The sequence below is a fragment of the Acidimicrobiales bacterium genome, from assembly GCA_035540975.1.
GTDB lineage: Bacteria > Actinomycetota > Acidimicrobiia > Acidimicrobiales.
In genome coordinates, this window is the sequence record DATLFN010000074.1 from 1 (window position 1) to 40853 (window position 40853).

The following is a 40853-nucleotide window of genomic DNA, read 5'->3' on the forward strand; positions in this document are numbered from 1 at the left end:
GCTTCGGCCGCCCCCGTCCCGGCGTCGGCCGCGGCCGTCTCGGCCTCGGCCTCGGCCGCGCTGGCGCCCGCCGCCAGGTGTGCCTCGGGGTCTCCGGGCAGGTCGTCCACCGTCTCGGGGAGGGGCTGGCGTCCGCGCGCCGCGAGGGCGCGGGTGACCGCACGACCGAGCAGGAACCCGGCGCCCAGGGTGGCGGCGCCGCCGGCGGCGTCGAGCCAGTAATGGTTGGCGGTCACCACGATGGCGAAGAGGGTGAGCGCCGGGTAGGCGACCACCAGCAGCCGAACCCAGGGCCGGCGCGCCGCCGGGTAGAGCACGAGGGCGCACCACGTCGACCAGGCGAAGTGCAGGCTGGGCATGGCCGCGTACTGGTTGGACACCTTGGCCACCGCCCCCGAGTCGAACGACCACAGTCCGCCGACGTCCCGGAGGGTGTCCACGAACCCGAACCCGGGGCCGAGCAGGCGGGGCGGCATCAGGGGATAGAAGGCGAACCCGACCAGGGCGAGGCCCGTCGTGCACGCCAGGGTGTTCCGCCACAGCGGGTAGCGGTACGCCATCCGCCGGAACAGGTACACGAGGGCGAAGACGGTGACGACGAAGTGCGCCGTCCCGTAGAAGATGTTCCAGAACTGGATGAACGGGGTCCAGTCGAGGAAGCGGTCCTGGATCGCCTCCTCCCAGAACGTCCCGAGGCGGCGCTCCAGGTCGATGACGTCGAGGGCGTTGCGGCGTGCCTCGGCGACCGAGTCGGTGGCCACGCCCCGGTTCCGGATGAACGTGTAGACCGAGTAGAAGAGCAGGATGTAGAGCACCTCGCGCCACCATCGGAGACGCCCGACGGGGCGGGGGCGGGACACCGTCACCGCGGTCACGCCACGGCGCGCGCCCGGCTGCCGAGGGCGAAGGCGGGAGCGCCCAGGAGGCTCACGCCGAGGTTCACGAAGTAGACGAGCAGCCCGAGGGCGAAGGCGTCCGCCCGGGCGACGCCGAGCGGGACCAGGAAGAAGACCAGCGCGGCCTCGCGGGTCCCCAGCCCGCTCACGGTCAGCGGGAGGACCTGCACGATGGCGACGACGGGGAAGAAGGCGAGGATGGCCGTCCACCCGACGGCCAGCCCGAGCGCCTTGGCGGACAGGAGGACGGCGAGCATGACGGCCAACTGGTACGCGAAGCCGGCGGTGAGGATCTCGAAGGCGAGCCCCGGCCGCGATCGCACCCGCTCGAGGCCGACGTGGACGGCGCCGGTGAACCGCCGCCATCCCTCGCCGCGGTTGAGCCGCCCTCCGAGCCGGGGGCTGGCGGCCAGGCCCACGACGACGGCGAGGCCGACCAGGGTGGCCACCGCCACCCACAGGGCCGTGTCGGCGGCGCCCGGTGCCCGGCGCTCGAGCCCCGGGTTGACGGCCAGGCCGAAGAGGGTGAGCACGGGGAGGACGAGCCACCCCGTGAGCCGCTCGAGCACCACGGAGGCGACCGTCCGCGGCGTCTCGCCGTTGCCCGCGGCCAGGCGGCTCACCCGCACGGCGTCACCGCCGATGGTGGTGGGCAGGAAGTTGCCCACGAACATGCCGGCCAGGTTGTGCCGCACCAGGGTGGCGGTGCGCGCCGGGAGGTCCAGGGCGCACAGCACCCGCTGCCATCGCAGGGCGGACAGCACCACTCCGGCGAACGTCGCCGCAGTGGCGGCCGCCAGCCACAGGAGCGTCGTGGTGCGCCACGGCGGGACGCGGAGCTGCGAGAGTTCGACGTGCCCGGACAGCCACGCCAGCATGGCGACCGTCGCCACCAGCCGGAGCGCCGGCCGCAACCACGTTCTCGGGCCCACTTCGCTCCCCCTGGTCGAACCCCTCTAGGTTAACGCCGGATGGCGAGGATGGGGAGGCTGATCCGGGCGGCCTCGGTCGCGCTGGCCGTGTTGGCCGCCGCCCCGGCGTGCGGCGCCGACCGCACCGGCGGGCCCCGGGGCGAGCCCCAGGAGATCGTCGAGGCCGCTCCCGATCGCACCCTCCGGGCCGGGCCCGCCAGGTTCGAGGCGGGCGCCCCGGACGCCCGGCGCACGGGTGAGATCGACTTCGCCTCTCCCCGGGTGGCCACCGGCGACGAGGCCACCCCGTACCCCGAGCTGAACGACCCCCGGTCGGTCGTCGACCTCGTGCGGGGGGCCATCGCCGCCGAGTCCTACGGGGGCGCGGCGGTGCGGGGCGTGTCCACCTTCCGGTACGAGGCGGTGGTGAACGTCGAGCGGGCGGTGGCCGAGACGCCGCCCGAACGGCGGCCGGCCATGCAGGAGTTCGCCCGCCTCCTCGGCTCCCCCGCCTTCTACGTCGATCTGTGGGTGGACGGCGAAGGCCGGCTGCGACGGGTCCAGATCCCGCGCGACCACACGACGGAGCGGCCCGAGGCCCGGTCCAGGGTGCTGCCCCAGTTCCTCACCGTGGACTTCTTCGAGTTCGCCGGCGAGTGACGGGGCGCCGGGGTGGCACCGGGCCCGGCGGTACGCTCGGAGGCGTGCTCGACCCCTCGTCGCTCCAGCGCGCCCTCGCCACCGCCCTCGCCACCGGCGGCGACTTCGCCGAGGTGTTCGTGGAGGACAAGCGCATCTCGTCGGCCCGCCTCGACGACCGGCGGGTCGAGGAGCTGACCTCGGGTCGTGACCGGGGCGCGGGGATCCGCGTGGTGGTCGGCGACACCACCGGGTTCGCCCACACCAGCGACCTGAGCGAGGAAGGCCTGCGCCGGGCCGCCGAGGCGGCGGCCGCCGCCGCACGGGGCGGGGGAGGCGGGGCCCGGACCGTGGCGCTCACCGCCAGCGAGGCAGCGTCGCCCTACCGGGCGCGCATCGCGCCGGAGGACGTGCCCAAGGACCGCAAGGTGGAGCTGCTGCTGCGGGCCGACGACGCCGCCCGCTCGGGCCCGGACCGTGGCGCCGTCGTGCAGGTGAGCGCCGGGTACGCCGACTCCCGTCGCCGCATCCAGGTCGCCAACTCGGACGGGCTCATGGCGTCGGACGAGGTGGTCCGCACCCGCTTCGGCGTCACCGCCGTCGCCAGGGGCGACACGGGCATGCAGACGGGGTACGAGGGCGTCGCCCGCACCATGGGCTTCGAGATCTTCGACGAGCTGGACGTCGAGCAGGTGGCGCGCGCGGCGAGCGCCCGGGCGCTGGCCAAGCTGGCCGCCCGCCCGGCGCCCAGCGGCGTGGTGCCCGTGGTGATCGCCGCCGGCCGGGGCGCCGTCCTGTTCCACGAGGCGTGCGGCCACGGCCTGGAGGCCGACCACATCGAGAAGCAGTCGTCGGTGTACCACGGGCGGGTCGGCGAGATGGTCGCCAGCCCGCACGTCACCCTGGTCGACGACGGCACCATGGGCCGAGAGTGGGGCGCCTTCGCCGTCGACGACGAGGGGCGGCCGTCGCAGCGCAACGTGCTCATCGAGAACGGCATGCTCACCGAGTACATGTGGGACTTCCTGCGGGCCCGCAAGGCGGGCCACGCCACCTCGGGGAACGGCCGCCGCCAGAGCTACCAGGACCTCCCGATGGTGCGCATGACGAACACCTACCTGCTGGGCGGCACCGAGGACCCGGAGGAGCTGGTGCGCCAGACGCCCCACGGGGTCTACGTCGCCCAGATGGGCGGTGGGCAGGTCAACACCGCCACCGGCGACTTCGTGTTCGGGATGACCGAGGCGTACCTCATCGAGGACGGCGAGGTGACCGTGCCGCTGCGCGACGCCAACCTGATCGGCAACGGGCCCGAGGTGCTGCGCCACATCGACGCCGTGGCCGGCGACTTCGCCATGGCCGGCGGCGGCGGGATGTGCGGGAAGAACGGCCAGTCCGTCCCGGTGGGGATGGGGCAGCCGACGCTGCGGGTCACCGGCATCACCGTCGGCGGCACCGCCGCGTGACCTCACCGCTCCTGGAGACCGCCAGCCGGGTCGCCGGGTGGGCGCGCCACGGCGAGGAGGTGGAGGCGTACGTCGGGCGCAGCTCCGACACCCGCGTCGTGGTGTACGGCGGCGAGATCGAGTCGCTCTCCTCCGCCACCACCGAGGGCGTGGGCATCCGGGTGGTGTCGGGCGGGCGGCAGGGCTTCGCCTACGCCGGCTCGCTCGACCCGGCGGTGGTGGAGGAGACCGTGGCCGAGGCCCGCGACAACGCCGGGTTCGGGACGCCCGACGAGCACGTCGGCCTCGCCCTGCCCGACCGCGTCCCGGCGGCCGACCTCGACCTGTGGCGCGAGGACCTGGCGTCGTTCGCCCCGGAGGCCAAGGTCGACCTGGCCCTCGACCTGGAGCGGCGAGTCGTGGCGGGCGACCCCCGCATCCGCTCGGTCGAGTCGTCGAGCTACGGAGACGGTGCCGGCCAGGCGGCGGTGGCCACCAGCACCGGGATCTCGGCGTCGTGGCGGCGCACCGCCTGCTACGTGTCGGCCTACGCCCTGGCCGGCGAGGGCGACGAGACCCAGACGGGCGGCGGCTACTCGGTGGGGCGCTCGCCGGCCGACCTCGACGTCGACAAGGCGGCGGCCGACGCCGTCGAGCGGTCGACCCGCCTGCTCGGCGCCCGCAAGCCTGCGTCGGCCCGCCTGCCCGTGGTGCTGGACAACCGCATCACCACCACGCTGCTGTCCATCCTGGCGGGGACGCTGAGCGGCGAGGCCGTGCTGAAGGGCCGGTCGCTGTTCGCCAACCGGTTGGGCGAGGAAGTGGCGTCGCCGCTGCTCACACTGGTCGACGACCCCACCGACCCCGACGCCTACGGCGCGGCGGCCTACGACGCCGAGGGGCTGGCCACCCGCCGAAACGTCCTGGTGGACGCCGGCTTGCTGCGGAGCTTCGTCTACAACACCTATGCCGGTCGGCGCGCCGGAGTGGCGTCGACGGGATCGGCCGTGCGGGGCGGGTTCAAGTCGCCGCCGGGAGTCGGTTGCCGGGCGCTCACCCTGGCGCCGGGGAACGAGAGCCAGGCCCAGATCCTGGCCCGGGTGGGCACCGGGCTGCTGGTGCAGAGCGTGTCGGGCGTGCACTCGGGCGTGAACGCCGTGAGCGGCGACTTCTCGGTGGGCGCCGAGGGCGTCCTGTTCCGGGACGGCGTGCTGGCCGAGCCGGTGCGGGAGATCACCATCGCCTCCACGCTCCAGCGCATGCTCCGCGACGTGGTCGCCGTGGGCGACGACCTGGAGTGGCTGCCGGGGTCGGCGGCGGGCGTCACCCTCGCCATCGACGGCATGAGCATGAGCGGCGCCTGAGCCGCCCGCCCGCTCGCGCCGCCCGCCCGCGTTGCCCATCCTCCACGCCATCGTCCTCGGCATCGTCCAGGGCCTGACCGAGTTCCTGCCCGTGTCGTCGAGCGGGCACCTCGTCGTCGTGCCGTGGCTGCTCGGGTGGGACGAGCTGGCGCAGAACCCCGAGCTGAACCGGACGTTCGACGTGGCGCTGCACGTCGGCACCTTCGTGGGCGCGCTCGCCTACTTCCGCCGGGACATCGTGGTCTTCGCCCGCGCCGGGTGGCGCTCGCTGCGGCGGCGCTCGGTGGAGGAGCCGGAGGAGCGGATGGCGTGGCTCCTGCTGCTGTCCGCCGTCCCCGCCGGGCTGGTCGGCCTGGCCCTCGACTCCTTCGTGGAGGAGCAGCTCGGCGCCGAGTGGCTGATCGGCGTCATGCTCGTCGCCTTCGGGCTGGTGCTGCTGTGGGCGGACCGGCTGTCGGGCGAACGCGGCGAAGGCGAGTTCGGGGTGCGCGACGTCGTCTACATGGGCGCCGCCCAGGCCCTGGCCCTCCAGCCCGGCGTCTCCCGGTCGGGCGCCACCATCTCGATGGGCCGGTGGCTGGGATTCTCGCGTGACGCCGCCGCCCGCCTCTCGTTCCTCATGAGCCTGCCGATCATCGGCGGCGTGGGCGCCTACAAGGGGCTGGACGTGATGGCCGGCTCCGGTGTGCCGCCCGAGTACCGGGCCGCCTTCGCCTGGGGGATGGCCACCTCCGCCCTCACCGGCTTCCTCGCCGTGTGGGCCCTCCTCCGCTTCGTCCGCTCCCGCTCCTTCCTCCCCTTCGTCGCCTACCGGGTGGTGGCCGGGGTCGCCGTTGTGGCGGTGGCCGCCAGCACCCTCCGCTGACGGCTCCTGGGCCGTTCACATCGCGATGGCGCGCCAGGGGGTGGCGCGTGATCGCGAGATGAACTGGCGGAGTTGGCGGCCACGTCGGCCGGCGGCGTCCGGGAGGTCACGAACAGGACCGTCCACCCCGCCTCGGCGTAGGCGTTGACCTTGTCGTGGTCACGGTCCCACACGGCCCTCTCGCGATGGACGGCCCAGCCGTCGACCTCGACGCCGACCCGCTCCGCCGGCCAGGCGAAGTCGAGGACGAGGACCCGGCGCCCGACGACGACCTGGTGCTGGAGGGCCGGCGGGCGCAGCCCACGGTCGGCCAGCTCACCGAGCCACCGGTCCTCCAGCCCGCTGTCGCCGCCCTCGCGGCCGGCAAGGACGACCCGTCAGCGCCACCGTCCCCGCCCGGCGCTGCCGCCGAGTGCCGCCAGCCGACGCCCCAGGGCGGCGTCCGAGCACAGCCGACGGCGAGACGCTTCGGCGACCATGGTCGACAGCAGCGTCGGGTGGACCGAGCCGGCGAGGTCGATGATCGTGCGCACCGCCGAGGTCGCCTGGAAGCCGCCCACCCGGGCGACGTCGGTGTGGTCGAGGAGCTCGGTGGTGTGGCAGCGGGCGCCGGCGAGGCGGCGGGCGGGGCCGGTGAACGTCAGCTCGACGGCGCCCGGGAGGATGCCGGGCAGGCCGAGGAGGCCGCCCGCCGAGCGGTGCGACGCCACCGCCCCGGTCCCGGCCGCCAGGTAGGCCGCCATGAGCGGTTGCCACACCGACGGCGGTGTCCCGGCGACCACGTACACCGACGGGCGAACGCGCCGGAGGAGCCCGGAGGCGACCGCCCGGGTGACGGTCCTTCGGCTGGTGCCGGTCGCCGCGATCTGGGCGGCGGTGACGAGCCCGTGCTGTGCAGCGGCGAGGACGGTGAGCTGGATCCAGTGGTCGGGGCGCACGACGGCTCCTTGGATCGCGATAGCGCGCCAGCACCTGGCGCGCCATCGCGGACTGAACGGGTCAGGGGCTCGTGAGAGCGAGGGTGACGGTGCCGCGGGCGAGGGCGAAGGCCACGCGGGGCGCCTCGTCGGGGGTGACGGCAACCGTGACGGCGTCGTCGTCGGCGTCGACGACGAGGGCGGCGGTGGCGACGGGGAAGGTCGGCGCGGCGACGGGGGAGGTCGGCGCGGTGGCGCCGCCCCCGGCGGGCGCGGCGCCCCCGGCGGGCGCGGCGCCCTCGACCAGGGCGCCGCCGCCGAGCTCGAGGGTGGCCAGCACGTCGACCCGGTGGCCGGGCCGGAGCGCGAGCGCGCCGGCGTCGACGGGCACGGCCAGGGCGCGGTGGCCGGGCGGGACGAGGGCGGCGACGCCCGTGAGCCCGTCCGGCGCCAGCTTGGCGGCGAGCAGGACCTCGCCGGGCGCCAGCGGCACGATCGCCACCCGCCCGGCCGGCGAGCGCGCCAACCGGCCGGACGGTACCAGCGCCGACGGCAGCGAGCGGACCTCGACGTCGGCGGGCCCCACGACGGCACCGGCGGCGATGGGGCGGGCCGCCACGGGGACGTCGACCAGGCCGCCCAGGCGGTCGGCTCGGGCGGCGGCCTCGCCCGCCAGGCGGGCGACCGTCAGCCCGGTGGCCAGCGACAGTGCGACGGCCAGGGCCCAGAACGGCAGGGGGGAACGGCGGAGGCGCACGGGGCGCTCCCTTCCAGGCGGAGGACCGGAAAGGGGGGAAGCGACCGGTGGAGAACCTAGGCGCCCAGCGGGCCGCTGGAAAGGGCGTCGCCGCACGAGCACCCCGGCGCCGATGCCAGCGTGGGGATGGCGGCGAACAGCAGGGCCCGGGTCCGGTCGACGTTGTCGGCCAGCACCTTGAACACCACGTCCATCGTGACGGGCTCGATGCCGTCCACGCCCTCCAGCCCGGTGTCGTAGTCGGTGACGAGGGCGACGCCGCCGTAGCACAGGCCGAGCTCGCGGGCGAGGTAGGCCTCGGGGTACTGCGTCATGTTGATGACGTCCCAGCCGAACGACCGGTACCACGCCGACTCGGCCCGGGTGGAGAAGCGCGGCCCCTGGATCACCACGACCGTCCCGCCGTCGTGCACCGTGACGCCGACCTCCCGGGCGGCTGACCGCAGCGACGCCCGAAGGTCGGGGCAGTACGGGTCGGCGAAGGCCACGTGGCCGACGACGCCGCCGTCGAAGAACGTGTCGGCCCGGTCCCGGGTCCGGTCGACCAGCTGGTCCACGAGCACGAACTCACCGGGCCGGACGTCGGGCCGCAGCGACCCGGCCGCGCACGGCCCGATGATGCGCCGGACCCCGACCTCCCGCAGCGCCCACACGTTCGCCCGGTAGTTGACCCGGTGGGGCGGCAGCTCGTGGTACACGCCGTGGCGGGGGAGGAACGCCACCGAGCGGCCGCCGACCGTCCCCATGGCCACGGGCGCCGACGGGCTGCCGTAGGGCGTGTGCAACGGCACGAGCTGGACGTCGGAGAGGAACGAGTAGAACCCCGATCCCCCGAAGACCCCGATCTCGGCCTGCGGCCGGCTCACCGCCGGAGCGTCACGAGGCGGCGGCCTTGGTGCCGCTGCCCGACCCCGCCTTGTCCGACGAGCCCGACGAGGACGGGGGGGACTTGGAGGCCGACGACCCGCCATCGGAGGACGAGCCCGGCTCCTTGGCCTTCGCCGGCTTCCCTCCGTCCGAGGACGAGCGGCTGTCGGTCTTGTAGAACCCGCTGCCCTTGAAGGCGATGCCGATGTTCCCGAAGACCTTGCGCAGCGGGCCCTCGCACTTCGGGCAGGTGGTGAGCGGGTCGTCCCGGAAGGACTGGACGACCTCGAGATGCTCGCCACAGCTCTTGCACGCGTATTCGTAGGTCGGCATCGGGTGCTGCGCCCTTCGTTGGCACTCCACGGGTACGAGTGCCAAGTGTAACGGCCCGGGCGACCTCGGCCCCGCTCGTCCCTACGATGCCCCCATGACGAGAACGGTCCGGAAAGTCGTGATCCCGGCGGCAGGGTTGGGAACACGCTTCCTGCCCGCCTCCAAGGCGCAGCCCAAGGAGATGCTGCCCGTCGTCGACAAGCCGGCGATCCAGTACGTGGTCGAGGAGGCGGTACGGGCGGGCATCCGCGACATCCTCATCATCACCGGGCGGGGCAAGCGCAGCCTGGAGGACCACTTCGACCGGTCCTTCGAGCTCGAGGCGGAGCTGGCGTCAAAGGACAAGTGCGACCTGCTCGACGAGGTCCGGGCCATCGCCGACATGGCCGACATCCACTACGTGCGCCAGGGTGAGCCCCGGGGGCTCGGCCACGCCGTCGGCGTCGCCCGCCAGCACGTGGGGAGCGAGCCGTTCGTGGTGATGCTCGGCGACGACATCATGCACGACGAGAGCCGGGTGCTCGAGGACATGCTGGCCATCTACGAGCGCTACGGCCGGTCGGTGGTGGCCCTCAAGGAGGTCGCCCGCCACGAGGTGTCGTCCTACGGCTGCGCCCGGCCCGAGCCGGTGGAGGAGGGGCTGGTCCGGCTGCTCGGGTTGGTGGAGAAGCCCGAGCCCGAGGACGCGCCGTCCAACCTGGCGGTCATGGGGCGCTACGTGTTCACGCCGGAGATCTTCGACGCCCTGGACGAGGTGGAGCCCGGGGCGGGCGGCGAGATCCAGCTCACCGACGCCATCGGGCTGCTGCTCAAGGAGCAGACGGTGTACGGGCACGTGTTCGAGGAAGGCCGGTACGACATCGGCAACAAGCTCGACTACCTGCGGGCCACCGTGGAGCTGGCCCTCGAGCGTGAGGACCTGGGCCCGGCGTTCCGGTCGTTCCTCGTCGAGCTGGTCGAGCGCAAGAAGCTGGTCTGACGTGGCGCTGGTCCCGGTGGACGCGGCGCGCTCGCGGGTGCTGGCCGCGTGCGCCCGCCTCCCCGTGCACCGGGTCGCCCTGGCCGACGCCCTGGGCCTGGTCACCGCCGCGCCCGTGTCCTCGACGGAGGCCGTCCCCCCCTTCGCCAACACGGCCATGGACGGCTACGCCGTGCGCGCCGCCGACACCACGTCGCCGCCCGTGTCCCTGCGGGTCGTCGGATCGATCGCGGCGGGCGACGGGCCCGGTGTGGAGGTCGCCCCCGGCGAGGCGGCCCGGATCATGACCGGGGCGCCGATCCCGCCGGGCGCCGACGCGGTCGTGATGGTCGAGCGCACCGAGACCGGCCTCGGCGGCGCCACCGTCGTCGTCCACCACCACGCCCGGCCCGGCGACCACATCCGGGAGGCGGGCGAGGACGTCCGGCCGGGCCAGGAGGTGTTCCCCGCCGGGACGCTCGTCCGGCCCGGGCACCTGGGCGTGATGGCCAGCGTGGGCCTGGTGGACGTCCCGGTCTTCCGCCGGGCCACGGTCGGGGTGCTGTCGACGGGCGACGAGCTGGTCGACGGTGGCGGGCCGCTCCGCCCCGGGCAGGTCCGGGACTCCAACCGGCCCACGCTGCTCGCCCTGGTCCGCCAGGCCGGCTGCCTGGCCGTCGACCTCGGCCGGTGCGGCGATTCGCCGGGCGACCTGCGCGACGCGGTGCGGGGCGGCGTCGCCCTGTGCGACGCCGTCGTGACCAGCGGCGGCGTCAGCGTGGGCGACTTCGACTACGTGAAGGTGGTGCTGGACGAGCTCTCCGGCGGCACCATGGACTGGATGCAGGTCGCGGTGAAGCCGGCCAAGCCGTTCGCCTTCGGGGTGATCGCCGGCACGCCCGTCTTCGGCCTGCCCGGCAACCCCGTCTCGTCGATGGTGAGCTTCGAGCTGTTCGCCCGGCCCGCCCTGCTGGCGATGATGGGCCACGCCGACGTCCACCGGCCCCGGCTGCGGGCGGTGGCCGACGAGGCGCTGTCCCGCCGGGCCGACGGCAAGCTCCACCTGGTGCGCGTCACGGCGGCGTGGGGCGTCGACGGGCGCTGCCACGTCACGCCCGCCGCCGGTCAGGGATCGCACATGCTCCACGCCATGGCCCTGTCCAACGCGCTGGCGCTCGTCCCCGACGGCCCGGGCGTCGACGAGGGCGGTGACGTGGACGTCCTGCTCCTCGCCTGATGCTTCGACCTCATTCGCTCGCTTCGCTCACTCCATTCGGTCGAGTTGGATGGTGCTCCGGCGGGCGAGCGGAGCTCGCCCCGCCTCCGCCCTGCCCCTTCCCGGTGCCCGCAGCCGCAGAGGCCGCCTCCGGCGGCGAGTGCGGCCACGGACCCCGCGGTAGCGAACGCGGCAAACCTTCCCGGTCACGGCACTAGCGTCGTCGGGCCCCCATGGTGCCCGCCCGTCCCCTCGTCGACCCCTACCGGCGGACCGTCCGCGACCTGCGGGTGTCGGTCACCGACCGCTGCAACCTGCGGTGCGCCTACTGCATGCCGGCCGACGGCCTGGCCTGGCTGCCCCGCTCGGAGATCCTCACCTTCGAGGAGATCGAGCGGGTGGCGCGGGTGTGCGTCGAGCGGTTCGGCTTCGACGGCATCCGCATCACCGGCGGCGAGCCGACGGTGCGGGCGCACCTGCCCGTGCTCGTGGCCAAGCTGGCCGCCCTGGGCGTCGACCTCTCAATGACCACCAACGGCGTCACCCTGGCCGGGATGGCGGCCGAGCTGCGGCGGGCCGGGCTGGGCCGGGTCAACGTGTCGCTCGACTCGCTCCGTCCCGACCGCTTCGCCGCGCTGACGCGCCGCGACGAGCTGCCCGCCGTGATCGAGGGCATCGACGCCGCCGTCGCCGCCGGGTTCTCCCCCGTCAAGGTGAACTGCGTCCTCACGCGCGGCGTGAACGACGACGAGGTCGTGGACCTCGCCGCGTTCGGCCGCCAGCGGGGCGTCACCATGCGGTTCATCGAGTTCATGCCGCTGGACGCGTCGGGCGACTGGGAGGCGGGCGCCGTCGTGCCCATGGACGAGATCGTGTCGAGGATCGACGCCGCCTTCCCGCTGGAGGCGGTCGCCGGGCCGAGCAGCGCCCCCGCCCGCCGGTTCCGCTACCGCGACGGTGCCGGCGACGTCGGCGTGGTGGCGAGCGTCACCCGCAGCTTCTGCGACACCTGCGACCGGGTCCGGCTCACGGCCGACGGCCAGTTCCGCCACTGCCTGTTCGCCGTGCGGGAGACCGATCTCCGGGCCGTGCTGCGCGGTGGAGGCACCGACGACGACGTGGCGGCCGCCATCGAGGCCGAGGTCGGGCGCAAGTGGTCCGGCCACCGCATCGGCGACGTCCACTTCGTCCGCCCGGCCCGCAGCATGAGCCAGATCGGCGGCTGAGCCACTGATCCGGGCGGTCGGGCGGCCCGAGGCGCCGGCGGCCGCCACCGTCTAGTCTGCGGGCAGATGGCCCGGCCCGCTGGCCGTTCGCTCCCGGGCGAGGACGCACCGGTCGTACACCTGGTGATGCCGCCATGGGCGGGCCTCGGCATCCACCGCACGTTCGGCCACCGCATGCCGCCCATGGCGCTGCTCGTGCTCGCCGCCCTGGCCCGTCGCGAGGGCTGGAGGGTGCGCTACGTCGACCTCAACGCCGACATCCTGCCCAGGGAGACGCCCGACCTGGTGGGCTTGAGCGTCTGGACGATGCTGGCGCCCCAGGCGTACGAGCTGGCCGACGCCTACCGGGCGCGCGGCGTCCCCGTCGTGCTGGGCGGCGTCCACCCCTCGATGCTGCCGGGCGAGGCGCTCCGTCACGCCGACGCGGTGGTGGTCGGCGAGGCCGAGTCGGTGTTCCCCCGGGTGCTGGCCGACGCGGCGGCCGGGCGCATGGCCGGCGTCTACCAGGGGACGTGGGGCGACATGTCGGCGGTGCCCAGGGTCGGGGAGTGGACCGACCTCCTGGAGAACACGCCGTGGGGCCGGTACCTGCCCCGGAACACCGTCCAGACCACGCGCGGCTGCCGCTTCAACTGCGACTTCTGCTCGGTGATCCGCATCAACGGGAGGGGCTCGCGCCATCGCGATCCCGACGAGATCGTCGAGGAGATCCGCGTCCTCGACCGGCGGGGCCAGAAGTTCGGCCCCTTCTTCCACGTCACGTTCCTGGACGACGACTTCGCCGCCGACCTCGAGTTCTCGGCGGCCATGTCGGAGGCGATCATCCGCTCGGGCCTCAAGTTCTCGTGGGCCGCCCAGGCGTCCATCGGCCTGGCCGGCGATCCGAAGATGGTCGACCTCGTGTCACGGGCCGGCTGCACGGTGCTCTTCACCGGCTTCGAGGGCATCACCCGCGAGACGCTCGTGGAGTGCAACAAGAAGAACCGGCCCCACCTCTACGGCGAGTCGATCAAGCGCCTGCACGACCACAACATCCTGGTGGAGGGCGGCTTCATCTTCGGGTTCGACGCCGACGAGCCCAACGTGTTCGACGACACGGCCGAGTTCGTGGATCGCATCGAGGTGGACGCCGCCCACTTCTCCATCCTCACGCCCCTTCCGGGCACGCACACCTTCGCCCGCATGGCCGGCGACGGGCGCATCGTCAGCTACGACTGGGGCGAGTACGACCTGTACCACGCCGTCTTCGACCCGGCCCGGATGACCCGCCAGCAACTCCAGGACGGCCTGTGGCGGGCATACCGGACCTTCTACGCCGGGAACCGGCGCTGGCGGCGGTGGCGGCGCCACGTCGGCATGCGCCTCAACCCGGTGGTGGGCACCACGATCACCCTCACCAACGCCAACTACGCGCGGCGCTTCCGGCCCCACGAGACGAAGCGCCCGCGCTACGTCGCCGACCCGGGGGACCTGAAGGACCTGCTGGTCACCAGCACGGCGCCGGCGTCGCAGGCCATCACGACCGCCGTCGCCCAGTTCGTAGCAAAGCCGCAGGCCCGCGCGGCAAAGGCCGACTCGGGCGTCTGAGCCCTTGCGCCCCGCCGCCTCGCCGGCGCCGCGACACCACGCCGTAGACTGAACCGCATGTCGGAGCGTGGACTCACCCATATCGACCCGCTGGGCCGCGCCCGCATGGTCGACGTCACGCCGAAGGAGCCCACGCACCGCCGGGCGGTGGCCCGCTGCAAGGTGTTCATGCAGCCGGAGACGACGTCCATGGTCGCCACCAACGCGGTCACCAAGGGCGACGTGCTGGGCGTGGCGCGCGTCGCCGGGATCCAGGCGGCCAAGCGCACCGTCGACCTCATCCCCTTGTGCCACCAGCTCACCATCGGCTCGGTGTACGTCAACTTCACGATCGGCGACGACAACGTCGAGATCGAGGCCCAGGTCGAGACGGTCGATCGCACCGGCGTGGAGATGGAGGCGCTCACCGCCGCCGCGGTGGCGGCGCTCACCATCTACGACATGTGCAAGTCGTCCGACCGCACGATGGTGATCGGCGACCTGGCCCTGTGGGAGAAGACGGGCGGGCGAATGGGGACGTGGCGCCGGCCGACGCCCGAACTGGCCGAGGGCGTCCCCGACATCTAGGCCGCCCCGGGCGAATGCCCGTTCGCTCCACTGGCGCGCCCGGCGGGGTCCGTGCAAGGATCACCCGCACACGTCCAGACCGAGCATCCACCGCCTGGGGAAGCGGCGAATGTACGGTCTCCGAGTTCACGAAAGCGGGTCGAGGAGCTCTTGACGATCGTGGTGCTGCTGGTACTTGCCGGGATCTGGGCAGCCGTGCTGGTCCCGCCCATGATGCGGGCCCGGTCCGAGTCGAGACCAGCCGATTCCATCGGCAACTTCCGCCACCAGCTGAGCGTCCTCCGCCGTACGGGGCCCACCGTGGTGCCGCCGGCGCACGCCCTCCGCATCCCCAGCTTCTCGGCAGCGCCCTTGCCCACCTACCAGATGGCCCGCACGTACTCCACCGAGGGTGCCCGCCGGGCCCGCACCATGAAGCGCCGCCGCGACGTGCTGTTCACGCTGGTCGCCGCCATGGGCATCACGCTCGTTCTCGGCATGCTGCCCCCGTTCCGCGCCGTGCTGTGGCTGCACCTGGCGTGCGACGTGGCGTTCGGCGCCTACGTCGCCCTCCTGATCAAGATCCGCAACGAGGCGGCCGAGCGCGAGATGAAGCTCCGGTTCCTGCCCGCCGCGCAGCCGGACAACGTCCTGCTGCTCCGCCGCTCCGCCAACTAGCAGCGGGCCGGGCGCCGGCGTGGCGCGCGACGCGAGGGGCGGTCGGGGAGACGAGCTGCTCGCCTTGTGCGAGCCGTTGCTGGCCGAGCTCGACGCCGCCCACAGCGCCCGCGAACGGGCGCTGGCCGCCTGCCGCCGCACCATCCGGGCGTGCGGCAGCGCCATCCGCGCCGTGCACCGCGGCGAGGCGGAGACGGTCGAACGGCGCACGTCCGAGGCGGCGGCGTCGCTGCGTGAGGCCCAGGCTGCGCTCGGGCCGCATCCGCGTGTCGCCTCCGCCGGCTTCCTGCACGACGCCGAGAAGGAGTACGCCGAGGCACTCCTGACCGCCGCCCTGGTCGAGGGCCGGCCCCTGCCCGACCCGGCCGAGGTCGGCGTCGGCGTCGCCGCCTGGCTCTGCGGTCTGGCCGAGGCCGCCTCCGAGCTGAGGCGTCACCTGCTGGACCGCATCCGTGAGGGCCAGCTGGAGCGGGGCGAGGAGCTGCTGGACGCCATGGAGGACGTGTACGACGTGCTCGTGACCGTCGACTACCCCGATGCCATCACCGGCGGCCTCCGGCGGACGACCGACGCCCTGCGGGCGGTGCTGGAGCGCAGCCGGTCGGACGTCACGACCACCGTCATCCAGTCCCGCCTGCGAGCGGCCATCGAGAAGCGCTCGGACGGCTAGCGTGGGGGACCCTCGGGGGTGTAGCTCAGCCCGGTAGAGCGCTACGTTCGCAACGTAGAAGTCGTGGGTTCAAGTCCCATCACCTCCACTGCAAGGCCCGAGGAACCGGCGGGGAGCGTGCCACCGGCGTCAAGCCGGGTCCGCGCCCCCCGGACCGGGTTCATGCGGCAAAAACGGGCGATATTCGCCCATTCCTGCCGCAGGAACAACGGCGGCGCCCGGCGGGGGCGGCCGGCAAGGCCGTCCTCGGACCGCCGGGCGGATCAGCCGCCGGTGTTGGTGTCGTTGTCGGGCTGGACGTCGACGTCGACGTCGGGGGCCTCGAGCTCCGACTCGCCGTCGTTGTCGTCGTCGGAGCAGGCGGCTCCCACCAACGGCAAGGCGGCGACGAGGGCGAGGGCGACGGAACGGCGCAGACGGTTCATGGGCTCTTTCTCCTGAGGGATCCTGGTTCGCCCTGTACCCACGCCGGGCGGTTCTGAACGAGCGTCGCCCCACGGCCGCGCAACCCGCCCCGGCCCGACGAAAGCGGCGTCCGCCATGGGTCAACTGGCCCGTTCGGCGACCTGCGACGAAACGCGCTTCAAGTCCGGCCTCCCGCGGCCGACGAAGTGTGCATGGACCGTCGTCCGGGGAACGCCCGCCGGCGGCCGGGCGCGCCGCCGCCGGCACCGGGGGTTCCCCGGTGATGAGCTGGGTCGTCGCCGGGGGGGCGATGGCGTTCGTCGTGTTCTGCGCCGACTCGGTGGGCGACGGGGAACGCCGCCCGCCGGCCGAGCGGGTGGTCCGGGCCGTGCTCTGGATGGTGACGCTCACCCGGTGGTTCACCCGCCGCAACCTCACCAAGCTCGGTCGCTTCGGCGCCGTCGTGTGGTTCCTCGTGACGACCGGGTGGCTGCTGACGCTCATCTCCGACCGGCTGTCGCCGACCGCCTTCCTCGTGCTCGGACCGGTGGCGATGTCGTTCGTCGTGTACTGCGTGGACGCCCTGTCCTCCGACCTGGAGAACAAGCCCCTGCGCCGGTTCGTCCGCAGCGTGCTGTGGCCGCTCCCGGTCGTGGGCTACCTGACGAACGAGGACAGCATCAACCTGGTGCACGCCAGCGTGACGGTGTGGGTGCTCCTCACCACCGGGTGGCTGCTGGGCCTGCTGGCCGACCGGGTCGCCGTCCCCCTGGCGAGCCTGGGATGAGCATCCTCGGGACCTTCCGGGAGCACCGGCCCTTCCCGGGCCAGGACCCGTGGGTGGTGGCGCACGACGGGTGGTACCTGCTCGTCCAGGCGGCGGGACGCAACCGGCGCATCGTCGTGAAGCGCTTCCGGGACCTGGCCCGGATGGATCGCAACGTCGAGACGGTGATCTGGGCACCGAGCGGGCGCGGGGGCCGGGTGCGGGAGGTCTGGGCGCCCGAGCTGCACCTGATCGACGGTCGCTGGTACGTGTACTACGCCGCGAGCGACGGGCACGCCGGCAACCACCGCGCGTACGTGCTCGTGGCCGACGATCCGCTCGGCCCCTACGAGCCGCTCGGGCGCGTGTGCGATCCCGCGCACGACGTGTGGGCCATCGACATGACCGTGCTGACCCACGACGGCCGTCTCTACGCCCTGTGGTCGGGCTGGGAGGGGCCCGACGACGCCTTCCCGCAGAACCTGTACGTCGCCCCGCTGGCGAACCCGTGGACCATCTCGGGGGGGCGCCGGTGCATCGCCCGGCCCGAGCACGACTGGGAGCAGAGCGTCGCGGCGGTGAACGAGGGACCGCAGGTGCTGCGACATCCCGGCACGGGCCGGCTCTTCGTCCTCTACTCGGCGGACGCCAGCTGGACCCAGGCCTACAAGATGGGCCTGTTGGAGCACACCGGCGGTGACCCGGCCGACCCCGCCTCGTGGCGGAAGTGGAGCGAGCCGTTCCTCACGGGCGGGGGCCACGGCTGCGTGGTCGACACCCCCGAGGGGCAGCGGGTCGTGTACCACCGCAAGCTCGGACCGGACGTGGGCTGGGCCGACCGCGAGATCTGTTCGACGCCCCTCCTGTGGGACGCCGGCGCGCTGCCGGTGGCCGTCGGCGCCTCCCCGCCGACCGGCGAGGTGCTCCGCACCGGCATGGCCTGACGGCCCCGCTCGCCGGCCCGGCTCTCCGCCCCTAGCAGGGGAGGGGGTGGCCGTCCGGGTCGTCGAGGTGCTCGATGTAGTGGATGAGGTGGTCGGGGTCGAACGGCTTGGTGATGTAGTAGCTGGCGCCCGCCTGCCAGCCCCGCCACACGTCCTTGTCCGAGGCGCGGGCGGTGAGTATGACCACGGGGATGTCCATCGTCGCCTGGTCGGCCTTGAGGTTCTCGAGCAGGTCGAAGCCGTCGGTGACCGGCATCATGACGTCGGCCACGATCAGGTCCGGCTGCAGCTCCTTGGCCAGCGCCCCCGCCTGGGCGCCGTCCTCCGCCTCGGTCACCGAGTAGCCGCTCAGCTCCAGCGTCATGACGAGCAGCGCCCGGATGTCCGGGTCGTCGTCGGCGATCAGGACTCGTTGAACGGGCGTGGTCATCGTGGGTCTCTCCCGGTGGCGGTCGCCGCGAGCAGAGGAGTGGCCTCGGCGCCGAACCGTTCCGAGCGGGGCGGCGGGGCGGGCGAGGGGAGCGTCAGGACGAACCGGGAGCCGCCGCCCGGTGCGTCGTCCAGCGTGAGGGTGCCCCCGAGGAGCACCGCGACCTGCCGGCACAGGTAGAGCCCGAGGCCGGTCCCGCCCTGCGAGCGGGTCGACGACTGGTCGAGCTGCACGAACCGCTCGAAGACCCGCTCCCGGTCGGCGGGCGGGATTCCCGGGCCGGAGTCGACGACCTCGATGCGCGAGGTCCCGCCGTCATGGTGCACGAGGATGTCGATAGGGCCGCCGGGGGCGTACTTGCAGGCGTTCTCGACCAGGTTGGAGAGCACCTGGCGGAGCTTCGACTCCGACGTGCGCACCAGGCCGCCGCCGTCGTCCACGAAGCGGATCGGGGGCAGCGGCTCGGGCGCCCGCTGGGCCCGGAGCTCCTCGACGACGTCGTCGACCATGCGGACGATGTCGACGGGCGTGTCGATCCTCGGCGCCTCGCCGTGCTCGACGGTGGCGAGGGTGAGGAGCTCCTCGATCAGGCGCTGGAGCCGCTTGGCCTGCCGGCAGGCCACGTCCATCAGCGTCGCCCGCTGCTCGGGGTTGAGGCGCTCGTCCATGCGCCGCAGCGTGAGGACGGAGCCGATGGTCGCGGCCAGGGGCGTGCGCAGCTCGTGCGACACGGCGGAGACGAAGTCGTCCTTCTGGCGGTTCAGGTCGACCTGGTGGGCGAGGGCGGCCTCGACGTCGGCGTACAGCCGGGCGTTGGCGACGGTCAGCGAGGCGTGCCCGAGGAAGGCGGCCAGCACCTCGGCCCGGGCGCCGGACCCGTCGTCGCCCGCCAGCTGGCGGAGCACGGCGAGCACGACCGGGGCGGCGGCGCCCTCCTCGGAGCGGGCGACGACGAGCGATTCGGCCGACGGGTCGAGGGCGAGGACGGTGGTGGGAATCGAACGACCGGGGACCTCGACGGCCGCCACCGGCGCGACCAGCTCGACGATCGCCTCGACCACCGGGCCCGGGGCGGGCCGGGCGCCGGCGTCGGTCACGACCACGCCGGTCCACGTGCCGTCTGCGCCGGCCGTGCAGCACAGGCCGGCCGCACCGGTCACCAGCGACCGGGCCTCGTCGCCCAGGGTGCCCAGCACCTCGGCCAGCCCGGTCAGGCCGCCGGTGCGGGAGGACGCCGCGTACAGGCGCTCGAAGCGCAGGTGCTCGGCCCGGTGGGCGGCCAGCCGCCGGGTCTCGGCGATCATCAGCAGGACGAGCGGCGCCACGAGGGCGATGGCGCCCGGCGTCACGCTGACGAGCACGACGGCGACCAGCCCGAGGCTGGCCGAGATGACGCTGGCGATCGCCACCGGCGCCAGCGAAGCGGTGAACACCCGGAGGAAGCGGGAGCCTTCCATCACCGAGACGGCGAGCGACGTCGACGCGTGGGTGAAGGTGGCGTAGGCGCAGGCGGCGGCCAGGGCGGCCCCCCAGGTGACGCCGTCGGCCGCTCCGCCGTCGTGGAAGCCGACGAAGGCGAGGGCGGCGAGCAGGGCGGCGGTCGAGGTGCTGGCGACGTTGTAGAGCAGCTTGGCGGGGGACTGGCGCAGCCAGGCGCAGACGAGGGCCTCGCCCAGCGCGGCCGCCACGACGACCCCCGCCGGCGACAGGTGCAGGAGCATGCCGACGACCACCGCCTCGACCATGGTCACCGACACGGCGTGGCGGCCGAGCTCCACGTGCATCCGCACCGACCCGAGGACGGCGACGGCCACGGCGAAGGGGAGGACGGCCGGCGGCACGGTGCCGAGCACCCCGTCGGCGAGGGCGGCGGCGGCCAGGACGGCGGCCAGCGTCACGGGCAGCGCGGTCAGCACGACGATCCCTCGTCGCCTGGGGTGAGTGTCGGGGGCCATGGCGCTGCGGAGGGTTATCCGATGACGGCTGCGGCCCAACTGCTGCCGGCCCAACGGCTGCCGGCCCAGCGCGAGCCGGCGAAGCTGGAACCGGCCCAGCTCGACCCGGCCCAGCGGGACCCGGCCCAGCGGCTGCCGGCCCAGCGCGAACCGGCCCAGCTCGACCCGGCCCAGCGGCTGCCCTCGAACCTCACCGATGCCCAGCGGCTGCCCGCCCAGCGCGAGCCGGCCCACACCTCGTCGGCCCAGCGGGACCCGGCCCAACGGCTGCCGGCCCACCGGGACCCGGCCCAGCGGCTGCCGGCCCAGCGGCTGCCGGCCCAGCGGCTGCCGGCGAACTCCTCGTCGGCCCAGCGGCTGCCCGTCCACTGCTCGTCGGCCCAGCGGCTGCCGGCCCAACGGGAACCGGCCCAGCGGCTGCCCACCCAGGCGTCGCCGGCCCAGCGGCTGCCCACCCAGGGCATCTGGTGGAGGCCGACGCCGAGGCCGTTGAATGCCACGGGGTGACGCTGCCACCAGTCGGCGGGCGAGCCCACCTCGACCAGGTCGGCGGCGGCCAGGTCGACGGCCCTGCCGATCTCACCGGGCACGGCCCGGCCCGACTCGACCAGGGCGGCCTTGAAGTCGTCGGGCGTGGCGGCGGCGTGGTGCTCGGTCAGCACGGCGACGGCACCGGCGGTGAGGGCGGTCGCCATGGAGGTGCCGGTGCCCAGCAGGTAGTGGTCGCCGACCCGGGAACCGGGGTTCTCGGTCACGACGGTCGAGCCGGGGGCGGCCAACGACACGACGGAGACACCGGGAGCCAACAGCTCCGGCTTGGCGCCCCGGCGCAGGTCCTGGCGGCCCGACCAGGCGGGCACCGAGTCGTCGGCCGGGCCGAGGGTGGCGCCGGTGTCGAGGGCGCCGACGGTGATGACGAAGGGGTCACGACCGGGCGAGGCGACGTAGTCGCCGTCGTTGCCGGCGGCCGCGACCACGGTGATGCCGGAGGCCCAGGCGGCCTCGACGGCGGCGGAGAGGGGATCGGCGTGGTAGTTGCCGCCGATCGGCGGCACGGCCACCGAGAGGTTGAGCACGCGGACGGCGTTCTCGTCGGCGTTGGCGACCACCCAACCGATGCCGTCGAGCACCCGGGAGAGGCTGGTGCTGCCGTCGGCGCCGGCCACCTTCACCGAGACGATGTGGGCGCCCGGTGCGACACCGACGTGGCGGGAGCCCTCGGTGGCTGACAGCTCGCCGTCGCCGGCGATGAGGCCGGCCATGAACGTGCCGTGGCCGAAGCGGTCCACGCCGTCGCCCTCGCCGCTCAGGTCGGGGCCGTGCACGACCCGCCCGCGCAGGTCCTCGACCTCGGCCACCCCGGTGTCGACGAGGGCGACGCCCACGCCGGCGCCCGACGTGAGGTCCCAGTCGCCGCCCGGGTTCATCGCCGCGAACTGATGGTCGGCTACAGGGACGGTGGTCACGTCCACGCCGGTGACGCCCATGGCGGCGTCGTCGACCACCGAGAACCCGGCCGACTCGACCGACGCGATCTGGCGGGCGTCCAGGCGGGCGGCGACGCCGCCGACCAGGTCGAGGGGCGAGCCGGCCTCCCCGCCGGCGTCCTCCACGGCCTGGCGGGCGAGGTCGGAGGACACGCCCCAGACCACGACGTCCGTCTGGGCGGGGTCCTCGGGGATGGTGGCCGTCGGCGCTCCGAACCCGACCGTCAGGGCGGTGGCGATGGCGAGGCAGAGGCCGGCGAGCCGGCGACGGGCCATCGGGCCACCGTGCGTCGGGAGCTCGGTCATGGAAAGGGCATCGGCGGCCCATTCGAAAACCTTGAACAGGTTGCCGAAACCCCCACAGTGGTCACATGTGACGGCCGGGGTGGACCGGCCCGCTCACCACGAGGGGCCGACCGGCTCCACGGCGGCGCCCGCCGCCGCCCGGACGCGCATTCCGGGCACCTTCGTCCCCCGACGTACGACGGCGACGACGCACCCGCCGAACCCGGCGCCCGTGAGCCGGGCACCGAGCACCCCGTCGATGGCGAGCAACCGCTCCACCAGGGCGTCGAGGGCGGGCGTTGAGACCTCGAAGTTGTCGCGGAGGCTGGCGTGGCTCTCGATCATCAGGCGTCCCGCGCCCTCCACGTCGCCCGACCGCAGGCCCTCGGCGAAGCTCCGGACCCGGGCGTTCTCGGCGACCACGTGGCGGGCGCGGCGCCGGACGACGGGGTCCTCCAGGGCGGCGACCGCCTCGGGCGCCGCCGACCGCAGCGGGCCCACGAGGGCCGCCGCCTGCTCGCACTGGCGGCGCCGCTCCTCGTAGGCCGACGTCGCGACCGAGCGCCGTTCACCCGTGTCGGCCACCACCACCTCGACCTCCGGGGGCAGCGGCACCGGGGTCACCTCGAGCGACGTGAAGTCCACGAGCAGCCCGTGGCCCGCCCGCCCGGCGGCCGACGCCAGCTGGTCCATCACGCCCGTGCGCACGCCCCACGCCCGCTGCTCCGCCCGCTGGCAGGCGAGCGCCAGCTCCAGCGGCGTGCCCCGGAATCCCACCGCGAGCGCCACGGCCACCTCCAGCGCGGCGCTCGACGACAGGCCGGCGCCCAGTGGGAGGGTGGTGGCGACCGTGCCGGTGCCGCCCTCGGCCGGGCGGACCTCGGCGACCACGCCCGCCACGTACCGGGCCCAGCCCGGGCGCAGCGCAGCGGGGTCCGTCACGTCGAGGGGCACCACGGCCGGCGCGGGCTCGTCGGCCGACGCCAGCTCCACCACGGAGCCGCCCCGCTCCAGCTCGACGGTGGTGCCCAGGTGCACCGCCATGGGCAGGGCCAGGCCGCCGGTGTAGTCGGTGTGGTCGCCGATGAGGTTGACCCGGCCGGGGGCGAAGGCGCGGACCCGCACGGCCCGGACGCTACGGCGCGGGGGCGGGCGAGGGGCGGCGCTCGCGCATCCACGCCCAGGCGTCGCCCACCATGTCCTCGATCGCCGGCTTCTCGGGCGTCCAGCCCAGCTCCCGGCGGATCCGCTCGCTGGAGGCCACCAGGACGGCGGGGTCCCCGGCCCGCCTGGGGCACTCGACCACCGGGATCCCGGCGCCGGTGACGCGGCGGGCCGCCTCGACCACCTCCCGCACCGAGAAGCCGGCGCCGTTCCCGAGGTTGAACAGGCGGTGACCGGCCTCGTCGGTGGCGGTCAGCGCCAGGAGGTGGGCGCGGGCGAGGTCGTCGACGTGGATGTAGTCGCGCACCGCCGTCCCGTCGGGGGTCGGGTAGTCGGTGCCGAAGACGGAGACGGCCTCCCGCTCGCCGAGGGCGGCGAGGAGCACGTTGGGGATGAGGTGGGTCTCGGGGTCGTGCAGCTCGCCCTGGCGCCCCGACGCGCCCGCCACGTTGAAGTACCGGAGGCTCACCGCCCCGAGCCCGGTGGCGGCCGCCTCGGCCCCGATGGCCCAGTCCACCGCCAGCTTCGACGCCCCGTACGGGTTGGTCGGGCGGGTCGGCGCCGACTCGGGGATGGGGACGGTCTCGGGCTCGCCGTACACGGCGGCGGTGGAGGAGAAGACCAGGCGGCGGGCACCCTCGGCCCGCATGGCGTCCAGCAGGTTCAGCGTGCCGCCGACGTTCGTGCGGAAGTACCGGACCGGGTGCTCCACCGACTCGCCCACCAGGGAGAGGGCGGCGAAGTGCAGGACGGCGTCGAACCCGCGGCCGACGACGGCTCGCAGCGCCGCCGGCTCGAGGACGTCCACCCGGTCGAACGCCGCCCCGTCGGGGACGGCCCAGTGGTGCCCCTTGGAGAGGTCGTCGGCCACGGTCACCTCGTGCCCGGCGCCGACCAGGTGGCGGGCGACGACGCTGCCGATGTAGCCGGCGCCACCGACCACGAGTGTCCTCACGGGCGCCCGCGTCCGCTCAGGGCGAGGTGCTCGACGGCGCGTTGGTGGTGGGCTCTTCGAGGGTGTCGCCGGTGTTGTTGCGCTGCGGCGAGTTCCCGTCGTCGTCGCTGCACGCGCCGGCGAGCAGGAGCGCGGCGGTGGCGACGACGGCGAGGGCCGGCTTCATGACCTAGAGGACTGCCCACCGGCGGGGGGCGCCAAACGGGCGCCCTCCTCCCCCGGTCCGGGGTGATCGCCGGGTTTGGGCGGCGCCGTCTTCCGGGTACAGGTGCGGACGCCGAACAGCGGGCGGGTCCTTCGTTCCGCGCGGCTCCTGCGCGGTTGAGCAGTCAGCCCTCTCCAGGACCGATTCCCAAGCCCCGGGAGGACCACGATGACCTCGCTCCACACGATGCCGCCACGCGTGCCCGGCGGCCTGCGCCCGGCGCGCTGCCGGTGAACCGGGCGCCGCTGGGCGGCACCGGCCTGGAGGTGTCCCGCCTGGGGCTGGGTGCCTGGGCGATCGGAGGTGGGGAGTGGCAGGGCGGCTGGGGCCCCCAGGACGACGACCTGTCGGTGAAGGCGATCCGGGCTGCCGTCGACGCCGGGATCAACTGGATCGACACCGCCCCGGCCTACGGGCTGGGGCGGGCCGAGGAGGTGGTCGGCCGGGCGCTGGCCGAGATGCCCGAGGACGAGCGGCCGTACGTGTTCACCAAGTGCGGGCTGGTCTGGGAGCCGGGCGGGAAGACGGTCTCCAACGTGCTGGCCCCGGAGTCGATCCGGGCCGAGTGCGAGGCGTCGCTGCGGCGCCTGGGCGTCGAGCGGCTCGACCTGCTCCAGGTCCACTGGCCGTCCCACGACGGGACGCCCGTCGAGGAGTCCTGGCAGACCATGGCCGACCTCGTCGACGAGGGGAAGGTCGGCGCCATCGGCACCAGCAACTTCGACGTCGACCTGCTCGAGCGGTGCCGGGCCGTCCGGCACGTGGACACGTACCAGCCCGAGCTGAACCTCATCGCGCGCGAGGCGGCCACCGGCACGATCGCCTGGTGCCGCCGCAACGGCACGGCCGTCATCGTCTACAGCCCCATGCGGTCGGGCCTGCTCACCGGGCGCTTCAGCGCCGAGCGTTCCCGCACCCTCCCCGAGGACGACTGGCGGGCCACCCACCCCGACTTCACCGAGCCCGGGCTGCACCCGAACCTGCACCTGGTGGACCTCCTGCGGCCGGTGGCGGAGCGGTTGTCGTGCTCCCTGGCCGAGCTGGCGGTGGCGTGGGCGCTGGCGTGGCCCGGGGTCACCGGCGCCATCGTGGGCGCCCGGTCGCCGGAGCAGGTGGCGGGCTGGGTCGGTGCCGCCGGCGTGCGGCTCGGCTCGGCCGACCTGGACGAGATCGCCGCCGCCGTGCGGGCGTCGGGTGCCGGGCGAGGGCCGGTCCGCCCCGGAGAGGACGCCGCCACGTGGACGACGCAGGCAGCCGCGGGAGCAGCCGGGTGACCGAGAGCGGCCTGCCGGGGGCGATCGAGCAGGTGGGGGCCTTCGAGTCGACGTACATGCCCCGTCACGACGTGGACGTGACCGAGACGACCCGCCACGACGTCCGCTGGCGCGAGGACCTGGCGCTGCTGGGCGCCTGCGGCGTGCGCCGTGTCCGCTACCCCGTCCGCTGGCACCGCGTCGAGCGCACGGGCGGCGTCCTGGACTGGCGCGCCACCGACGAGGTGATGGAGCACCTGTCGGACGGTGGCTTCGAGCCCATCGTGGACCTGTGCCACCACACCAGCTACCCCCGCTGGATCCGCTCGTTCGCCGATCCCGCCTTCGGGCCGGCGTACCTGCGCTTCGTGGCCGCCTTCGCCGAGCGCTACCCCGAGGTCGGGGCGTACACGCTGTTCAACGAGCCGTTCACCACCTTCCTCCTGTGCGGGCAGGAGGGCCTGTGGCCGCCGTACCACCGGGGGCTCTCCGGCATGCTGGACCTCGCCCGCAACGTGCTGCCGGCCGTCGCCCGGGCCAGCCGGCTGCTGCGGGAGGTGCGCCCCGGAGCCCGCCACGTCTACGTGGAGGCCTGCGAGCGCCACACCTCGGCCGGCCGCCGGGGCGACGCCATGGCCGCCTACGCCAACGACCGGCGCTTCTTCTTCACCGACCTGTTCGTCGGGCGGCAGGTCGACCCCGGGCCCGGCCGGCCCTTCGTGGCGGACGTGCTGAGGGCCGGGGGCGAGGACCTGCTCGGCATGGAGCCCGGGCACGTGGACGTCCTGGGGCTCGACTACTACGCACACAACCAGTGGCACTGGAGCGGGGCCCACCGCGGCACGACGCTGTCGCCCTCGCCCGTTCCGCTGGCCGACGTCATCGTCGAGTACGCCGACCGCTACCGGCTCCCGGTCATGCTCGGGGAGACCAACGTCCGCGGCTTCGCCTCCGACCGGGCGACGTGGTTCAAGTACACCCTCGAGCAGTGCGAGCGGGCGCGCGACGCCGGCGTGGCGCTCGACGGCTACTGCTGGTTCCCCTTCATCGACTCCTGCGACTGGGACTCCCTGCTCGCCCGCTGCGACGGCCGCGTCGACCCCGTCGGCGTGTACTGGCTCGACCCCGGAGCCGACCTGGCCCGCCGCCCGTCGGAGATGTCCGAGGCCTACACGATGGCGGCGAGGGGCCTGCCGTCCACCGCGCTGCCCGCCTACGCCCTGCGGCCGCCCGTCTCGGAGCGACTCCGCGGCTACCTGCCCCACATGGACCACTGGGAGTGGCAGCCGGCGCCGGGCGCCCCCGCCCCCGTCGAGCCGCCCGCCCGTCGGGCAGAACTGAGGATCCCGTGACAACCCCGAACGACCTCGTCGTCCTCTCCCACCTGCGGTGGACGTTCGTGTGGCAGCGGCCGCAGCACCTCATCTCGCGGCTGGCGGCCGACCGCCGGGTGTGGTTCGTGGAGGAGCCCCTGGCGAACGGCACCTCGCGGCCGCGCCTGCGCTACGAGCAGCACGGACCGGTGACGCGGGTGTGGCTCGAGGTCCCCGGTCCCGAGCGCCACGTCAGCTTCGACGACGACCTCGTAGACGTCTACCGCAGGGACCTGCCCGCCCTCCTCGGCGACGGCACGCCGTGCGACGCCTGGTTGTACACGCCGCTCGCCCTCGGGGTCGCCCGGTCGCTCGGCCCGTCGGTGCTGGTCTACGACGTGATGGACGACCTGGCCTCGTTCAAGGGAGCGGCGCGCTCGCTCCAGCTGCGCCACGCCCAGGCCCTCAAGGCGGCGGACGTGGTGTTCACCGGCGGCCGGTCGCTGTACCGCTCCGTGCTCCAGCACCGGCCCGAGGGCACCCACCTGTTCCCGAGCGGGGTCGAGCCCGAGCACTACGCCGTGGCCGTCGGGCGCCGGCGCCGGCGGCAGCGCCCCGTCGCCGGCTACGTGGGCGTCGTCGACGAGCGGATCGACCTGCGCCTGCTGGGCGACCTGGCCGCCGCCCTCCCCGACTGGGACGTGCAGGTGGTCGGACCGGTGGCGAAGATCGACCCGGCGACCCTTCCCCAGGCGCCGAACCTGTGCTACCTCGGCTCCCGGCCGTACGCCGTGCTCCCCGACGTGATGGCCGGCTTCGACGTGGCGCTCATGCCATTCGCCCTGAACGAGGCCACCCGCTCGATCAGCCCGACCAAGACCCTGGAGTACCTGGCCGCCGGCCTGCCGGTGGTCTCCACGCGGGTGCCCGACGTGGTGGCCGACCACGGCTCCGTCGTCGACTTCCAGGACGACGGCGCCGGCTTCGCCGACGCATGCCGGCGGGTCCTGCGCCACGACGGGGCCCGGCGGGCCGAGATCGCCCAGCCGCTCCTCCACTGGCAGCACTGGGACACCATCGCCTCGCGGATGGACGCCATCCTGGCCGACGCCCGCACCGGCCGGACGGTCACCGGGTCGCCACGGGCGGAAGTCGCCGGGAGCGGCGCCATGGAGTCGGCCTGATCCCGCCTGGCGCCGGGGCGGTGGGGAGCCCGCGGGGGGAAGGTGGGCAGGGCGCCGGCATCACGTAGCGGCGTCCGGTGACCCGCAGCGACGCGGACGTCCCCGGCCTGCGGGTCGAGCCGCTCGCGGACCACCGCGGCGCGCCGGCGTCCCGGGCGGGGCGGTAATACTGAGCGGCCACATGCCCACGTCCTCCGCCCGCCTGACCGAGACGATGACCGGGGTCTTCCTGCCCGGGCAGCGCCGCGTCGAGCTCCGGGACGTCCCTGTGCCCGAGCCCGGTCCCGGGCAGGTGCTCGTCCGGATGCGCGCCTCCGCCATCTGCGGCAGCGACCTCCGGGCGATCTACCGGGAGCACCTCGGCACCGGGCCGGAGGCCTACCGCGGCGTGGTGGCCGGGCACGAGCCGGCCGGGGAGGTGGTCGAGGCGGGCCCGGGCTGCCGCCGGTTCGCAGCGGGGGACCGGGTCGCGGTGTACCACATCGCCGGGTGCGGCCTGTGTGAGGAGTGCCGGCTCGGCTACCTGATCGGCTGCACGTCGCCGCTCCGGGCCGCCTATGGGTGGCAGCGTGACGGTGGCCACGCCGAGTACCTGCTGGCCGACGAGGCGACGTGCGTCGCCCTGCCCGGTTCGCTGTCCTACCTCGACGGGGCCTGCGTGGCGTGCGGCTTCGGGACGGTGTACGAGGCGCTCCGGCGCGCCGACGTCTCCGGGCGCGACCGCGTGCTGGTCGTCGGCATGGGACCGATGGGACTGGCGGCCGGGCTGCTGGCCAAGGCCCTCGGCGCACCCCTCACCGTCGGGGCCGACGTCGTGGAGTCGCGTCTGGATCTGGGCCGGCGCCTGGGCGCCATCGACGCCGCCGTGCCGGCCGACGACCACGCCGCCGCCGCCGTCCGCGGCCTCACGGACGGCGGCTGCGAGGTGTCCATCGACTGCTCGGGGTCCACCGCCGGGCGGCTGGTGGCCCTGGAGGGCGCCCGGCGCTGGGGTCGCTGCGTCCTGGTGGGCGAGGGCAACCGGCTCGACGTCGACGTCAGCCGGGTGCTGATCCACCGCCAGCTCACCGTCCTCGGCACATGGGTCACCAGCGTCTGGCGGATGGAGGAGCTGGTGGAGCGGCTGGCCCGCTGGGACCTGCACCCCGAGCGCACGGTCACCTCGCGGTTCGCGCTGGCCGACGCCGCCGAGGCGTACCGGGTGGCGGACGAGGGGCTCGGTGGCAAGGTGGCGCTGGTGACGGACGGATGACGGCCGCCCCGCCGCGGGAGCTGCGGCTGGACGAGCTGGGGCGGGCCTCGCTGGACGGCACGTGGGACTTCCACCCCGGGGACGCCGCGCCGGCCGACCTCGACACCGTGGCATGGACGTCGATCACGGTGCCCGGGCTGTGGGAGGCCCAGGGGCACCTGGAGCTGGACGGGGTGGCGTGGTACCGGCTGCGGTTCGTCGTCGCCCACGCCGACCTGGCGGGGTGGTGGACCCTGCGGTTCGGCGCCGTCATGGACGTGGCCGAGGTGTACTTCAACGGTGGCCTGCTCGGCACCCACGGCTCGCCGTTCACCCCCTTCGAGGTGGACGTCTCCGGCGCTCTGGTGGCCGGCGTCAACACCCTCGACGTCCGGGTGACCGACCCGTCGCTGGACGACCCCGAGCACCTCCGCCTGCCCCACGGCAAGCAGGGGTGGGCCAACCACGTGTTCCCCAGCCGGCCCAGCCTCTACATGACCTACGGCGGGATCTGGCAGCCGGTGACGCTGCGCCGCCACGGGCCCGTCGTCGTCACCGACGTGTTCGTGAACGGGGACCCCGACGACCTCGCCGTCCGCGTCGAGGTGGCGAACCGGTCCGGGGACCGGCGCCAGGTCCGGATGGGCGTGCGCGTCGTCGGCGCCGTCGCCGAGATGGCCGCCGCCCTCGGCGCCGGCGAGGTCGCCGTCGTCGAGCGGCGGTTCGGGCCGACGCGGGCGGCCCGGTGGTCGCCCCGGTCGCCGGCGCTCCACCACTGCCTGGTCGAGGCCCACGACGGCGGGGTGCTGAGCGACGCCCGGGCGGTGCGGTTCGGGCTGCGCCGGGTCCGGGTGGAGGGCAACCGCCTCACCATCGACGGCGAGCCGTACCGGATGAGGAGCGCCCTGGTCCAGGGCTTCCGGGCCGACGGGCTCTACGCCGAGGGGACCCGCGCCGACATCGAGGAGGAGGTGGGGGCGGCGCTGGCCATGGGGTTCAACACCCTCCGCCTCCACATCAAGGCCTTCGACCCCACCTACCTCGACGTGTGCGACGAGCTCGGCATGCTGCTCCACTGCGACATCCCCGTGGCCGAGCCCATCGCCCACGAGGAGATGGGGGCCGGCACCGAGCTGGCCCGCCGGTGCGTGACCGCCGCCACCGAGCAGGTGCGACGGGACCGCAACCACCCGAGCGTCATCCTGTGGTCGGCCATGAACGAGCTGTGCCTCGACCGCCTCGAGGCGAAGGACTGGCCCATCTACGAGGACTTCGCCCGGGCCCTCGTCTCCGCGGTCAAGGACGCCGACTCCACCCGGCCCGTCATCGAGAACGACTGGGTCGAGCCCGACCCCGAGAGGGTCTACGCAGGGGACGTCCTCACCGCCCACTGGTACGGCCGGCTGCACGCCGACTACCTGGACAAGATCGAGGCGGCGTGCGCGGCGTGGGCCCACCTGGACCGGCCCCTGTACGTGACCGAGTTCGGCGACTGGGGGCTCCCGGACATGCCCGTGCTGTCCGACCCGCCGTTCTGGGACACGCGCGGCACCTACGCGGCGGGCCTCACGGCCACGCTGTGGCCGGCCACCGTCGGCCGGTTCGTGGCCGAGACCCACCGTTACCAGGGGTTGTCCGACCGCCTCCAGGCCGAGGTGTTCCGCCGGCACGACCACATCGGCGGCTACTGCGTCACCGAGCTCACCGACGTCCCCGCCGAGCTCAACGGCCTGCTCGACCTGCACCGCAACCCCAAGCCGATGGCGGTGGCGGAGATGGCCAGGCTGAACCAGGTCGTCCTGCCCATGCTCCACCTGGGCGGGCTGGTGGTGGACGCCGAGGACCTCGTCCGGGCGCCGGTGCACGTCGCCAACGACGGGCCGCCGCTCCGCGACGTGGTGGTGGAGGCGCGCTTCGGCGACGTCCCGTCGGCGTCCGCCGGCGAGGAGCTGGAGGAGGTGGACGCCACCGGCCTCCCCGCCGACCGGGTCATGGCCCGGTTCAACGAGTCGGTGTCGGCCGTGCGGGTCGACGAGCTGGCCGGGTGGCGCGCCACCCGCGTCGGCGAGGTGGCGCTCGTGGCGCCCGAGGTCCCGGGCAGCCACGACCTGGTGGTGACGCTGCGCTCGGAGGGCCGGGTGGTGGCCAAGAACCGCTACCCCATCCACGTGGTGCTGCCCGCGTCCGCCCCGGTGGCCGTGCGCGCCCTGGGCGACGGCGCGCTGGCCGAGGCCCTGGGGGCGGTGGGCGCCAAGGTGGGCGACGACGGCCCCACCTTCGTGGCCGAGGGCGGCCTCGACGGGACCACGGCGGCCGACGTCCGGGACCGCCTGGCGGGAGGGGGCACGGTCGTGGTCCTGGCCCAGTCGCCGGCGGCGGCCGACCACTACCCCGTCCCCGTGGCGCTGGAGCCCGTGGAGACGGCGTGGGGTTCGACGGTCTTCCACTTCACCACCACGTCGGGGGCGCTGCCCTCGCTCCCGCGGCGCAACGTCCTGGTGGCCGAGGACTCCACCATCTCGGCCACCACGGTGGTCGGCGCCATCGACGGGATGGCCTTCCCGGACGAGCCGGTGGTCATCGCCTACAAGCCGGTGCCCGGCTCCCTCACCGCCACCGTCGTCGGGTCGCACGCCGTGGGCCCGGGCCGGCTGGTGGTCTGCCAGTACCGCCTCACCCGCCGTGCCGTGGCCCGCGACTCCGCCGCCCTCGCCCTCCTGCGCGACCTGGTCTGCGGGGCCGCCGACCCGACCCCCGCCATGGGCACCGAGGTCGCCCGCAAGGACGACGGCCGGAGCATGACGTACTACTCGTTCCCGGCCGGGTGGGACAGGTGAACGAGCGCCGTCTGGACGCCACGACGGGCGAGTGGACGACGTACTCGGCGGCTCGCCAGGAGCGGACGTTCCTCCCCTCGGCCGCCCACTGCCCCCTGTGCCCGACGCGGCCGGGGGAGCCGCAGACCGAGGTGCCGCGCTCGTCGTACGAGGTCGTCGTGTTCGACAACCGCTTCCCCGCCCTCATGGCCGACCCGCCTCCTCCGCCCTCCGGGGCCGCAGGTGGCCCCCTCCAGCGGGTGGAGGCGGCGGCGGGCGCCACCGAGGTCGTCCTCTACTCCGACGACCACGCGCTCACCCTGGCGGACATGGGCGCGCCGCGCGTCCGCCGCCTCGTCGAGGTGTGGGCCGACCGCTACGAGAGGCTCGGGCTGCGCGACGAGGTCGCCTACGTGCTCGTGTTCGAGAACAAGGGCGAGGCCATGGGCGTCACGCTGCACCACCCCCACGGGCAGATCTACGGCTACCCGGAGATCCCGCCCCGCCCGCGGCTGGAGCTCACCACCGCGGCGGCGCACCTCGAGGCCAACGGGACCTGCGTGCACTGCGACGTCGTGGCGCGCGAGAGGGCCGACGGCGTGCGCGTGGTGGACGAGAACCGCAGCTTCGTGGCCTACGTCCCCTTCGCCGCCCGTTACCCCTACGAGGTGCACGTCGCGTCGCGGCGCCACGCCCCGAGCCTGCTCGACCTCACCGACCCCGAGCGCGACGCCCTCGCCGACGTGCTGGCGTCGGTGCTGCGGGCCTACGACGGGCTGTTCGGGTTCCCCATGCCGTACGTCATGGTGGTGCACCAGGCCCCCACCGACGACGGCCGGTGGCTGGCGGTGAGCCACCTGCACGTGGAGTTCACGCCGCCCCACCGGGAGGCGGGCAAGCTCAAGTACCTGGCCGGGTCGGAGCTGGGCGGCGGGGCGTTCCTGAACGACGTGTTCCCCGAGGAGGCGGCCGCCCGGCTGAGAGGCATCGCCCGCTCCTGGCCCTGACGGGGGGCCGCGGGCACCACCGGCCCCTCTTCCGCGACGCCGGTGCGTACGTCATCCGAGGGCCGGGGGCCGACCACCCACGTAGGGCGGCTCCAGCAGGCGGCGTTGCCGGGGCGTGAGGAGGGCGACCACGTCGGGCGGGGCGGCGTCGCCCCGCATCCACGCCGAGTTGCCCGGGGAGTACTTGTAGAGGAGGGCGTGGCGGACGTGGGCGCCGCGCCACGGCAGCGTGCCGTGGACCAGGGCCTCGGTGAAGACGAGGAGCGACCCGGCCGGCTGGGGCACCTCCTGCACCAGCCGCTCGGCCCCCTCGGGCCGGGGCAGCTCGGCCCGGTGGCTGCCGGGAATGCAGCCGAAGCCGCCGTCCCCCGGCCCCCCGCCGGAGAGCGACCACGAGAACGCCGTCAGGCCCGACCGCACGGCGCCCGCCCGGGACACGTGGAACTGGGCGGCGTCGAAGGGCTGCGCCGGGCCGTGCAGCCCGAGCCCGCTGGTGCCCGGGGCCATGGCGATGCCGTAGGCGTGGTCGAGCCGGACGTCGGGGCCGACGAAGGCGCGGAGGACGGCGACGACCAGCGGGTGGTCGAGCAGGTCCCGGAACCCCGGGTGCCAGCGCAGCAGCTCGCCGTGCCACCCGTGGCGCTGCGACTCCACCGTCCGGCCCGGGGGCGCCAGGCCCTGGGCCGCCACCGCCTCCCGCAGGTCGGACACCGTGGCGGCGTCCAGGGCGTCCTCGAACAGCAGGTAGCCCCGGGTGTCGAACGCGTACCGGTCGAGGGCCGACAACTCGGGCATGGCGCCCATGATCGCAGGGAGGGCGTCGACGAATGGGTCTGTCGGAACGCACCCGGCGCGCCGATGGAGGGAGGGGCGGCGTGCGTCCGCCTCGTCCACGCCATCCCGGAGGTGCCCCGTTGAACAGGAGCGTCGAGACACCGGCGGCCCGCCTGCTGCGCCAGCTCGGCCCCGTGACCCGGTTCCACGACCCCGAGGTCGTGGGTGACCTGGGCCTGCCCGCCCGGCTGTCCATGGAGGAGCTGCTGGAGCCGGTGGCCGTCGCCGGGCCGAACAGCCGCCTCGGGCCCCTCGAGAAGGTCCACGTCTTCTGGTTCGCGGGCGCGAGCTGCGACGGCTGCACGGTGTCGGTGACCGGCGCCCGCTCGCCCAGCGTCGAGAGCCTCCTCATGGGCGCCCACCCGGGGCTGCCGCGCGTCGTCCTCCACTACCCGGTGGTGAGCCTGGAGTCGGGGCCGGCCTTCCTCAGGCCCCACGAGCTCGCCGTCCAGGACCGCCTCGACGCCCCCTACGTGGTGGTGGTCGAGGGGTCGATCGGCGACGAGAGCGCGGCGGTCTCCCGCGGCGGCTACTGGTGCGGGCAGGGGGAGGAGCCGTGGGGCCGCGACGGGGCGGCGCGCGACGTCACCGCCGCCGAGTGGGTGGCCCGGCTGGCGCCCCGGGCGGCGGCGACCATCGCCATCGGCACGTGCGCCACGTGGGGCGGGGTCCCGGCCGCCGCCGGCAACCCGATGGGCGCCATGGGCGTCGTGGACTTCCTCGGCACCGGCTACCGCAGCGCGGCCGGGCTGCCCGTGGTCAACATCCCCGGGTGCGCGCCGGTGGGCGACAACTTCACCGAGACGGTCGCCGCCCTCCTCTACTTCCTCCAGGGGTTCGGCCCTCTCCCCGAGTTCGACGGGCTGGGGCGGCCGGCGTGGCTCTACACCGAGACCGTCCACCAGCAGTGCCGCCGCAGCACCTCGTTCGACGAGGGCGTGTACGGCGCCGAGTTCGGCGACAAGGACTGCCTGGTGGAGATCGGGTGCTGGGGGCCGGTCGTCCAGTGCAACATCGGCACGCGGGGCGCCATCAACGGGGTCGGCGGGTGCATCAACGTCGGCGGCGCCTGCATCGGCTGCACGATGCCCGGCTTCCCCGACCAGTTCGCCCCCTTCCACGTCAAGCCCCCGCCCGACGTGGCGTCCAACTCGGTCGCCCGCCTGCGCAACGGCGGTCCCCGGCCCCTGCGCCGCTTCACCGAGGCCCGCCTCGGCGAGCTCGGGCCCCTCTCCGGCGGGTGGGCCGACACCAGCATCGAACGGGACACCAGCCGGCCGCCGCGCCGGCGCTTCTACCAGCGGGCCCTCCGGGCCCCGACGCCGGCGCGCTGAGCGCCGGAGGAGCCTCCTGCCCATGTGCTTCAACAACCTGCCCATCGAGCTCGACGCATCGGGTCGGGCCCGGCTCGCCGGCGACGTGCCCAGGCCGTTCTCCCTGGAGACCTCGAGCCCGCTGGTCACCCGGACCGACGCCGACCGGGAGGCGCAGATCAGCCGCCTCCTGGTCGCCAACGGCCACGTCAAGGACCTCAACATGGACCCCGTCACCCGGGTCGCCGGCGCCCTCGCCGTCCACGTCTCGGCCGACCTGATGGAGGGCCGCCACCTCGACGCCCACGTGCAGGCCAAGCTGTTCCGGGGCTACGAGATGATCCTCAAGGGCCGTGATCCCCGTGACGCCATCTTCGTGTCGTCGCGGGCGTGCGGCGTGTGCGGCGGCGTCCACTCGCACGCCGCCGCCTACGCGGTGGAGATGGCCATGGGCATCGCCCCGCCGCCCCTCGGGACCGTCATCCGCAACACGCAGGAGTCGGCGGAGATGGGCTACGACAACCCGCTCCACCTCTACCTGCTGGCCGGGCCCGACTACTCGGAGGCGGTCGTGCGCGCCGTCAACCCCGAGCTGTGGCCCAGGGCCGAGCGGTGGCTGTGCCCGGGCGTCGACCACCACGGCTTCCGCACCATGGCCGACCTCATGACCGCCCTGAACCCGCTCACGGGGTCGCTCTACCGGGAGGGGCTGGAGTTCACCCGCCTGTCCCGCCAGATGTTCGTCGTGCTGGCCGGCAAGTACCCCCACCCGCAGACGGTGGTTCCGGGCGGCGTCTCGTCGACCGTCACCCTCCAGCAGCTGAACGAGTACCACTCGCTGCTCTCTCAGGTGTTCGACTACGCCCAGCGCATGCTGGCCGTCTGGAACGACATCCCCGAGTTCTTCTACGACTGCGACGACCGCTACCGCGACGTCGGCGCCCGGCCCATGAACCTGATCGACCCGGGCTACTGGGACGACCCCCACGCCTACGACGCCGACTACGCCAACTGCAACGAGTGGGGCCGCAAGCGGTGGTCGACGCCGGGCGTCGTCGTCGACGGCCAGCTGGTGACGACCCGCCTCACCGACATCAACATCGGCTGGGAGGAGTTCGTCTCCCACGCCTACTACGAGGAGTGGAAGGGCGACCGCTGGCCCGACGACCCGCTGGGCAACCCGATCAGCCCGTACCACCCGTGGAACAAGGAGACGATCCCGGCGCCCGGCGCCCGTGACTTCAAGGACCGCTACACCTGGGCCTGCACGCCGCGCTGGGACCGCAAGGTGGTGGAGGCCGGCGCCTACGCCCGCCTGTTCACCACCGCCATGGCCCGCCTCCAGCCCGAGAACCCGTTCATGGAGGCCACCGGCCGCAGCCTGCGCATGCTGATCCCCAAGGGCATGACGCCCGAGACCGAGGTCGAGTGGTACGTCCCCGACGTCTGGAACGCCCTCGAGCGCAACCGGGGCCGGGCGTACCACTACGTGTTCTCGCAGCTGGTGGGGCTGGCCAGCCTCATGGAGGCGTACCGGCTGTTCGACACCGGCCAGCGCCGGGTGGCTGCTTTCGACCCGACCGAGCTGGAGCGCCACATGCCCAGGGACGAGCGCCGCAGCGTGGGCTGGTGGGGCGCCGGCCGGGGCTGGCTGACCCACCACCTGGTGATGGACAAGGGGAAGATCACGAACTACCAGATCTGCACGCCGTCGACCATCAACGCCTCGCCCCGCGACCCGTGGGGCCAGCCCGGGCCCTACGAGGAGGCGGTGATGAACACGCCGATCATCGAGGACCTGTCCGACCCGTCGACGTTCACCTCCATCGACATGCTCCGGACGATCCGCAGCTTCGACCCCTGCATGCCGTGCACGACCCACGTCGACACGGGGAAGGGCACCGTCCTCCGCGAGGTGACCACGTGCTCGTGCGGTGAGTGACACCACCAGCCCCGTCGTCCTGGTCGGGGGCGTGGGGGAGCTGTACCAGGGGGACCTGGACCTCGGCCGGGTGGCGGTGGAGCGGCTGGCGGCCGAGGACCTGGGCCGGCACGTGCTCGTGGAGGACCTCCACTACGGCGCCGTCGCCGTGGCCCAGCGGCTGGAGGAGCTGGCGCCGCCCCACCTCGTGCTGGTGGGCGGCGTGGCGCGCGGTCGGCCCCCGGGTTCGGTGGAACGACGCCGCGTCCGCCCGCCGGCCATGACCCCGACCGAGCTCCAGCTCTCGGTGGGCGACGCCGTGGTCGGCTACGTGTCGATCGACCTGGTGGTGGAGGTGGCGTGCGCGTTGGGCGCCCTGCCGGTGAGGACGGTCGCCATCGAGGTCGAGCCCTCGTCCACCCAGCTCAGCGACCACCTGTCTCCCTACGCCCGCGCCGCCCTGGACCGGGCGCTCGAGCTGGTGCGCGACGAGGCCCGGCGGGCGCCGGTGCTCGACCTGGCCGGCCGGGTCGCGGAGCGGTGCCGGCAGGACGCCGACCGGATCGGCGCCACGCCCGCCGGCCGCACCCTCCTCGACCTCCTGAAGGCCATCGCCGTCATGGGCGACGAGGGGCGGTGGGGCCGCCTCGGGGCCCTGCGCGAGCGGCTCCGGCGGGAGATCGGCGCCGGGCGGGCGGCCGAGGACCTCGACGTCGGCGACCGGGCCCTGTGGTGGGCCCTCCTCGACGAGCTCGACCGGCTGGCGGCCGCCGAAGCGTCCCGGTAGCGCGGGCGAGCGGCGACGGTCACCACTCGGTGCGAGGCCGGCGCCGGCGGACGCCCGCTCGAAGCGGTCACCAGGCGGCGTCGAGGCCGGCGTCGGCGGACGCCCGCTCGAAGCGGTCACGCAGGCGCATCCACTGGGGGACGGGGAAGCGGGCCATGGCGCGAGAGCACGGCGCGACGAACGTCTCGGGCCCGCAGCGGCGGGCGTCCACCCAGCGGGCCAGCTCGTCGCGGACCACCGCCGGCCACCGCCCGGGCGGGAGGTCGTCCAGGACCGCCCACACGGCGCCCGGTCCGTCGCCCAGGCGCGCCAGCACGTCGGCCGCCTGTGCCTGCACCGGGGCGGGCGCACCCGGCGTCCCGAGCGCCTGCTGGGCGGCCAGGCGGGCCTGCGCCGTGCGGCCGCGCGCCTCGTCGGCCAGGGCCAGGTTGGCCTTCGCCATGGCGTAGCCGCCCGGGCGGACGCTGCGGGGCGACGCGGCCACCGACTGCTCGAGCGACTCCGCCGCCGCGCCGGCGTCGCCGAGGGCCAGGTGGGCGACGCCCAGCACATTGGCGGCGCCGGCCAGACCGGGCCCGTCGCCCGCCCGCCCGGCCAGCTCGACGGCCTCCCTCAGGCATGCCACCGCCTCGTCGAGCCGGCCGGCGGCGAGCAGAGCGGCGCCCAGCTCCCGGGCGGCGGCGCCCGCCTGGGCCGGCACCCGCTCCGGGTCGAGCAACGCCCTGGCGCGGCGGAAGGCGTCCTCCACGCCGCCGCCGCCCCGCTCCCGCTCGGCCAGGCCCAGGTTGAACACCGCCGCGCCCTGCTCCAGAGCCAACCCGGCGCGCTCGAACATCGATGCCGCGACGGCGAAGGTGGCCGCCGCCTCGGCCGGGCGCCCCAGCAGCCGCAGGACGGCCGCCCACCCGTTCGCCGCCTTGGCGTGCTCGGCGGGCATGCCGTCGGCCGGGAAGAGCCGGCACGCCGCCGCCAGGTGCTCCTCGGCCTCGTCCAGACGGCCGGCACCGGCCAGGGCGACGCCCAGGTGGAACCGGGCGGTGGCGTGCTGGACGGGGTAGCGGTCGGCCGGGTGGCGCTCCAGCCGGCGTCGCAGCTCGTCCTCGGTGGCGGTCTCCCCCATGCCGGTCAGCCCGCCCGGCGGCACGCCCTGGCCGGCGACGGCACCCGCCCTGCCCCGCGCCCCGAGGTCGTCGAAACCACCCACACTGCAGGATAACTCCAGGTCAGCGGGCCGAAGGCGGGCCGACGCGCTCAAGTTCCCGCCCACCGCCGGCCGACAACACGGTGCCGGGTCGCTCCTGACACCCGTCCCCGGCCCGGCGTGGAGGGCGGTACGTGCTTTCCAGACTGAAGGTCCGAGGTCGGATCGTGCTCGTCGCCGCCGTGCAGGCGGTCGCGTTCGCCGGCGCGGTGGTCGTGCTCGGGGCCGGCGCGCCGTCGGGCAGGGTCGGGCTCGCCGCCGGGTTCTTCGTGGCCGGCGCCGTCGTGGCGATCGGACTGGCGACCGTCGTCGCCCGGAGCGTGGCGGCACCGCTGCGCCGCCTCGAGGACGCGGCCAGACGCGGCGCCCGGCTGCCGAACCTGGTCGAGGCGCTCCGCCGCCCGACGGGCCGCGACCACGACCTGGCGCTGACGCCGGTCGGCCTCTCGTCCGACGACGAGATCGGCCGGGCGGCACGGGCTTTCGACGCCTTCCAGGGCGAGGCGGCCAAACTGGCGGTCAGCCACGCCTCGCTGATGAACAAGGGTGTGGCGGACAAGGGGACGTTCGAGGTCTTCGTCAACCTCGCCCGCCGCATGCAGAGCCTGGTCGACCACCAGATCGACCTGCTGGACGGGCTGGAGGCCGGCGAGGAGGACCCTGACGCGCTCGAGAACCTCTTCAGGCTCGACCACCTCGCCACCCGGGTGCGGCGCAACGCCGAGAGCCTCCTCACCATGGCCGGCGCCGCCTCGTCGCGGAGCTGGGAGCGGCCGCTGGCCGTGGCCGACGTCCTCCGGGCCGGCATGGCCGAGGTGGAGGACCTGGCCCGCATCGACCTCGAGATCGAGGACGAGGTCGCCGTGCTGGGCAACGTCGCCGCCGACGCCGCCCACCTGCTGTCCGAGCTGCTGGAGAACGCCGCCCGGTGGTCCCCGCCCGAGACGCGGGTGCACGTCCTCGGGCGACAGCGTCCCGGTGGCTACGAGATCGTGGTCACGGACTCGGGCATCGGCATGCCCGTCGAGACCTTGGCGGAGGCCAACCACATCCTGACCGGCCCCCCGCTGGCCGGGGCCACCGTCGCCCGGGCGCTCGGGCTGGTCGTGGCCGGCCGGCTGGCCCGCCGCCTGGGCATCGGCGTGCGCCTGACCACTCCCGACCGCGGCGGCGTGACCGCCCACGTGGTCCTGCCCCCATCGCTGCTGGTGGCGGCGGCCGATGCCGCCGACGAGACGGCAGCCGCCGGCTCCTCCCGCACCCTGCCCTTCGCCCTGGCCCGCCAGGAGAAGCGGGCCCGCATCAGCTCGCAGCGTCGCCGCTCGCCGTCGGGTGAGCGTCGAGGTGCCCCGGCCGGGGACGTTCCCACGATCATCCCGCTGCCCGAGCCGGCCACGACCAGCCCGAGCGCCCGGGCGACGGTGGCCCCGGCCAGCGGGGGGCCGGTCAGGATGTGGTTGGCCTCCGCCAAGGTCTCGACGGGCATGCCGATGCCCGAGTCCGTGACCACGATCTCGTAGCC

The 40853-nt window shown here is 74.6% G+C and carries 38 protein-coding genes and 1 tRNA gene; 24 read left to right on the forward strand and 15 right to left on the reverse strand.

Annotated elements, in window-relative coordinates; genetic code table 11:
- Together VM242_08750 and VM242_08755 are read right to left on the reverse strand one after the other, a co-directional pair.
- On the reverse strand, positions 1 to 866 hold an 866-nt coding region (locus tag VM242_08750; GenBank protein ID HVM05248.1), incomplete at its 3' end, for a phosphatase PAP2 family protein.
- Between the two features lie 5 nt (positions 867 to 871).
- On the reverse strand, positions 872 to 1810 hold the full coding sequence (locus VM242_08755) for a lysylphosphatidylglycerol synthase transmembrane domain-containing protein (protein ID HVM05249.1): 939 nt from the start codon (positions 1808 to 1810) through the stop codon (positions 872 to 874).
- Positions 1811 to 1867: 57 nt separating this feature from the next.
- On the opposite strand from VM242_08755, the gene VM242_08760 reads away from it, so the two are divergent.
- Genes VM242_08760 through VM242_08775 form a run of 4 tightly spaced genes read left to right on the forward strand, consistent with a single transcriptional unit; the run spans position 1868 to position 6120 of the window.
- Positions 1868 to 2467 carry a hypothetical protein gene (locus tag VM242_08760; protein HVM05250.1) on the forward strand — a complete coding sequence of 200 codons (600 nt, stop codon included), beginning with the start codon at positions 1868 to 1870 and terminating at the stop codon, positions 2465 to 2467.
- A gap of 44 nt (positions 2468 to 2511) precedes the next feature.
- On the forward strand, positions 2512 to 3912 hold the full coding sequence (locus VM242_08765; protein HVM05251.1) for a TldD/PmbA family protein: 1401 nt from the start codon (positions 2512 to 2514) through the stop codon (positions 3910 to 3912).
- Positions 3909 to 5255 (forward strand): TldD/PmbA family protein, encoded by a 1347-nt coding sequence (locus tag VM242_08770; GenBank protein ID HVM05252.1) that lies wholly within the window; start codon positions 3909 to 3911, stop codon positions 5253 to 5255. Before VM242_08765 ends, VM242_08770 begins: the two co-directional genes overlap by 4 nt.
- Positions 5256 to 5286: 31 nt before the next feature.
- Positions 5287 to 6120, forward strand: coding sequence for an undecaprenyl-diphosphate phosphatase (locus tag VM242_08775; GenBank protein ID HVM05253.1), 834 nt, complete (start codon positions 5287 to 5289; stop codon positions 6118 to 6120).
- A 377-nt stretch (positions 6121 to 6497) separates the two neighbouring features.
- On the opposite strand, the gene VM242_08780 is transcribed toward VM242_08775, so the two are convergent.
- The 4 genes from VM242_08780 to VM242_08795 all read right to left on the reverse strand — a co-directional run bounded on the left by VM242_08780 (position 6498) and on the right by VM242_08795 (position 8994).
- Complete coding sequence (locus VM242_08780; protein HVM05254.1) at positions 6498 to 7058, reverse strand: type IV toxin-antitoxin system AbiEi family antitoxin domain-containing protein; 561 nt, start codon at positions 7056 to 7058, stop codon at positions 6498 to 6500.
- Between the two features lie 61 nt (positions 7059 to 7119).
- Positions 7120 to 7794 carry a Flp pilus assembly protein CpaB gene (gene cpaB / locus VM242_08785; GenBank protein HVM05255.1) on the reverse strand — a complete coding sequence of 225 codons (675 nt, stop codon included), beginning with the start codon at positions 7792 to 7794 and terminating at the stop codon, positions 7120 to 7122.
- Between the two features lie 56 nt (positions 7795 to 7850).
- The gene (locus VM242_08790; protein ID HVM05256.1) at positions 7851 to 8660 is read right to left on the reverse strand and encodes an S-methyl-5'-thioadenosine phosphorylase; all 810 of its coding nucleotides are present in this window, start codon (positions 8658 to 8660) and stop codon (positions 7851 to 7853) included.
- A gap of 10 nt (positions 8661 to 8670) precedes the next feature.
- Positions 8671 to 8994, reverse strand: a complete 324-nt coding sequence (locus tag VM242_08795; GenBank protein HVM05257.1) for an FmdB family zinc ribbon protein — start codon at positions 8992 to 8994, stop codon at positions 8671 to 8673.
- Positions 8995 to 9088: 94 nt separating this feature from the next.
- Between VM242_08795 and galU the strand changes: the two genes are divergently transcribed.
- From galU to VM242_08835, 8 genes are all read left to right on the forward strand, one after another.
- Complete coding sequence (gene galU, locus VM242_08800) at positions 9089 to 9973, forward strand: UTP--glucose-1-phosphate uridylyltransferase GalU (protein HVM05258.1); 885 nt, start codon at positions 9089 to 9091, stop codon at positions 9971 to 9973.
- 1 nt (position 9974) lies between these two features.
- Positions 9975 to 11189: a gephyrin-like molybdotransferase Glp gene (glp, locus tag VM242_08805; GenBank protein HVM05259.1), complete on the forward strand. Its 1215-nt coding sequence runs from the start codon at positions 9975 to 9977 to the stop codon at positions 11187 to 11189.
- A 212-nt stretch (positions 11190 to 11401) separates the two neighbouring features.
- Entirely contained in the window at positions 11402 to 12394 is a 993-nt protein-coding gene (gene moaA, locus VM242_08810) for a GTP 3',8-cyclase MoaA (GenBank protein ID HVM05260.1), read from the forward strand.
- A gap of 66 nt (positions 12395 to 12460) precedes the next feature.
- Positions 12461 to 13981, forward strand: a complete 1521-nt coding sequence (locus VM242_08815; GenBank protein HVM05261.1) for a radical SAM protein — start codon at positions 12461 to 12463, stop codon at positions 13979 to 13981.
- Positions 13982 to 14038: 57 nt separating this feature from the next.
- The gene (moaC, locus tag VM242_08820) at positions 14039 to 14548 is read left to right on the forward strand and encodes a cyclic pyranopterin monophosphate synthase MoaC (GenBank protein HVM05262.1); all 510 of its coding nucleotides are present in this window, start codon (positions 14039 to 14041) and stop codon (positions 14546 to 14548) included.
- A 150-nt stretch (positions 14549 to 14698) separates the two neighbouring features.
- Complete coding sequence (locus tag VM242_08825) at positions 14699 to 15205, forward strand: hypothetical protein (GenBank protein ID HVM05263.1); 507 nt, start codon at positions 14699 to 14701, stop codon at positions 15203 to 15205.
- Between the two features lie 64 nt (positions 15206 to 15269).
- Entirely contained in the window at positions 15270 to 15875 is a 606-nt protein-coding gene (locus VM242_08830; protein ID HVM05264.1) for a hypothetical protein, read from the forward strand.
- 14 nt (positions 15876 to 15889) lie between these two features.
- Positions 15890 to 15963: transfer RNA gene (locus VM242_08835), tRNA-Ala, on the forward strand.
- 175 nt (positions 15964 to 16138) lie between these two features.
- Here VM242_08835 and VM242_08840 read toward each other — a convergent pair.
- Positions 16139 to 16300, reverse strand: a complete 162-nt coding sequence (locus VM242_08840) for a hypothetical protein (GenBank protein ID HVM05265.1) — start codon at positions 16298 to 16300, stop codon at positions 16139 to 16141.
- 263 nt (positions 16301 to 16563) lie between these two features.
- Between VM242_08840 and VM242_08845 the strand changes: the two genes are divergently transcribed.
- Together VM242_08845 and VM242_08850 are read left to right on the forward strand one after the other, a co-directional pair.
- Complete coding sequence (locus tag VM242_08845; GenBank protein HVM05266.1) at positions 16564 to 17067, forward strand: hypothetical protein; 504 nt, start codon at positions 16564 to 16566, stop codon at positions 17065 to 17067.
- Complete coding sequence (locus VM242_08850) at positions 17064 to 17990, forward strand: glycoside hydrolase family 43 protein (protein ID HVM05267.1); 927 nt, start codon at positions 17064 to 17066, stop codon at positions 17988 to 17990. The genes VM242_08845 and VM242_08850 overlap by 4 nt, the downstream gene beginning before the upstream one ends.
- Positions 17991 to 18021: 31 nt before the next feature.
- Here the strand turns inward: VM242_08850 and VM242_08855 are convergent, their stop codons facing one another.
- The 6 genes from VM242_08855 to VM242_08880 form a co-directional block, all read right to left on the reverse strand.
- Complete coding sequence (locus tag VM242_08855; GenBank protein HVM05268.1) at positions 18022 to 18420, reverse strand: response regulator transcription factor; 399 nt, start codon at positions 18418 to 18420, stop codon at positions 18022 to 18024.
- Positions 18417 to 20375 carry a HAMP domain-containing sensor histidine kinase gene (locus VM242_08860; GenBank protein ID HVM05269.1) on the reverse strand — a complete coding sequence of 653 codons (1959 nt, stop codon included), beginning with the start codon at positions 20373 to 20375 and terminating at the stop codon, positions 18417 to 18419. Before VM242_08860 ends, VM242_08855 begins: the two co-directional genes overlap by 4 nt.
- 14 nt (positions 20376 to 20389) lie before the next feature.
- On the reverse strand, positions 20390 to 22138 hold the full coding sequence (locus VM242_08865) for a S8 family serine peptidase (protein ID HVM05270.1): 1749 nt from the start codon (positions 22136 to 22138) through the stop codon (positions 20390 to 20392).
- Positions 22139 to 22261: 123 nt separating this feature from the next.
- Entirely contained in the window at positions 22262 to 23272 is a 1011-nt protein-coding gene (gene galK / locus VM242_08870; GenBank protein ID HVM05271.1) for a galactokinase, read from the reverse strand.
- 10 nt (positions 23273 to 23282) lie between these two features.
- Entirely contained in the window at positions 23283 to 24266 is a 984-nt protein-coding gene (gene galE, locus VM242_08875; protein HVM05272.1) for a UDP-glucose 4-epimerase GalE, read from the reverse strand.
- Between the two features lie 16 nt (positions 24267 to 24282).
- Complete coding sequence (locus VM242_08880) at positions 24283 to 24432, reverse strand: hypothetical protein (GenBank protein HVM05273.1); 150 nt, start codon at positions 24430 to 24432, stop codon at positions 24283 to 24285.
- A gap of 269 nt (positions 24433 to 24701) precedes the next feature.
- Here VM242_08880 and VM242_08885 point away from each other — a divergent pair, with 269 nt between their 5' ends.
- The 6 genes from VM242_08885 (at position 24702) to galT (ending at position 33275) form a co-directional block, all read left to right on the forward strand.
- Positions 24702 to 25745 carry an aldo/keto reductase gene (locus tag VM242_08885; protein HVM05274.1) on the forward strand — a complete coding sequence of 348 codons (1044 nt, stop codon included), beginning with the start codon at positions 24702 to 24704 and terminating at the stop codon, positions 25743 to 25745.
- Complete coding sequence (locus tag VM242_08890) at positions 25709 to 27076, forward strand: family 1 glycosylhydrolase (protein HVM05275.1); 1368 nt, start codon at positions 25709 to 25711, stop codon at positions 27074 to 27076. The genes VM242_08885 and VM242_08890 overlap by 37 nt, the downstream gene beginning before the upstream one ends.
- Entirely contained in the window at positions 27073 to 28221 is a 1149-nt protein-coding gene (locus VM242_08895) for a glycosyltransferase (protein ID HVM05276.1), read from the forward strand. Before VM242_08890 ends, VM242_08895 begins: the two co-directional genes overlap by 4 nt.
- A gap of 181 nt (positions 28222 to 28402) precedes the next feature.
- A complete protein-coding gene (locus VM242_08900) occupies positions 28403 to 29473 on the forward strand; it encodes a zinc-binding dehydrogenase (GenBank protein ID HVM05277.1) in 1071 nt (356 codons plus the stop codon).
- The gene (locus VM242_08905; protein ID HVM05278.1) at positions 29470 to 32289 is read left to right on the forward strand and encodes a glycoside hydrolase family 2 TIM barrel-domain containing protein; all 2820 of its coding nucleotides are present in this window, start codon (positions 29470 to 29472) and stop codon (positions 32287 to 32289) included. The genes VM242_08900 and VM242_08905 overlap by 4 nt, the downstream gene beginning before the upstream one ends.
- Positions 32286 to 33275 carry a galactose-1-phosphate uridylyltransferase gene (gene galT, locus VM242_08910; protein ID HVM05279.1) on the forward strand — a complete coding sequence of 330 codons (990 nt, stop codon included), beginning with the start codon at positions 32286 to 32288 and terminating at the stop codon, positions 33273 to 33275. The genes VM242_08905 and galT overlap by 4 nt, the downstream gene beginning before the upstream one ends.
- Positions 33276 to 33326: 51 nt before the next feature.
- On the opposite strand, the gene VM242_08915 is transcribed toward galT, so the two are convergent.
- A complete protein-coding gene (locus tag VM242_08915) occupies positions 33327 to 34070 on the reverse strand; it encodes a phytanoyl-CoA dioxygenase family protein (protein ID HVM05280.1) in 744 nt (247 codons plus the stop codon).
- Between the two features lie 119 nt (positions 34071 to 34189).
- Between VM242_08915 and VM242_08920 the strand changes: the two genes are divergently transcribed.
- The 3 genes from VM242_08920 to VM242_08930 are packed head-to-tail and all read left to right on the forward strand — an operon-like array spanning position 34190 to position 38130.
- On the forward strand, positions 34190 to 35443 hold the full coding sequence (locus VM242_08920; GenBank protein HVM05281.1) for a hypothetical protein: 1254 nt from the start codon (positions 34190 to 34192) through the stop codon (positions 35441 to 35443).
- A gap of 22 nt (positions 35444 to 35465) precedes the next feature.
- A complete protein-coding gene (locus VM242_08925; GenBank protein ID HVM05282.1) occupies positions 35466 to 37364 on the forward strand; it encodes a nickel-dependent hydrogenase large subunit in 1899 nt (632 codons plus the stop codon).
- On the forward strand, positions 37357 to 38130 hold the full coding sequence (locus VM242_08930) for a hypothetical protein (GenBank protein HVM05283.1): 774 nt from the start codon (positions 37357 to 37359) through the stop codon (positions 38128 to 38130). Before VM242_08925 ends, VM242_08930 begins: the two co-directional genes overlap by 8 nt.
- Positions 38131 to 38197: 67 nt before the next feature.
- Here VM242_08930 and VM242_08935 read toward each other — a convergent pair whose 3' ends face one another.
- Entirely contained in the window at positions 38198 to 39334 is a 1137-nt protein-coding gene (locus VM242_08935) for a tetratricopeptide repeat protein (protein ID HVM05284.1), read from the reverse strand.
- Positions 39335 to 39465: 131 nt separating this feature from the next.
- Here VM242_08935 and VM242_08940 point away from each other — a divergent pair, with 131 nt between their 5' ends.
- Entirely contained in the window at positions 39466 to 40851 is a 1386-nt protein-coding gene (locus VM242_08940) for an ATP-binding protein (GenBank protein HVM05285.1), read from the forward strand.
- The last annotated feature ends 2 nt before the right edge of the window (positions 40852 to 40853 follow it).

What these genes read in the sequence shown, in the direction of transcription:
- VM242_08880 (HVM05273.1), bottom strand. Translation starts at nt 24,432, where the DNA reads ATGAAGCCGGCCCTCGCCGTCGTCGCCACCGCCGCGCTCCTGCTCGCC.
- VM242_08925 (HVM05282.1), top strand. Translation starts at nt 35,466, where the DNA reads ATGTGCTTCAACAACCTGCCCATCGAGCTCGACGCATCGGGTCGGGCC.
- VM242_08850 (HVM05267.1), top strand. Translation starts at nt 17,064, where the DNA reads ATGAGCATCCTCGGGACCTTCCGGGAGCACCGGCCCTTCCCGGGCCAG.
- VM242_08860 (HVM05269.1), bottom strand. Translation starts at nt 20,375, where the DNA reads ATGGCCCCCGACACTCACCCCAGGCGACGAGGGATCGTCGTGCTGACC.
- VM242_08795 (HVM05257.1), bottom strand. Translation starts at nt 8,994, where the DNA reads ATGCCGACCTACGAATACGCGTGCAAGAGCTGTGGCGAGCATCTCGAG.
- VM242_08845 (HVM05266.1), top strand. Translation starts at nt 16,564, where the DNA reads ATGAGCTGGGTCGTCGCCGGGGGGGCGATGGCGTTCGTCGTGTTCTGC.
- VM242_08840 (HVM05265.1), bottom strand. Translation starts at nt 16,300, where the DNA reads ATGAACCGTCTGCGCCGTTCCGTCGCCCTCGCCCTCGTCGCCGCCTTG.
- VM242_08915 (HVM05280.1), bottom strand. Translation starts at nt 34,070, where the DNA reads ATGCCCGAGTTGTCGGCCCTCGACCGGTACGCGTTCGACACCCGGGGC.
- moaA (HVM05260.1), top strand. Translation starts at nt 11,402, where the DNA reads ATGGTGCCCGCCCGTCCCCTCGTCGACCCCTACCGGCGGACCGTCCGC.
- VM242_08905 (HVM05278.1), top strand. Translation starts at nt 29,470, where the DNA reads ATGACGGCCGCCCCGCCGCGGGAGCTGCGGCTGGACGAGCTGGGGCGG.
- galU (HVM05258.1), top strand. Translation starts at nt 9,089, where the DNA reads ATGACGAGAACGGTCCGGAAAGTCGTGATCCCGGCGGCAGGGTTGGGA.
- moaC (HVM05262.1), top strand. Translation starts at nt 14,039, where the DNA reads ATGTCGGAGCGTGGACTCACCCATATCGACCCGCTGGGCCGCGCCCGC.
- VM242_08760 (HVM05250.1), top strand. Translation starts at nt 1,868, where the DNA reads ATGGCGAGGATGGGGAGGCTGATCCGGGCGGCCTCGGTCGCGCTGGCC.
- VM242_08865 (HVM05270.1), bottom strand. Translation starts at nt 22,138, where the DNA reads ATGGCCCGTCGCCGGCTCGCCGGCCTCTGCCTCGCCATCGCCACCGCC.
- VM242_08815 (HVM05261.1), top strand. Translation starts at nt 12,461, where the DNA reads ATGGCCCGGCCCGCTGGCCGTTCGCTCCCGGGCGAGGACGCACCGGTC.
- VM242_08900 (HVM05277.1), top strand. Translation starts at nt 28,403, where the DNA reads ATGCCCACGTCCTCCGCCCGCCTGACCGAGACGATGACCGGGGTCTTC.
- VM242_08855 (HVM05268.1), bottom strand. Translation starts at nt 18,420, where the DNA reads ATGACCACGCCCGTTCAACGAGTCCTGATCGCCGACGACGACCCGGAC.